The organism is Microcoleus sp. CZ3-B2, from assembly GCF_036705055.1.
Taxonomy (GTDB): Bacteria; Cyanobacteriota; Cyanobacteriia; order Cyanobacteriales; family Microcoleaceae; genus Microcoleus.
This window is the reverse complement of record NZ_JAUBTN010000010.1, coordinates 57,672-115,342: the sequence shown is the minus strand read 5'-3', so window position 1 is coordinate 115,342 and position 57,671 is coordinate 57,672. Positions and strand designations below refer to the sequence as shown.

Annotated in this window: 49 protein-coding genes and 2 tRNA genes (2 of these 51 cut by a window edge); 18 read left to right on the top strand and 33 right to left on the bottom strand. The window is 46.2% G+C overall.

Annotated features, from left to right (window positions below; genetic code table 11):
* Positions 1-1,867, bottom strand: partial view of a polyribonucleotide nucleotidyltransferase gene (locus tag QUA97_RS06760; RefSeq protein ID WP_194066946.1) — the 5' portion only. It extends 287 nt beyond the left edge of the window; the window shows 1,867 of its 2,154 coding nt (coding positions 1-1,867); it begins with the start codon at positions 1,865-1,867; its stop codon lies beyond the left edge, outside the window.
* Positions 1,868-1,943: 76 nt separating this feature from the next.
* Between QUA97_RS06760 and QUA97_RS06755 the strand changes: the two genes are divergently transcribed.
* From QUA97_RS06755 to QUA97_RS06745, 3 genes are all read left to right on the top strand, one after another.
* Positions 1,944-2,228, top strand: a complete 285-nt coding sequence (locus tag QUA97_RS06755) for a hypothetical protein (protein ID WP_194066945.1) — start codon at positions 1,944-1,946, stop codon at positions 2,226-2,228.
* A gap of 117 nt (positions 2,229-2,345) precedes the next feature.
* Positions 2,346-5,675, top strand: coding sequence for a DEAD/DEAH box helicase (locus QUA97_RS06750; RefSeq protein WP_333194043.1), 3,330 nt, complete (start codon positions 2,346-2,348; stop codon positions 5,673-5,675).
* A gap of 163 nt (positions 5,676-5,838) precedes the next feature.
* Positions 5,839-6,666 (top strand): SWIM zinc finger family protein, encoded by an 828-nt coding sequence (locus tag QUA97_RS06745; RefSeq protein ID WP_194066943.1) that lies wholly within the window; start codon positions 5,839-5,841, stop codon positions 6,664-6,666.
* A gap of 411 nt (positions 6,667-7,077) precedes the next feature.
* Here the strand turns inward: QUA97_RS06745 and QUA97_RS06740 are convergent, their stop codons facing one another.
* Together QUA97_RS06740 and queG are read right to left on the bottom strand one after the other, a co-directional pair.
* Positions 7,078-7,716, bottom strand: coding sequence for an HAD-IA family hydrolase (locus tag QUA97_RS06740; protein WP_194066942.1), 639 nt, complete (start codon positions 7,714-7,716; stop codon positions 7,078-7,080).
* A 229-nt stretch (positions 7,717-7,945) separates the two neighbouring features.
* A complete protein-coding gene (gene queG / locus QUA97_RS06735; protein WP_333194040.1) occupies positions 7,946-8,914 on the bottom strand; it encodes a tRNA epoxyqueuosine(34) reductase QueG in 969 nt (322 codons plus the stop codon).
* A gap of 210 nt (positions 8,915-9,124) precedes the next feature.
* On the opposite strand from queG, the gene QUA97_RS06730 reads away from it, so the two are divergent.
* On the top strand, positions 9,125-10,087 hold the full coding sequence (locus QUA97_RS06730; protein WP_194066941.1) for an orange carotenoid protein N-terminal domain-containing protein: 963 nt from the start codon (positions 9,125-9,127) through the stop codon (positions 10,085-10,087).
* 380 nt (positions 10,088-10,467) lie between these two features.
* Positions 10,468-10,902 carry a nuclear transport factor 2 family protein gene (locus tag QUA97_RS06725; protein ID WP_194066940.1) on the top strand — a complete coding sequence of 145 codons (435 nt, stop codon included), beginning with the start codon at positions 10,468-10,470 and terminating at the stop codon, positions 10,900-10,902.
* Between the two features lie 771 nt (positions 10,903-11,673).
* Here QUA97_RS06725 and QUA97_RS06720 read toward each other — a convergent pair.
* The 3 genes from QUA97_RS06720 to rsmH form a co-directional block, all read right to left on the bottom strand.
* Entirely contained in the window at positions 11,674-12,096 is a 423-nt protein-coding gene (locus QUA97_RS06720; protein ID WP_194066939.1) for an ATP-binding protein, read from the bottom strand.
* A gap of 645 nt (positions 12,097-12,741) precedes the next feature.
* Positions 12,742-14,412 carry a SpoIIE family protein phosphatase gene (locus tag QUA97_RS06715; protein WP_194066938.1) on the bottom strand — a complete coding sequence of 557 codons (1,671 nt, stop codon included), beginning with the start codon at positions 14,410-14,412 and terminating at the stop codon, positions 12,742-12,744.
* A gap of 219 nt (positions 14,413-14,631) precedes the next feature.
* Positions 14,632-15,534 (bottom strand): 16S rRNA (cytosine(1402)-N(4))-methyltransferase RsmH, encoded by a 903-nt coding sequence (gene rsmH, locus QUA97_RS06710; protein ID WP_333194035.1) that lies wholly within the window; start codon positions 15,532-15,534, stop codon positions 14,632-14,634.
* A gap of 313 nt (positions 15,535-15,847) precedes the next feature.
* Here rsmH and QUA97_RS06705 point away from each other — a divergent pair, with 313 nt between their 5' ends.
* From QUA97_RS06705 to QUA97_RS06695, 3 genes are all read left to right on the top strand, one after another.
* The gene (locus QUA97_RS06705; RefSeq protein WP_333194033.1) at positions 15,848-17,032 is read left to right on the top strand and encodes an NAD(P)H-quinone oxidoreductase subunit H; all 1,185 of its coding nucleotides are present in this window, start codon (positions 15,848-15,850) and stop codon (positions 17,030-17,032) included.
* A 40-nt stretch (positions 17,033-17,072) separates the two neighbouring features.
* Complete coding sequence (locus tag QUA97_RS06700) at positions 17,073-17,351, top strand: type II toxin-antitoxin system HicB family antitoxin (RefSeq protein WP_228049875.1); 279 nt, start codon at positions 17,073-17,075, stop codon at positions 17,349-17,351.
* Positions 17,352-17,511: 160 nt separating this feature from the next.
* On the top strand, positions 17,512-18,726 hold the full coding sequence (locus QUA97_RS06695) for a class I SAM-dependent methyltransferase (protein WP_333194032.1): 1,215 nt from the start codon (positions 17,512-17,514) through the stop codon (positions 18,724-18,726).
* Here QUA97_RS06695 and QUA97_RS06690 read toward each other — a convergent pair.
* From QUA97_RS06690 to QUA97_RS06655, 8 genes are all read right to left on the bottom strand, one after another.
* Positions 18,723-18,953, bottom strand: a complete 231-nt coding sequence (locus tag QUA97_RS06690) for a hypothetical protein (protein WP_333194030.1) — start codon at positions 18,951-18,953, stop codon at positions 18,723-18,725. The genes QUA97_RS06695 and QUA97_RS06690 overlap by 4 nt on opposite strands.
* A 9-nt stretch (positions 18,954-18,962) precedes the next feature.
* Positions 18,963-19,235 (bottom strand): hypothetical protein, encoded by a 273-nt coding sequence (locus QUA97_RS06685; RefSeq protein ID WP_333194028.1) that lies wholly within the window; start codon positions 19,233-19,235, stop codon positions 18,963-18,965.
* 372 nt (positions 19,236-19,607) lie between these two features.
* Entirely contained in the window at positions 19,608-20,750 is a 1,143-nt protein-coding gene (locus tag QUA97_RS06680) for a DNA cytosine methyltransferase (protein WP_194066934.1), read from the bottom strand.
* Between the two features lie 90 nt (positions 20,751-20,840).
* On the bottom strand, positions 20,841-21,611 hold the full coding sequence (locus QUA97_RS06675; protein WP_333194025.1) for a Uma2 family endonuclease: 771 nt from the start codon (positions 21,609-21,611) through the stop codon (positions 20,841-20,843).
* A gap of 199 nt (positions 21,612-21,810) precedes the next feature.
* Entirely contained in the window at positions 21,811-23,085 is a 1,275-nt protein-coding gene (hisS, locus tag QUA97_RS06670) for a histidine--tRNA ligase (RefSeq protein WP_333194022.1), read from the bottom strand.
* 585 nt (positions 23,086-23,670) lie between these two features.
* The gene (locus QUA97_RS06665; RefSeq protein ID WP_333194058.1) at positions 23,671-23,952 is read right to left on the bottom strand and encodes a hypothetical protein; all 282 of its coding nucleotides are present in this window, start codon (positions 23,950-23,952) and stop codon (positions 23,671-23,673) included.
* Positions 23,953-23,986: 34 nt separating this feature from the next.
* Positions 23,987-24,262 (bottom strand): helix-turn-helix domain-containing protein, encoded by a 276-nt coding sequence (locus QUA97_RS06660; RefSeq protein WP_194066931.1) that lies wholly within the window; start codon positions 24,260-24,262, stop codon positions 23,987-23,989.
* A complete protein-coding gene (locus tag QUA97_RS06655; protein ID WP_333194061.1) occupies positions 24,174-24,623 on the bottom strand; it encodes a hypothetical protein in 450 nt (149 codons plus the stop codon). The genes QUA97_RS06660 and QUA97_RS06655 overlap by 89 nt, the downstream gene beginning before the upstream one ends.
* 77 nt (positions 24,624-24,700) lie before the next feature.
* Between QUA97_RS06655 and QUA97_RS06650 the strand changes: the two genes are divergently transcribed.
* Complete coding sequence (locus QUA97_RS06650) at positions 24,701-25,699, top strand: carbohydrate kinase family protein (RefSeq protein ID WP_333194020.1); 999 nt, start codon at positions 24,701-24,703, stop codon at positions 25,697-25,699.
* Between the two features lie 74 nt (positions 25,700-25,773).
* Here the strand turns inward: QUA97_RS06650 and QUA97_RS06645 are convergent, their stop codons facing one another.
* The 6 genes from QUA97_RS06645 to QUA97_RS06620 all read right to left on the bottom strand — a co-directional run bounded on the left by QUA97_RS06645 (position 25,774) and on the right by QUA97_RS06620 (position 31,151).
* Positions 25,774-26,262 (bottom strand): gluconokinase, encoded by a 489-nt coding sequence (locus QUA97_RS06645; RefSeq protein ID WP_194066928.1) that lies wholly within the window; start codon positions 26,260-26,262, stop codon positions 25,774-25,776.
* 129 nt (positions 26,263-26,391) lie between these two features.
* Complete coding sequence (gene aqpZ / locus QUA97_RS06640) at positions 26,392-27,090, bottom strand: aquaporin Z (protein ID WP_194066927.1); 699 nt, start codon at positions 27,088-27,090, stop codon at positions 26,392-26,394.
* 534 nt (positions 27,091-27,624) lie between these two features.
* A complete protein-coding gene (locus QUA97_RS06635; RefSeq protein ID WP_194066926.1) occupies positions 27,625-28,947 on the bottom strand; it encodes a 3-isopropylmalate dehydratase large subunit in 1,323 nt (440 codons plus the stop codon).
* 109 nt (positions 28,948-29,056) lie between these two features.
* Positions 29,057-29,218 (bottom strand): hypothetical protein, encoded by a 162-nt coding sequence (locus tag QUA97_RS06630; RefSeq protein WP_333194017.1) that lies wholly within the window; start codon positions 29,216-29,218, stop codon positions 29,057-29,059.
* A 142-nt stretch (positions 29,219-29,360) separates the two neighbouring features.
* Entirely contained in the window at positions 29,361-30,101 is a 741-nt protein-coding gene (gene sfsA, locus QUA97_RS06625; protein WP_194066924.1) for a DNA/RNA nuclease SfsA, read from the bottom strand.
* A 387-nt stretch (positions 30,102-30,488) separates the two neighbouring features.
* Positions 30,489-31,151 (bottom strand): glutathione S-transferase family protein, encoded by a 663-nt coding sequence (locus tag QUA97_RS06620; protein WP_194066923.1) that lies wholly within the window; start codon positions 31,149-31,151, stop codon positions 30,489-30,491.
* A 337-nt stretch (positions 31,152-31,488) separates the two neighbouring features.
* On the opposite strand from QUA97_RS06620, the gene murJ reads away from it, so the two are divergent.
* Positions 31,489-33,102 carry a murein biosynthesis integral membrane protein MurJ gene (murJ, locus tag QUA97_RS06615; protein ID WP_194066922.1) on the top strand — a complete coding sequence of 538 codons (1,614 nt, stop codon included), beginning with the start codon at positions 31,489-31,491 and terminating at the stop codon, positions 33,100-33,102.
* Positions 33,103-33,105: 3 nt separating this feature from the next.
* On the opposite strand, the gene QUA97_RS06610 is transcribed toward murJ, so the two are convergent.
* The gene (locus QUA97_RS06610; RefSeq protein WP_333194013.1) at positions 33,106-33,285 is read right to left on the bottom strand and encodes a hypothetical protein; all 180 of its coding nucleotides are present in this window, start codon (positions 33,283-33,285) and stop codon (positions 33,106-33,108) included.
* A gap of 509 nt (positions 33,286-33,794) precedes the next feature.
* On the opposite strand from QUA97_RS06610, the gene QUA97_RS06605 reads away from it, so the two are divergent.
* Positions 33,795-39,911, top strand: coding sequence for an Ig-like domain-containing protein (locus QUA97_RS06605; RefSeq protein ID WP_333194011.1), 6,117 nt, complete (start codon positions 33,795-33,797; stop codon positions 39,909-39,911).
* Between the two features lie 75 nt (positions 39,912-39,986).
* Here QUA97_RS06605 and QUA97_RS06600 read toward each other — a convergent pair whose 3' ends face one another.
* The 3 genes from QUA97_RS06600 to moaC form a co-directional block, all read right to left on the bottom strand.
* On the bottom strand, positions 39,987-40,289 hold the full coding sequence (locus QUA97_RS06600; RefSeq protein ID WP_194066920.1) for a DUF3181 family protein: 303 nt from the start codon (positions 40,287-40,289) through the stop codon (positions 39,987-39,989).
* Between the two features lie 63 nt (positions 40,290-40,352).
* Positions 40,353-40,610, bottom strand: coding sequence for a 2TM domain-containing protein (locus tag QUA97_RS06595; RefSeq protein WP_194066919.1), 258 nt, complete (start codon positions 40,608-40,610; stop codon positions 40,353-40,355).
* Between the two features lie 88 nt (positions 40,611-40,698).
* Positions 40,699-41,220 (bottom strand): cyclic pyranopterin monophosphate synthase MoaC, encoded by a 522-nt coding sequence (moaC, locus tag QUA97_RS06590; RefSeq protein WP_194066918.1) that lies wholly within the window; start codon positions 41,218-41,220, stop codon positions 40,699-40,701.
* Positions 41,221-41,298: 78 nt separating this feature from the next.
* Here moaC and QUA97_RS06585 point away from each other — a divergent pair.
* Positions 41,299-41,372, top strand: a tRNA-Arg gene (locus QUA97_RS06585).
* 155 nt (positions 41,373-41,527) lie between these two features.
* Here QUA97_RS06585 and QUA97_RS06580 read toward each other — a convergent pair.
* From QUA97_RS06580 to QUA97_RS06570, 3 genes are all read right to left on the bottom strand, one after another.
* A complete protein-coding gene (locus QUA97_RS06580; RefSeq protein ID WP_194066917.1) occupies positions 41,528-42,790 on the bottom strand; it encodes an MFS transporter in 1,263 nt (420 codons plus the stop codon).
* A 158-nt stretch (positions 42,791-42,948) separates the two neighbouring features.
* Positions 42,949-44,136: a glycosyltransferase family 4 protein gene (locus tag QUA97_RS06575; RefSeq protein ID WP_194066916.1), complete on the bottom strand. Its 1,188-nt coding sequence runs from the start codon at positions 44,134-44,136 to the stop codon at positions 42,949-42,951.
* Positions 44,137-44,365: 229 nt separating this feature from the next.
* Positions 44,366-46,054, bottom strand: a complete 1,689-nt coding sequence (locus tag QUA97_RS06570; RefSeq protein WP_194066914.1) for a DUF2079 domain-containing protein — start codon at positions 46,052-46,054, stop codon at positions 44,366-44,368.
* Positions 46,055-46,142: 88 nt separating this feature from the next.
* On the opposite strand from QUA97_RS06570, the gene QUA97_RS06565 reads away from it, so the two are divergent.
* Together QUA97_RS06565 and QUA97_RS06560 are read left to right on the top strand one after the other, a co-directional pair.
* The gene (locus QUA97_RS06565; protein WP_194066913.1) at positions 46,143-47,384 is read left to right on the top strand and encodes a histidine kinase; all 1,242 of its coding nucleotides are present in this window, start codon (positions 46,143-46,145) and stop codon (positions 47,382-47,384) included.
* Positions 47,385-47,567: 183 nt separating this feature from the next.
* On the top strand, positions 47,568-47,906 hold the full coding sequence (locus QUA97_RS06560; protein WP_194066912.1) for a hypothetical protein: 339 nt from the start codon (positions 47,568-47,570) through the stop codon (positions 47,904-47,906).
* Positions 47,907-48,078: 172 nt separating this feature from the next.
* On the opposite strand, the gene mutT is transcribed toward QUA97_RS06560, so the two are convergent.
* Positions 48,079-48,489, bottom strand: a complete 411-nt coding sequence (gene mutT, locus QUA97_RS06555) for an 8-oxo-dGTP diphosphatase MutT (protein ID WP_194066911.1) — start codon at positions 48,487-48,489, stop codon at positions 48,079-48,081.
* Here mutT and QUA97_RS28265 point away from each other — a divergent pair.
* Positions 48,466-48,687, top strand: a complete 222-nt coding sequence (locus QUA97_RS28265) for a hypothetical protein (RefSeq protein WP_370589035.1) — start codon at positions 48,466-48,468, stop codon at positions 48,685-48,687. The genes mutT and QUA97_RS28265 overlap by 24 nt on opposite strands.
* Before the next feature lie 97 nt (positions 48,688-48,784).
* Here QUA97_RS28265 and QUA97_RS06550 read toward each other — a convergent pair whose 3' ends face one another.
* From QUA97_RS06550 to QUA97_RS06535, 4 genes are all read right to left on the bottom strand, one after another.
* Positions 48,785-49,126 carry a DUF760 domain-containing protein gene (locus QUA97_RS06550; RefSeq protein WP_194009546.1) on the bottom strand — a complete coding sequence of 114 codons (342 nt, stop codon included), beginning with the start codon at positions 49,124-49,126 and terminating at the stop codon, positions 48,785-48,787.
* Between the two features lie 230 nt (positions 49,127-49,356).
* Positions 49,357-50,316, bottom strand: a complete 960-nt coding sequence (locus QUA97_RS06545) for an RNA polymerase sigma factor, RpoD/SigA family (RefSeq protein WP_194066910.1) — start codon at positions 50,314-50,316, stop codon at positions 49,357-49,359.
* A 609-nt stretch (positions 50,317-50,925) separates the two neighbouring features.
* On the bottom strand, positions 50,926-51,702 hold the full coding sequence (locus QUA97_RS06540; protein WP_194067135.1) for a TrmH family RNA methyltransferase: 777 nt from the start codon (positions 51,700-51,702) through the stop codon (positions 50,926-50,928).
* Between the two features lie 74 nt (positions 51,703-51,776).
* Positions 51,777-51,858: transfer RNA gene (locus QUA97_RS06535), tRNA-Leu, on the bottom strand.
* A 308-nt stretch (positions 51,859-52,166) separates the two neighbouring features.
* Between QUA97_RS06535 and QUA97_RS06530 the strand changes: the two genes are divergently transcribed.
* Positions 52,167-53,021, top strand: coding sequence for a Uma2 family endonuclease (locus tag QUA97_RS06530; RefSeq protein WP_333194003.1), 855 nt, complete (start codon positions 52,167-52,169; stop codon positions 53,019-53,021).
* 511 nt (positions 53,022-53,532) lie between these two features.
* On the opposite strand, the gene ald is transcribed toward QUA97_RS06530, so the two are convergent.
* Positions 53,533-54,621: an alanine dehydrogenase gene (gene ald, locus QUA97_RS06525; protein WP_194067137.1), complete on the bottom strand. Its 1,089-nt coding sequence runs from the start codon at positions 54,619-54,621 to the stop codon at positions 53,533-53,535.
* Between the two features lie 283 nt (positions 54,622-54,904).
* On the opposite strand from ald, the gene QUA97_RS06520 reads away from it, so the two are divergent.
* Both QUA97_RS06520 and QUA97_RS06515 read left to right on the top strand, forming a co-directional pair.
* Positions 54,905-56,440, top strand: coding sequence for a DEAD/DEAH box helicase (locus QUA97_RS06520; RefSeq protein ID WP_194067138.1), 1,536 nt, complete (start codon positions 54,905-54,907; stop codon positions 56,438-56,440).
* Positions 56,441-56,522: 82 nt separating this feature from the next.
* Positions 56,523-57,671 carry the 5' portion of a DUF790 family protein gene (locus QUA97_RS06515; RefSeq protein ID WP_194067139.1) on the top strand. It continues 75 nt past the right edge of the window, so 1,149 of the gene's 1,224 nt are visible here — the first part of the coding sequence; it begins with the start codon at positions 56,523-56,525; the stop codon falls past the right edge of the window.

The window sequence follows — 57,671 nt, the reverse complement described above, 5'->3', positions numbered from 1 at the left end:
CAATATTGTAAGCCCGCTGAGCTTTCTCGCTGTCGTTACCGGCAATTGTCACGGTTCCGTCGTCTTCGATGTCAATCTTGACACCGGTTTCTTCGGTGATGGCTTTGATTGTTTTGCCACCTGGCCCAATTACCAAACCGATAAATTCAGGATCGATTTTCAGGGTTAACAAACGCGGCGCAAACGGCGACATTTCCTTGCGGGGAGCGTCGATGGTTGCTAGCATTCTTTCTAAAATGTGCAGTCTGGCGGGTTTTGCTTGGCGGATGGCGGTGGCTATGACATCTAAGGGCAAACCTTTGATTTTCATGTCCATTTGCAAAGCGGTAATTCCGGTGTCGGTACCGGCTACTTTGAAGTCCATGTCGCCTAAGAAGTCTTCAATTGCTTGAATGTCTGTCAAAATTCGGACTTCATCGCCTTCTTTGATTAATCCCATTGCCGCGCCGCTGACTGGTTGGGAAAGGGGAACGCCTGCATCCATTAATGCTAGTGTCGATCCGCACACTGAACCCATTGATGTTGAACCGTCGGAAGAAAGGATTTCGGAGACTACGCGAATTACGTAGGGGAAATCTTCTTTTGATGGCAAAACTGGGACTAGGGCGCGTTCTGCGAGGGCTCCGTGACCGATTTCTCGGCGTCCGGGCGATCGCATCGGTTTAGTTTCTCCGACGGAAAACGGCGGGAAATTGTAGTGATGCAAGTAGCGTTTGTCTTGCTGCGGGTGCAAGTCGTCTCCTAAGTCTTGGGCGTCGCCGGGGGTTCCCAGGGTAGCTGTGGACAAGACTTGGGTTAACCCGCGATTGAACAGCGCACAGCCGTGTACTCGCGACGGCAGCACCCCTACGCGACAAGAAACGGAACGCACCTCGTCTAGCTTGCGGCCGTCTACACGGACGCCATCTTCGATGATTTGCTTCCGCATCATTTTTTTGGTAACGTCTTTGAAAACGTTGCCAATTGTTTTGCTGTTGGCGCCTGCAGCTACTTTGATCGGATCGTCTTCGGCGAGTGCGGCGATCGCAGCTTCTACTTCATTGGCTTTCACTTCGTCTAAAGCGGCATTCCGTACTGTTTTGTCTTTTTCAAATCTTGACAAAATGATGCGGATTGGTTCTTGGGCGCGATCGCGAATAAAGTTTTCCAAGGCCATATCTGGCGATGGTCTTTCCTCTACCACCAAATCGATGCCCAATTCTGCCATAATTTCGCGCTGGGCTTGAATCAAGTCGCAGGCTGCTTCGTAGCCGAAGTCGATCGCCTCGATGATATCCTGTTCCGGCAATTGGTTGGCGCTGGCTTCCACCATGATTACTCCGTCTGGAGAACCGGCTACCACGAGATCCAACTCGCCTTCTTTGATTTCGCTGTAGGTTGGGTTGATGATGAAATCGTCCCCTACCAAACCAACTCGCACCGCAGCCATCGGCCCGTAAAACGGCATTTTCGCCAGCAGGATCGCTACTGAAGCGCCCGTTACCGCCAAAACGTCTGGCGGTACTTGTTCGTCCATCGACAGGGTTGTGGCTACGACTTGGATGTCATCTCGCAGCCAGCTTGGGAATAGCGGGCGCAGCGGGCGATCGATCAAACGCCCAGTCAAAGTCACTTTTTCTGGGGGACGCCCTTCCCGGCGCAAAAATCCACCGGGAATTTTACCGCCTGCGTACAGTCTCTCTTCGTAATCCACCAACAGGGGCAGGAAATCAATTCCTTCTCTCCCCTGCGATCGAGTCGCCGTCACTAAAACGGCCGTGTCACCCGACTGAATCAAAACCGCACCGCCTGCTTGAGGCGCTAGTAAACCAATCTTCAGTCTAATATCCCTTCCATCGAAGGATATTGACTTGTCTATCTCTACCATGTAGGACTGCTTCCTTATCTACCACATTCTTTCTCTGTCGGGATCGTAACACTACCACAGGATGTTTGAGAGTCCAATGCCAAAAGAGAGAGATTATTTGGTGCGGTCGATCGAGTCGTGGCGCTGGATTTGTAAGCATTTATACTCTCAATTTTGGAGATTCTGGGGTCGGTTCGCCCGGTCGATCGCCCCCCAAACGCCTGCTCTAGATGGTACGATGAGTTTTCGATTGGGACTTGGGAGCGATCGGGTCAACCATCCGGGATTGGGCATGGGCCAAACAGGGCATTGGCCCGCGCAGGGCATGGGGCAAACAGGGCATTGGGCATGGGGCAAACAGGGCATTGGGCATTGGGCTTGAGAACCACTATATTTCTGATATTTCGTATTTTTGTATTGCCACAGTTCTCTTATTCACAATTCAGACAAAACTGAGGCAGAAAGTCTCGGAATTAAATAAAAATATTAGGATTGAAAAATGGCTATTTTACACGGCAGTTGGCTACTAAACAACGAAAAAAGCGGCTTATTTATTTGGGGGGAAACTTGGCGGAAGATTGGGGCGATCGATATTGTTGAATCTGAGATAATTCCGCATAATCCTTTGGCAATGACTGAGGCGGAGTTGAATACTTTCCTAAATTCTTTGCAGCAGTCGGGGAAACTCCACTGGCAATTACCCGAAACCGCAGAAATTAAGCAGAAAACTACGAAAACTCGGAGTTCGTCCAAAACGACGGCGGCAGCCCTTCCTAGGGAAAATTTATCGATTCAGAGGCAAGTTCGGGCGATCGCGCTTCCGACCAAAATCTCGGAATCCAACGCAACTATTATGCCGCAGCACTCAGTGGCAGCACTTGAGGAACCAGCCCAAATCGCTGAAATTTATCTTTATCCCTGGCAAGTTAAGGGTTATTTGCTAAACCCCCAAGCCGCTTTTGTTTTTTTGCAATCGCTGCCGCTAAATAGCACAGAAGCAGATTATTTTGTCGGCTCGGATTTGGGTTTTTGGTCGCATCTTGCTAGGTGGAGTTTGGATTTGTTGGCGAGGTGCAAATTCTTGCCGGCATTGGAGAGGCAATCTGATGGTTCGGCTATTGCTAAATGGCAACCTTTGTTAGACAGTTCGACCGATATTCTCCGTCTCGCTACTTTTTCTAAGCAAATGCCGACGGCTTGTCGAATGTATCAATCGAAGGAAGAAGGTTCGGCAGCGAGCAATGTGCGGGATGTAACGGATGTAATAAAAGAAGGTTCGCCAGAAAGTAAGGTACGGGATGTTGCGGTGGATTTGCCTGTGGGGCCGCAGGAGTTGGTTTTGGGGTTTTTGAGTAGTGTGGTAGATGGTGAAGTGCGATCGTCTTCGAGGGCTGCGCTAACGGCTGCTGGCTCAAATTTAGATATCAAAACACTTTCTCCAACCCGCGAATGGCTGCAAGCTTTGCAACAAGAATCTGGAGTGGTGCAAGCAGAATCAGCCGCTTTAGAAAAGTTGGCAAACAAGCTTGTTGCTTGGACTTCGCCGCTGCAAAACCAACTGTCTGAACAAAGTCAGTTTCGCACTTGTTTTCAACTTATTCCGCCGTCTCCGGGTAAAGTTAATTGGAGTTTAAATTATTGTTTGCAAGCAGTAGATGAAACGGATTTTTTGGTGGATGCGACAACTGTTTGGAACAATTCTGTTGAACGTTTGGCCTATGCGGGGCGGACAATTGAATTGCCACAAGAAACTTTGCTGGGAGGGTTGGGTTTAGCATCGAAACTTTATCCGTTAATTGAACCGAGTTTGCAAGCACAGCGGCCTCAATCTTGTCAATTAAATCCGCTGCAAGCTTACGAGTTTATTAAGTCTGTGGCTTGGCGATTTGCTGATAGCGGGTTGGGCGTTGTTTTGCCGCCTAGTTTGACAAAGGCTGATGGTTGGGCGAGTCGTTTGGGTTTGAGTATTCAGGCGGAAACTCCGAAAGCAAATCCGGCGAAGGGCGGGCTGGGTTTGCAAAGTCTGCTAAGTTTTAAGTGGGAATTGACGATCGGCGGACAGCGCATTTCTAAGGCAGAATTCGATCGGCTGGTAGAGCTGAATTCGCCTTTGGTGGAAATTAACGGTGAGTGGGTGGAGTTGCGCGCCACCGATGTGAAGGCTGCTAAAACTTTTTTTGCTAGTCGCAAGGAGCAAATGACTCTTTCTTTGGAGGATGCTTTGCGTTTGGCTTCGGGCGATTCTCAGACTATTGAAAAGTTGCCTGTGGTGAATTTTGAAGCTACGGGTCAACTTCAGGAATTGTTGAATACTTTAAGCGATAATCAGGCCGTAAGTGCGATCGCGACTCCGGCTAGTTTCCGAGGACAATTGCGGCCTTATCAAGCGCTAGGGGCGGGCTGGTTGGCATTCTTAGAGCGCTGGGGTTTAGGTGCTTGTCTCGCGGACGATATGGGATTGGGAAAATCCATTGAGCTAATTGCTTTCCTCCTGCACTTGCAAGAACAAAATTCTCTAGAAGCGCCGACATTATTGGTTTGTCCGACATCGGTATTGGGCAATTGGGAGCGGGAAGTCAAGAAATTTGGGCCGACGCTGAAAGTATTGCTACACCACGGAGACAAACGCGCTAAAGGCAAAGCATTTGCGGCTGCAATTAAGGGAAAGCATTTAATAATTACCAGTTACGCGCTGGTGTTTCGCGATGCGAAGGAAATTCAAAGCACTAAATGGCAAGGATTGGTTTTGGATGAAGCCCAAAATATTAAGAATTCCGAGGCTAAGCAGTCGCAGGCGGTGCGGCAAATCGAGGCAGATTTTAGAATTGCGCTGACGGGAACTCCGGTGGAAAATAGACTGCAAGAATTGTGGTCAATTTTGGAGTTTCTGAATCCTGGCTATTTGGGGCCGCGCAATTTCTTTCAGCGCCGATTTGCTATTCCGATCGAGAAATATGGAGATAGAGAATCATTGCATAGTTTGCGATCGCTCGTTCGGCCTTTTATCCTCCGCCGCCTGAAAACTGACAAGGAAATCATCCAAGATTTGCCGGAAAAACAGGAGATGACTGTATTTTGCAGTCTGGCTGCTGGGCAGGCAGCATTATATCAGAAAATAGTCGAAGAGTCAATCGCTAATTTAGAGTCAGCCGAAGGTATTCAGCGCCGGGGTATGATTCTGGCTTTGCTGGTAAAACTCAAACAACTTTGCAACCATCCGGCTCTTTTGACAGCTAAACAAAACCCGAAAGAATTGGGAATTAAGAGTCAGGAATCGGGGAAATTGCAGCGGTTGGTGGAAATGTTAGAAGAGGTGGTGGCTGAGGGCGATCGGGCTTTGATTTTCACTCAATTTGCTGAATGGGGAAAACTCCTAAAACCGCATCTAGAAAAGCATTTAGGGCGAGAAGTTTTGTTTTTGTACGGCGGAATTAAGCAACAGCAGCGGGAAGAAATGATCGATCGCTTCCAACACGATCCGCAAGGCCCGCCGATTATGATATTATCTTTAAAAGCTGGCGGCACCGGTTTGAACTTAACCAGGGCTACCCACGTTTTCCACTATGACAGGTGGTGGAATCCCGCAGTAGAAAATCAGGCAACTGACCGCGTATTTCGCATCGGCCAAACCAGGAACGTGCAAGTACACAAATTTGTCTGCACGGGTACGCTAGAGGAGAAAATTCACGATATGATCGAGAGTAAAAAAGCTCTCGCCGAACAAGTAGTCAGCGCCGGCGAAAACTGGCTCACCGAACTCGACACAGACCAACTTCGCAATTTACTAATTCTCGATCGCGATGCTATTATAGAAACCGAAGAAGAATAATATTTATTGTTTTGTAGTAACTTCAGTCCTTCTTGAATGCGGACTTGCTAACGACCAATGACTAATGACTAATGACTGCTGACTAATGACCAATGACCAATGACTAATGACTAATGACTAATGACTGCTGACTAATGCCCCATGCCCCAGGCCCAAAAGATAAATGATTGACAGAGAATGGTGGACACAACAGTGGCTCGATTTAATCAATACCTACCGCTTCAAAAAGCGTTTAGAGCGCGGCTGGCAATACGCGCGCGAAGGTAAAGTTCTCAGCATTAAATTCCCTAATCAAGAAGTAATTGCTATCGTTCAAGGAACAGACCCCAAACCCTATCAAGTTTCTTTAGGGCTCGATACATTGAGCGATGAAGATTGGGATTATGTGATTGAAAATATGTCCCAAAGAGCGGTTTTTTCGGCTAAATTATTAGCTGGAGAAATGCCGCACAATATTGAAGATGTATTTGCAGCGGCTGGAAAAACGCTATTTCCGTTAAGTTTATCTGATATTCGATCGCGCTGCACCTGTCCAGACCCCAAAAATCCTTGCAAGCACATCAGTGCAGTATACTACTTATTGGGCGATCGCTTCGGAGAAGACCCCTTTGTACTTTTTCAACTGCGGGGAAGAACCAAAGAGCAAATCTTGACAGCTTTGCGTCAGACACGGGGTACCCAAGGAGAGGAAAATTCTCAACTCAACTCCGGCAAAAATTCCCCGACTGCGAATTCTAAATTGCCGAAGGTCGATCGCTTTTGGGAATACAACCAGCAGCTAGAATCATCTTTAGTCGTAATTGTGCCGCCGCCCAGCAGCGAAACAGTCTTAGATATTTTAGGCCCGATTCCCCTAGCAACCAACCCAACAGCAACCAGTAGCAAATCTTCCCCCGCCTCTGACGCACTCAAGCAGCATTTTAGTAAAATTTACCAAGCAGTTAGCCAGCAAGCCGTTTTAGCCGCACTGAAACTAGGCGAAGGAGACTAAAACATGATTCTTTCTTTCTGGGGATGACGCAAATTCTAAGAAACCCGGTTTCTCATAAAATATCTGCTGGGTGGCAAAAAAAATCGAGAGAAACCGGGTTTCTGGGAATGACGCAAAGTCTAAGGAACCCGATTTCTCATACCAAATTCAAAAAATAATCCAATTAATTGCGTTTAACAGAAGGCGGATAGGTGAAACGCAACCAAGTTGCCAAAGTAGCTACCGCGCAAGTGGAAGCCAAGCTAAAAGTCAAGAAAGTTTCAAATGCTGACATAATACTGTTCCTCTTTATTTGAGCGATCGAGTAAATCTTTCTCCTTCACATTTATATCAGCCTCCATTCATTTTTTCAATCGGTTCTGACATAAAGTTTTTACTACTTTAAATTTGGAAGTATTTATTTACAACACTTTACACTCCTCCCAGATTACTCATAATCTCGATCAATTGCTGGGGACGTTCAATCAAAAAATCGGGATGGTGTAAGACCAAAACCTCCTGAGAATTAAAACCCCAACCTACAGCAATTATTTTAATTCCAGTTTTTCTAGCAGCGTCTATATCTCTAATCTCATCTCCCACATAAAAGACTTCTTCAGGATTTATATGCTCTTTTCGGAGCCATTTATTAATAACTTTATGTTTCCCGAAAGTTGAACCTGAGTAAATAAACGTGAAAGTATCTTGTAAATTGTTATTTTCCAGCGCCGCTAAGACATTTTCTCTGGAATTAGATGTGATAATGCCCAGTTGAAACCCCCGTTTTTTCAACTCCAGCAAAACTTCTTTAATTCCCGGAAATAATTGAACGTCTGAAATTTCACTGCGTAATTCAGATCTCAATTTTCTAATCAGCAGCGGGAATTTGAAGAGGGAAATGCCAGAATAACGAAGAATTTCCCAAGAATTTAAGTTGCTCAGTTGAGCGAGTTCCTCTTTTGTCGCAGACTTAAAGCCGAATTCTGCTGACAAACGGTTGGTGATGCTCAGAAGAATATCAATTGTATCTGCTAAAGTACCGTCAAAATCAAAAATAATTACTTTGGTCATTGGACAACAGCAAATAAGGAATAGAGAATCATACTATTTTATATTTTATATTGGGATAATTTATCGCATTCTAGAATATAACAGACAAGATTGCATAAATCGTTCATTGATATATAAATCGCAGATGTAAGCCGGATCAACAGAGATGAACGCAGAGGCATTTCAAGATAATTGGGAAATGAGTACAATCTTGCCTAATATATTAGCTCTAATGACCACTGACTGAGGACTAATGACTATTAATTTGATTGGCTTTGGCATTTCTACGCAGCATTTCCGGTTTAATTCGCCGCAGCGCCGAAGCTGTAAATCTGCGGTTCCATTCCTCGTCGGAAATGTCGGCTAATTCTGCAAGTGTCGGCGCTATATTTTCAGGATAAGGCTCAAATTCTGTAACATCTGTTGGTTGAGCAAATCGCTGATTCCAAGGACAAATATCTTGACAAATATCGCAACCGGCAACCCAACCTTGTAAATTAGATGCTATTTCGTCGGGGAGTTTTTCGGCTCGATTCTCGATCGTATGATAGGCTATGCACCGATCGGCATTCACGACAAAAGGCTCAGTAATAGCCGCCGTCGGACACGCATCAATGCAGCGAGTGCAACTACCGCAATGTTCCGTATGGGGAGCATCCGGCGCTAACTCCAAATTAGTCAAGATTTCGCCCAAAAACACCCAAGAACCGTATTCTCGCGAAATTAAATTACCATTTTTGGCAATCCAGCCAATTCCTGCACGCTGCGCCCACATTTTATCCTGAACCGGCCCGGTATCAGCATAATAGCGCGCTTCAATTCCCTCGCTTTGCGATCGCACCCAATTTGCCAAAACCTTGAGTTTTTTGTGCAAAATTCTGTGGTAATCCCGCCCCCAACCGTAGCGAGAGATTTTAGCATATTTGACCGCTGCACCGTCCCCCCCCTCCAACAGGGAATTTTCGGGGCGCTGGTGGGGCGTGTAGTAGTTAATGGCAACACATATTAATGACTTCACCTCTGGCATGAGCGATCGAATATCGGAGCGTTTCGGGTTTGTCATCCATGCCATATCCGCCTGATAACCCTTGTCCAGCCAAGCTTGCAATCTTTGTTTTTCTATATCGACATCCGCGTCTGCAGAGGCGATTCCCACTTTGTGAAATCCCAGCTCAAGGGCTTTTTGCTGAATGCGATCGCGATTAATTGATATTTTCACAGAATTAGCAACCGCAGCATAAAATGTGCAATAAGTCTAGTAATTTTCAGAGGATCTTTGGGAAAAGAATCGATAATACTTTCACAATCTTTATATTTATAAATTTGAACTCAAAAAGCTCAAAAACGTTACATAATGTAATCAAAGGAGAAATGGGTTCGTCTATTCAAGTCGGCAAGTAAAACCAACAGCGAATCCCACAGCATACACATGGCAGTTAGTATTCAATCAGCTCAATCAATTTTCTCAAACACCGAGATTGCGAGTGCTGTTCCCGCTACCACCGAAGCGTTCTACAAACTCAGTGTTGAAGACCAACTCGCACTCCTCTGGTATGCCTACACCGAAATGGGCATCTCCATCACCGCAGCAGCTCCGGGAGTAGCCAGCATGGCGCTAGTCGAAGGCATTCTCAACGAAATCAAGCAAATGTCGCCTGCTGATCAAAGCAAAACCATGTTTGACCTCGCCAGCAACGCCGACACCACAATCGGCCGGATTTACACATCCTTGCGCGTCAACACCAAACTCGGTTTCTGGTATGAGTTGGGACAAATGATGAAACAGGGCGTTGTCGCCCCCATCCCTGCAGGCTATCAAATGTCTCCCGAAGCCACCGCAGTTCTCGAAACCATCAAAACACTCGATCCGGGCCAACAAATTACCGTACTTCGCAACACGGTAGTTCACATGGGCTACGATCCAGATTTCAGCCAAGAGTACGGCAAACGAGCTGCCCCCCGCAGCACTCCCACCGCAGTAGCAGAGCGGGTGAAAACCGAGATTAAGGGTATCAGCGAGCAGACCGTGCTCAGCTACATCGACTACATGAATGCCTTCGACTTCACCCCAGCCGTCGGTTTATTTGCCGAAGAAGGCGCTCTGCAACCGCCTTTCCAAAAGCCGATCGTCGGTCGCGAAGCTATCCTCAACTATATGCGGGAAGAGTGCATCGGACTGAAAATGATGCCCCAAGAAGGCGTGTCCGAGCCTGCAGAAGATGGCTACCGCCAAGTGAAAGTTACCGGTAAAGTCGAAACTCCTTGGTTCGGCTCGAATGTGGGTATGAACATTGCGTGGCGGTTTTTGCTCGATCCCCAAGGTCAAATTTTCTTTGTGGCGATCGACTTGTTGGCCTCTCCTAAAGAATTGCTCAACCTGATCCGCAAATAGAATATTCTGTTTGGCGTTTGTCAAACAGACTTGCACAGAAACCCAGATACTTTAAAAGTGTCTGGGTTTAGTTGATTTTAGATTTTAGATTTTAAGGACTACTCGTTTACTCGTTACCAGTAGCGCCTGGTAACGCTGATCGATCGGCTCTGGCTCCTTTTTTTCCAACAAGCGAGGCAGAGCGTCTAGACCTCTGTTCCCAGACCCAGCCAGGGAACAAGTTAAGTGTGTGGGTTTATACAATTTGAGATTTGAGATTGCTGTATGTTACTCTTTTTATTCAGAGAATTTATCCCTAGCCCTACCTATATCTTTTGAGGGATTTGCTGCGACAAACATAATGATTAAAGTAGATTCATTCCTTTCAAATCATTTATTTTATGACTGCCACAACTAGACCTATTTTAACTCGCTCTATCGAGATTGCTGGTATCACAAAGCCAGTGATACTGCAATATTTTGAAACTTTAAATGCAGGCAATTTTGAAGATACTGCTAATTTGTTTGCTGAGGATGGAGTTCTGCACGCGCCCTTTGAAGAGCCAATTATCGGTAAAAGCTCGATCGCCACTTATCTAAAAACAGAAGCGCGAGGAATGCAGCTCGAACCGCAGCAAGGTAGCAGCCAAATTTTAGAAGATGACCGAGTTGAAGTTCATGTCAGCGGCTGGGTGAAAACTTCCGTATTTGGTGTTAATGTCGGATGGCTGTTCGTGCTCAATTCTGACCGAGAAATCTTTTCTGTCACCGTCAAGCTGTTAGCTTCAGCCCAAGAATTGCTAAATCTGCGACCCCATAAAAAATTCAACGTTTAATAAGTTTAGTAGAAAGGCGTAAATATTTGTAGTTGGGATGAGGCAGGAGTCAGGAGACAGAATGCAGGAGGGATTGGGGTTTTAGCCTCATTTATCTTTCTTAACACAGTTGTGTTTTTCCCCACCGACTTACTTCATACTTAAATTGAATATTGGGGTTTCACCTGTCGATCGCGCGTCATATCAATTCCGGTTGTACCGTCAGGTGATTGTTGACTGTTAAGAGGGCCCGCACGCACCATCCACCGCCCCTACTGACTGTTGACTGGCGGGTCGAAAAACTGAATGGTTGAGTCTTAACTGTTGACTCGATTTTATTATTCCGATGCAACCGGAAACGATATCATAGCTCGATCGATATTTGTGCGTCACTGAGGCAGAAACCAGGTTTTTCGCCAAATCTCCGGTGAAGCGCTGCCAACTCTCGAAAAAACCCGTTTGTGAGGTGTTTTTGCGTCACTGAGGCAGAAACCAGGTTTTTCGCCAAATCTCCGCTGAAGCGCCGCCAACTCTCGAAAAACCCGGTTTTTTTGGCAGACAAAATTGTCAAAATAGCTAGAACGCCGTCCTAATTATTTTGGTCATTTTGTGTATTCGCGATCGTTAATCAGTAATCACTAATGACCGAGGACTGAGATCGCGTCAATTACCATAACAAAAACAGTTTGTAGTGCGGAATGCGAGTCCGCTCACTTGTTGTGGACTCGCATTCGGCACTACGAACTTTGCTTATTGCAGTTAATCGACCATCGGACACAATCTAACGGCAAATTAAGATTTTTCTGGCAAACTCGCTTCCAACTTCAGACAATTGCGGCCGTCTAGTTGCAAACTGTAATCCACCCGATCCATCAGTCTGCTCATAATCAGCCAGCCATAGCCGCTTTCCTGCTTCGCTTCCGGCCTCGGGGGACTGTAAGTGTCCATTTCGTAACCTTTACCATAATCCCAAATTTCTAAACCAATATCCCGATTTTTTAAATTCAAGCGAATTAACACCGGCAAATTGGGTTGATCTTTGTGAGCGTGGCGGATCACGTTAGAATAGGCTTCTGCTAACACCAAGCGCAAACGATTCGACTGACGCGGCCAATCGATGTGCTCTCCTAGCTCAACTTCCAAACTGCTCAGCAACCAATTTTCAACAATTGTTAAAAACCGCAAGTCGCTTGGTACATGAAGCTCAGTATTCATAAAAAAATCCTGTAAGTTTGGAAACCCGTGTCTTCTGACCAGGGATGAAATACAACACGCCGAATTAATTTGGCGTTAATACTTGTCGCTACATGAAGGATACTCAATACTGGGCGATCGAGGCAATAGACTTTCGCCGAAAGCATTCACCAAGAAGCATCAATTAAGAGTTAGCCACTGACGCGCTAGTTCTGTAACTTTTGCCTGTCGCCCGCGTTCTCTGTGTTAATCTGTAGCCTTTGACATACTCCCCGTCGTAAACGAGCGGGGATTCTTGACACTTCAACGAGTCCTGCTACCAAGGTAGTCTTACAGTCCCGACCTGTCCGTTTAGAGTCTCCTAATGCCCTATGGCGACTAATATGTATCGTTTTTTTTGGGAATATTAACAATACTTTTGTTTTGCTTCCAGGTTGGATTTTAACCATTGCCCTTCAGTCTTTCCCTATTACTGGAGCAGTCCCGGTTTCAACTCTGATGAGTATATATCGCTGCACTCTTAGGTGGGGATTTCAACCACTTAAATTATCGCACAAAGCCGGCCACGCTCAGAAGGGGCTTGTATCCCAATTTCTCTGTCAACCGAGGGCTGGAGTTTTTAAGACCCAAAGCCCCCGACTATGATTGTCGGGATAGCTGACAGATTCAGAGAACCTCCAGAGAAAGTATGGTTTGGTCATCTTCCTGAATAGGATTGTCAGCTCGGATGTAGGCCAACAAATTGTCCAAGTTGATGGAACCAGGCTCCTCAATCAAGAGTTGCCAAAGCCCTTCTTGTTGTAGCATAGAACGGGTTGCTTCGCCCCCTGCGATCGCCGGAGTGGTCACGCTAGCTTCAGTAATCCCGTCACTCGTCAGCAGAAATACATCTCCTGACTTTAATTCGATCGCACCGGCTTTACCTTTCCAAACTGGCAGTATCCCCAAGGGAATGCCGCGAGCTTTCAAGAAATTCGGCTCTGCTGGCGTTAAACCGCTAGCAGTCTGAGCTTTCACGTCAGAATTCGACCAAACAATCGGGTAAATGTGACCGGCATTAGCAAAAGCCAAGTGTCCCGTTGACGGAGTGTAACGAGCTACAACCATCGTAATAAAATGGTTGTTGCCGATCAGGTCGTCAGCCATACTGCTATTCATATTCTGCATCACTCGATCGGGCTCGGGAGAAATTTCTTGAGAAAGTTCGCGCCGCATCACCGAAATCGCGCTAGCCATAAATAGAGCAGCCGGAACACCTTTACCGGAAACATCACCCACCGCTATCCAAATATCCCCTTGCGAGTGAACGTAGACCTCAAAAAAGTCACCGCCAACTTCCCGCGCCGGATAGCAACAAGCTTGCACCCTGACGGTTTCAAAATCAGGCCAACTTTGGCGCAACAAGTTTGTTTGGATTTGGCGGGCCACTTCCAACTCATTCTGCATCTGGTTAGCTAAATCCAGAGTGCGCTGATAGAGCTTAGCTTGAGAAAGGGCCAGAGCAGCTTGAGCTGCTACACCTTCTATTAACTCTATATCTTCTGCCGACCAAGGGTTAGTGCCACCTTGCTGACACAGGGCCAGTACCGCCAGCAAGTCTTGCTGATAAGTCAGGGGCACAGCAATCTCAACCGAGTTACCCTCACCGCCACTATTGTTGACTTGAGTTTGGCGGGTGGCTACGGCTTGAACCAGCAAATTTTCATCAAAAGAAAAGCTGCTGGATTCCGTCGCTTGGGCTTGGTAGGGGAAGGTACTAGGTAATAGTCTCTCGCCCTCTACCGGCCGCAGCATACAATAGTTGGCCTCAAAAGTTTGGCCTACGGTTTGAACAATAGTTTGTACCATACTAGAGTAATCTAGCGACCCGCGAATCACGCTCATCACCTCATTGAACAGAGATTCCTTGCGTAAAGCGCGGCGCAGTGCAACACTGCGCTGCTTGTAGTATTTGTAAGTTTCGGACGCTTGATTGATAACTAATTTCAGTTCTTCTGGATTCCACGGTTTGGTGATGTATTTGAAAACTTGACCTGCGTTGATTGCTTCTACCAAGTCTTCAACATCTGTGTATCCAGTCAGCAGAATCCGAATCGTATCAGGAAAGCGATCGACTGTTTTCCCCAAAAACTCGGTGCCATTCATTTCTGGCATCCGCTGATCAGATATAATCACCGCCATCTCCCCTTGTTCGTCTAGAACGGACAGGGCGCTGAGGGCGCTATCTGCTTTGTAAACCTGAAATTCGCGTCGAAACGTCCGGTACAGCAAATCCAAGTTGTCGGGTTCGTCATCGACTACCATTAGTTTCAGTTTGCTTCCATCTCCCCGACTCATGCTATTCCCTACTCCTAGGCGAATTAATCAGGTCTAAAACTAGCTTGTCAAATACCCTTGTCGGATTCAGCGGAGCCGAATCTGCGTGAGGGCTTCGGGTTTCATAGGTCAGTGCCATGTTAGTGATACCACAAGGAAGTTCGGAACTTGCATCCGGGTTCGGTCTTACCAGACCTCGCCTTGGTTTGGATCTCGTGCTTGACTTTCCTTGCTGCCGAATCAAGTTAATTTTTCTGCCAGTCTGAGCTTAGCAGAACGAGAGCGGGGATTTCTAGCTACTTCTTCCGATTGTGGCACGATCGGCTTTTTTGTCAGTACCTGCAAACAGTCTGTTCCTCGGAGTTGGTGCTTGACCGGTCTGTCTTCGAGGCTGTGAAAAGTAATAATTCCAATTCTCCCACCGGGTTTTAGCCACTTTGGCGCTTCCTTAAGAAAAGTGTCTAAAGAAGCGAGTTCGGAGTTGACGGCTATCCTCAAAGCTTGGAAAGTGCGGGTGGCGGGATGGATTCTACCGTTGCGCTGCTTGGGTGGGAAGCTGCTGGCGATCGCCCCTGCAAGTTCTGTAGTAGTTTCAAAAGGACGTTGTGCGACAATCCGCCTCGCAATGCGCCGCGACAATCGCTCCTCGCCGTATCTGTAAATAATATCTGCTAGTTTAACTTCTTCCCAGTGATTGATAATCTCTTGGGCCGTCAAAGATTGCTGCTGGTTCATACGCATATCTAACTTAGCAGGGTGGCGAAAACTAAAGCCGCGTTCCGGTGTATCGAACTGAGCCGAGCTAACGCCCAAGTCTGCTATGATACCATCAAATGTGGCCTCTTGAGACTGATATTGGGCAAAATTGCCGTGCCAAAACTCGACGGGATCCTTAGCAAATCGGGCTCTGCAAAAACGGATGGCTTCTTCGTCGCGATCGATCGCCACCACACTCACATCAGCCGCCGCCGCTAAAATCAAACTCGTGTGTCCGCCGCCCCCAAGCGTCGCATCCAAATAGCGCCCGCCCGGACGCACAGCTAAACCAGCAATTAATTCACTAGCCAAAACAGAAACGTGATAAGCCTCAATACTCACATCTGATGCAGGAGTCTCCTTCTCAGACGGCTCGATATCCTTCATAATCTATACAAGCGAAACAAAAATCAACAGTAGTCAGTAGTCAGTAGTCAGTTGTCAGTAGTCAGTAGTCAGTAGTCAGTAGTCAGTAGTCAGTAGTCCGTTGTCCGTTGTCAGTTGTCAATTGTCCGTTGTCCGTTGTCAGTAGTCAGTTGTCAGTTAGAGAGTTTTTTGCTAATGACCAATAACCAATAACCAATAACCAATGACTAATGACCACTAACCACTGACCAATGACTAATGACCAATGACTAATGACCAATGACTAATGACCACTAACCACTGACCAATTACCAATTACCAATTACCAATTATTATGTCAAGAATTGAGACAAGAACCGAACCAATGGTGCTAAACATGGGCCCGCACCACCCATCCATGCACGGGGTACTGCGGTTAATTGTCACCCTGGACGGCGAAGATGTAGTGGACTGCGAGCCTGTTTTAGGCTATCTACACCGCGGCATGGAAAAAATTGCCGAAAACCGCACCAACGTGATGTACGTCCCCTACGTCAGCCGCTGGGACTACGCTGCGGGGATGTTTAACGAAGCGGTGACAGTCAATGCACCGGAAAAGTTAGCCAATATTGCTGTCCCCAAGCGGGCGAGTTACATTCGGGTAATCATGCTGGAGTTGAACCGGATTGCGAACCACTTGATGTGGGTAGGGCCGTTTTTGGCCGACGTGGGCGCGCAAACTCCATTTTTCTACACTATGCGCGATCGCGAACCAATTCTCGACTTGTGGGAAGCAGCCACCGGCTACCGCATGGTAAACAACAACTATTTTCGTATCGGCGGAGTCGCAGCAGATTTACCCTACGGTTGGGTAGACAAATGCGAAGATTTCTGCGATTACTTCCTGCCAAAAATTGACGAATACGAACGTTTAATTACCAACAATCCAATCTTCCGCCGCCGGATTGAAGGACTGGGTACTATCTCTCGCGCCGAAGCGATTAATTGGGGACTATCCGGCCCGATGTTGCGCGGTTCCGGCGTGAATTGGGATTTGCGGAAAGTTGACCATTACGAATGCTACGACGACTTCGACTGGGAAGTCTGTACCGAAGCTGCTGGCGATTGTTTAGCCCGGTATTTAGTACGGATTCGGGAGATGCGCGAGTCGGTTAAGATTATCTATCAAGCCTTGAAAGGACTCCCCGGCGGCCCTTACGAAAACTTGGAAGCCAAGCGCTTAGAAAGCGGGCCAAAATCTGAGTGGAACAGTTTCGACTATCAGTTTATTGGCAAAAAAGTAGCCCCAACTTTCAAAATTCCCAAGGGCGAACATTACGTGCGGGTGGAAAGCGGTAAGGGTGAGTTGGGAATCTATATTATCGGCGATGATAGTACATTTCCTTGGCGCTGGAAGATTCGGGCTGCGGATTTCAATAACTTGCAGATTTTGCCTCACATTGTGCGCGGCGTGAAGATTGCGGATTTGGTGGCAATTTTGGGGAGTATCGACATTATTATGGGCTCGGTTGACAGGTAGACCCGCTGTTAGCAGTAAGGGCTTTAGTTATTAAACGAGTATGACTAAAGCCCTGACTGTTAATAATGATATAGTAAAATTTAAAGAACAAAGAGGTTGCAGAATGAATGTCAGCAAGCAAGAGTTCTACGTCATTATTGAACGAGATGAAGATGGCTATTATGTCGGGGAAGTCCCACAGCTAAAAGCCTGTTATAGCCAAGGAGAGACTATTGATGAGTTGATTGCCAATATTAAAGAAGTTATTGCACTTTGTTTAGAAGAAGAGGGTAATGAAAAATTACCTGAATTTGTAGGTATTCAAAGGGTAATGATTTAATAATATACAAAAGTTCTGCGTAAGTCATGTATAGCAACCCCAAATTTCCGAACATCAATCAAAACCTCAGTCTTTTCTCTTCCTCTGTGTCCTCTGCGCCCTCTGCGGTTAAAAAAAATCTTTATTTCATAAATAAAATAACATTAACTTTAATTTAATTATGACATCCCAGCAATCAGATATTAACGATAGTAACCCGGAACTCTGCGCTTTAATCTGCGAAAGAATTGCCGCCAGTCCCCAGCAGCGTATTACTTTTGCTGAATATATGAATTTGGCATTATATCATCCGCAGCAGGGTTACTACAATAGCGATCGCCCGCCGATCGGCAAACAAGGCGATTTTATCACCTCGCCTCACTGGAGTGCTGATTTTGCCGAAGTTTTGGGCGAGCAATTTGTGGAAATGTGGCAAATTCTCGGCAAACCTCATCCTTTTACTATTGTAGAAATGGGCGCAGGGCTGGGAACATTTGCCGTAGATTTGCTGCAATACCTGCAACGGCAATATCCCGATTTATTTAAAGTTTTAGAATACATTATTGTTGAAATTTCCCCTATCCTCCAAGCGGAACAGCAGCAAAATTTAGCCAAATTTAAAAATATCAAATGGTGCAATTGGGATGAAATAGCTAATAACTCTATCGTCGGCTGCTTTTATTCTAACGAATTAGTCGATGCTTTTCCAGTGCATCAATTTGTCGTAAAAGAAGGGCAAATTAGGGAAATTTATGTTGCCGCCGACGAAGAACCAAACAAAGAATCTGGAAGCAAGTTTATTGAAGTATGCGACGAAATTTCTAACCCTAAGATTGCCGAATATTTTGATTTATTGGAAATAGATTTGTCCGCGACTGTTTATGCGGACGGATATCGCAGTGAGGTTAATTTAGCAGCTTTAGACTGGATAAAAACAGTTGCCGAAAAATTGCAGCGGGGATATCTGTTAACAATTGATTACGGACATCCGGCGCACCGCTATTACAATCCGAGGCGCAGCGAGGGGACGCTACAGTGTTATTACCGCCACCGATATCACAACAATCCTTATATTAATGTGGGGCGGCAGGATTTAACGGCTCATGTTAATTTTACGGCGTTGGAAAAGCAGGGTGAATTGTACGGTTTGAAGGTAATGGGTTTGACTCAGCAGGCTTTGTTTTTGATGGCGTTGGGTTTGGGCGATCGCCTTGCTTCTTTGTCCACAAATGATGCGGAAGTGTTGGATGTGGCAACGTTTTTGCGGCGCAGGGAGGCTTTGCATAGAGCGATCGATCCGATGGGTTTGGGCGGTTTTGGGGTTTTGGTGCAGTCTAAGGGGTTGAGGGAGGAGGAGAAGGGGAGAATATTGAAGGGTTTGATGGTGCCTGATTAGTTATTTGGTTGATTTACGCCACTCAATTCCGCGCACTTACTCAGCGGCGGAAATTCCCATTTCCCCGAATACAAAGTAGATGGCAGCTTTAAACAGTATGCAGCAGGAATTACTTCTATCAACCACCAATTAAACATATCTCGCCCGGCCGCAGCAAAACCAGAAATAGCATCTCCCGTAATGGCATCATACAAAATATCCAAGATGGCATTATAAGCTATTTTCATGTTGAGTGTTTACAGCAAGCCGTAGAAAATATTATAAGCTTCGTCAGTAGCTTGATATTTCCCAATTTTGTTGATATTAGGAAACAAGGTATCAGCCCAAGTTTCTGGGATTTCACCGCCATCTTTTAGCCAACAAGATACAATTCCTTGAATGATATCAGTCTTGTTTTCTTCAGGAAAGTAATGTTTAATAGTCGGTTTAGCTGCCAATGCTATTCCATAGGCCATGTAGACATATCGCTGATGGGATATTGCATCATTAGGCATTCCAAATGCTGTCATTACTTCTACAAAAGCTTCTTCTACATCGCTGTTTCCGCCTCTTTCGTATAAATCACGATACTTTCTTTCCCAAACGCTGTGAAGAGTTTCCTGTAATTGCTCAGGAATATCTGAGTTACTGGGTAATTTAAAATCGCTGTAGTAGCCTTTGACAAACTGTATTATTTACTTTGGCTCCTGATATATTGTGTAGGACTTGCATGGACCCAGAAACCGGGGCTCCTGATATATTGTGTAGGACTTGCATGGGCCCAGAAACCGAGTTTTTTACGAAACTACTGCTTTTGAGGCTTTGACACTGGTGAAAAACCCGGTTTCTTTGGTATTTATGCGTCCAGGACTGTTAATGAATAAAATATTATACTTACTATACTATAAACTACTGGTTAATTGTAAAATGTTTTCAGTAAGTTCTAATTCAGCCCATTTTAAGCGTTCTTGAATAGACATCCCCTGCAACTTTTGACTCATTTCATATAAATCAACTTGCGGATAATCCCCCTTAAATAGTGGAATTAAAGACTCGACTACAGCAGCAATTCCCTGCGGCGGTACTGCATTCCCAATCTGTCGCCGCACTTCAGTAGTAGAACCTTCAAAAACAAAATTATCGGGAAATGTTTGCAATCTTGCTCTTTCGCGATTTGTCAAAGAACGGGGTTCTAAATAATGATAACCCCAAGTTCCACCACCGCCACCAGCAATAATTGTCGATGATGGTTTATCGGGATGAATTCGCCGATAAACGTGACTGATCATGCCTTTGACATAGTAGGGACTGTCCTTGGGAATATCAGAAAAATTGCCTCCCGGTTTAATTCGATTTAAAATTTCAACGGTTCGGGTATGAATTTTATGATGTTTGTTATTGTCGAGAACTGTTTCTACATTCTTGAGCGCTTCGCCCGCAGTTCGATAAGGATTTTTGCGATTTATACCGTATTTTGGCTGAGGATGCACAAAGTTAAATCCTGTATCCATCCGAATGCCAACTAATAATACTCTTTGCCGAAATTGCGGCACTCCGTAATCGGCAAAGTTGTAAAGTTTAGGTTTAACTAAGTAACCTGGTGCTATACTTTCAAAGTCGGAAATTATTTGTTTGATTGCTTGATAGTTATTGGCGCTTAATAAACCTTTGACATTTTCTGCTACAAAAGCTTTGGGCTTCTTTTTATTGACAAAATCTAGAAAATATGTGTATAAATTGCCTCTGGTTCCTTCAAGGCCGGGGCGCTTCCAAATTAGGGAGAAATCTTGACAGGGGAACCCTCCTATACATATTTCAGCTTCGGGAACTTGTGCAATGTCTATATTTTCTATGCTGTCATTAACTATGACATCGGCGATATTTCTGCTGAATGTTTGGCAGGCGTATTTGTTGGAGTCGATCGCCCAAACTACCTCAAATCCGGCTTGGTGGAATGGCAAATCCATGCCGCCGCAACCAGAAAATAAGGATATGAGTTGCGGTTTTGTTGTCCAGGCGATCGGCTGGAGACGTTCGATTAACATAGGAGTGTAAAGTTAGCCAAGGGCGGACGGGATGCCCGCACTACAAGAGTGCGATCGTACCACATCGAATTCGACTCATCAATTGATATTTCACTCTTCATCATCTAACTCGATCCCGGCTTGACGCAGTTTTTCGGCCAATCTTTCAGCGCGGAGTTTTTGGCGATCGCCCCGCTGACGTTCTTGTTCTACTCTTTCTTCCGACCACAGCAACAACTCGCCTTCTGCATCCCACCATCTCAACCAACAGCCTGTTCTCCCTTCGTGGGTTCCTTCCCAAACTCCTAAAAACAAATTTAATCCCGGTATCCAATAACGTCCGTTATCATCGGGTTTTTGCAAGTTGTAGTGATCTGATTCTAAAGCGTAAACTTCTAAATGAGCTGTTTTTGCTCGGAATATGACGTATCTGGGGACTTTAATTACTTGCTCGTAAAAATACCACTTTCCCACCCGCGAGGTAAACTCAACAGAGTATTCTTCCCCGTAGGTTTCTGAAAGAAACTCCATCACGATTTGGGGGATGGTTCCTTCTGTGTGTGGCGTGTAACTGCGGCGGACTTGCGAGACATTTTTGGGATTTACTGGTTTTACGTACATCCAATCGGGTGCTTTGCAAATAATACGCTGTTCGTCGCTGCTTGAACCTGGGAAACTTATGCCGGCACACAAGGCAAAGTTAGAAACTATTAAGGCATCCCGCATTAATTCAGGAAATGCTGTTAGCGGTTGGCGCAAAGCCGAGGCTAATAATGGTTGGCTTTCGTCTTCCACGGGGTCATCGGGTAGTTGGAAATCTTCTGGGAGTAGCGGCCAGGTGATTGTGAGTTTTGTTTCAGGGTTTTTAGTTGCTAAAGACATAGTTTATCTGAGGTTAGTGGTTTTAATGATTAAATTATATCTCTTGGTTTTTGGGATGTTAATTGACTGTCTCTTTTGTTTGTAGCCGAGTCTCGATCCCCCCTGCCACCCTTAATAAGGGGGGGGACAAGAGTGCGGTCAAAGTCTCCCTTATTAAGGGGGATTTAGGGGGATCTAGACTCGGCTACAAGCGATCGTTCTAAGGGTTGTTAATTTTCTGCTGTAGTTCGGTGGTCATTGCTAGCAGTTCCGATTGGGCGATCGCACTTTGTTCGCCACTCGCCAACCACTTCAATTGTACCGTCTCACTTTCAGCTTCCGCATCACCCAAAACCAAACACCCAACAGCACCGCTTCTGTCGGCTCTTTTAAACTGTTTTCCGAACGCACTGCCGCTCAAATCTATCTCGACGCTAAACCCAGCACTCCGCAATTTTTGCGCTAACAAGATTGATTGCTGTTCTGCTTTTTCGCCCCTGGATACCAAATAGAAATCTAACTTCGGCGCGGGTAAAGGTTGCAACTTTTGCAACAGGATAATCAACCTTTCGATTCCCATCGCCCAACCAACTGCTGCGGTATCTGGGCCGCCCAATTCCTTGACTAAACCGTCGTAGCGGCCGCCTCCACAAACTGTTGCTTGGGCTCCCAAATCGTCGGAAATGATTTCAAAGGCGGTGTAGGTATAGTAATCTAAACCGCGCACCAATCTGGGATTTAACTGATATTTAATTCTTAAATTTGTGAGCATTTGCTGCACTTGCTCGAAGTGAACTCGCGATTCGTCACCCAAATATTCTAAAATACTCGGCGCGCCCTTAACAATTTCTTGAGTGCGCTGATTTTTGCTGTCCAAAATCCGCAGCGGATTGCGAGTCAAGCGGTCTTGAGAATCGGCGTCTAATTCGGATTTGTGCGGTGTAAAATAATCGATCAAAGCTTGCCGATAATTTTGTCGGTCTTCCTTGTTTCCGACAGAGTTAATATCGAGTCGCAAATTTTTTAAACCGATCGCTTGCAGGATATCACAGGCGATCGCAATTACCTCGACATCCGCCCGGGGATTGGCACTTCCCAAGACTTCCACGCCAATTTGATGAAATTGGCGCATCCGTCCCTGCTGAGGACGTTCGTAGCGAAACATCGGCCCAGCGTACCAAAGACGCTGCAATCCACCTTGAGCTTCTAAACTGTTTTGAATAAAAGCTCGCACCACTCCCGCTGTTCCTTCTGGGCGCAGAGTAATCGATCGATCGCCCTTATCTTTAAAAGTGTACATTTCTTTGCCCACGACATCGGTCGCTTCCCCAATGCCGCGTTCAAATAAAGATGTTTGTTCAAATATCGGCGTCCGAATTTCCCGATAAGCCGCTTTTTTCAAAATTGTTCTAGCGACTGCTTCTATGTTTTGCCAATATCGAATTTCAGCGGGCAAAATATCCCGCGTTCCCGTTAAAGTTTTAATTGCACTCATTTTTTTAGTTAGTTGTTAGTTGTTAGTTGTTAGTTGTTAGTTGTCAGTTGTTAGTTGTCAGTTGTTAGTTGTTAGTTGTTAGTTGTTAGTTGGCAGTTGGCATTTGGCAGTTGGCAGTTATCATTATTCATTGGTCATGGGTCGTTGATCATTGCTCGTAGGAAATTTACAAAACTGACGCATCCAAATCTAAGAAATCGGGTTTCTCACATTCTATTGTCTAGGATTGATCCATTTAGATTGGAATGATATTGTAGTATTTTCCCCGCTCTATCTGTACAAGCTATTGGAGCTTTATACAGCACTACTAATACAATACTTAAACTGAGATGCTCCCGTTAATAACTTCTATATTCGTTAGTTCTCTGTCCTTAACTTTTAGCTAGTGACTAATGACTAATGACTAATGACTAATGACTAATGACTAATGACTAATGACTAATGACTAATGACTAATGACTAATGACTACTGACTAATGACTAATGACTACTGACTAATGACTAATGACTAATGACTAATGACTACTGACTACTGACTAATGACTACTGACTAATGACTAATGACTAATGACTACTGACTAATGACTACTGACTTAATAATTCCCAAGCTCCGTAACGATCGCCATAATAAGCCAAAATGCGATCGACCCGCTGGCGATCGACCAAATCGAAGCCTTCAGGATACTGTATCCACAAACCTCCAATTTGGCTGTCGCTGTAATCAAACCGCTGCGACTGCTGCGGAATTAAACCGATTTCCACGCCTTCAACTTGACGCAAATGGGCTGCTACTTCGCGATATACCGTCAGCGGCAATCCCGGCGATTGAATTTGATAGCGGAGTTGTTTTTCTTGTGCCGTTTGCATCATTACTTTGCCTGTCCCCAACCAAAATCCCTATTTAAGATACTTCTTTATCGATCGGCCCCGGTAGAGGGCAGCAGTTAATATTCTCCATACATACCTTCCCCCACTGCAAGGCCCAGCGCACCAGCGAAACTCGATTGTCAGCGGGCGTCTTGTTCAAGATATTGCTAATGTGGTTGTCAACAGTACGCTTGCTAATTTCTAACTTTTCAGCGATTTTCTCATTGGTCAATCCCGCCGCTACTAACTCTACCACTTGCAATTCTCTGTCCGAAAGGGTGACAGGGGTGCTGGAGACGCTCCCGTTCATAAATTTTTCCTATGTGTGCATATTTACCTATATACAATTCTAGAGGATGAGCGATCGAGTATGAAGAGAAAATTAAATCTGCTGCGGCTGCTTTTTCGCAGTGCAAGCACCAACTCGCTTGCAGAATCGCGGCTTCGTGGAAAAGAAGGCGCGACACTGCAAGACGCACCAGCAGCAGGCGCGTGGGATGGCGGATGCTAGCTTTACCTGAATGCACCTGACATCCGGGCCCAAAAACCCGGAGATGTTGGTACGTAAAACTACTGATACGCCCGCACTGCACTTGTGCGTTGAGCGTGTAACTGCCCGTATCAGCAAGTCTGATATTATAGGGAGCAGCGATTAAAAAAATAGCTGACAATTTTTATCGGATGGGCTAAAAATAATTATTGAGTTGTCTGCTGCTGTGACATCAAAAATCCAAAATCAAAAATAAATATGACTTATCCTCGCGTTTTGTGTCTGGGTGAAATTTTATTTGATTGTTTAGCAGACAAACCAGGAGCATCTCTCGAAGAGGTAGAATCTTGGACGGCATATCCCGGCGGCGCTCCTGCTAATGTTGCCTGTGCTTTGGTTAAATTGGGCACTGAGGCGGCATTTATCGGTGCTGTGGGTGGGGGGGATGAGTTGGGGAATTCCCTGGTGCAGGTATTGCAAGAAGTAGGGGTTGATACCGCTGGAGTGCAGCGCCATCCGAGTGCGCCGACGCGGCAAGTTTATGTGTTGCGGAATGAAGCGGGCGATCGCTCTTTTGCAGGTTTTGGTAAATTGGATACTGCGGATTTTGCCGACACTCGCCTCCAGGCTGCCCAAATTCCCGAAGTGCTGTTTGAAAATGCGGAGTTTTTAGTGCTAGGCACTTTAGAATTAGCTTATCCTGAAAGTCGAAAGGCTATAGAAAGAGCGATCGAACTAGCAGAACGTTACGACGTTAAAATTATACTTGACATCAATTGGCGTCCGGTGTTTTGGGCAAATCCAGACGAAGCAAAAGCGCGCATTATAGAACTCTTAAAAAAAGTAGATTTTCTCAAGTTATCTGACGAAGAAGCCGAATGGTTGTTTGCAACTACCGACGCTGGAGCTATTACCTACCGCCTCGATTCTGTAGAAGGTGTTTTGGTGACAGCGGGCGATAAAGGTTGCTCCTATTGTTTGTCGGAAAATGAAGGTAAAATCCCCGCCTTTGCAGTAGATATTGAGGATACAACAGGTGCCGGCGACGGATTTGTCGCTGGTTTTGTGCAACAGTTGTGCAAGCAGGGAATTAAGAATTTAGCAGATTCAGAAATAGCAAAACAAATTGTCACCTATGCGAGCGCGGTGGGTGCGATGACAGCGATGAAGCCTGGAGCAATTGCAGCTCAACCAACCGCCGCTGAAGTAGAAGCTTTCTTGTATTTGTACAAAAAACATCCCGCCAAACATCTATAGGTTCGTAGTGAGGACTTGAGCCCGCATAAAGAAGGACTACAGTCCTTAGTACAAACCTATTTTTTGGTCGTAAATTAACCGCCAACTAGATGATTTTCAATCTGGCGCACCATTACCTCTAGTGGCTGCGAAGCATCTATAATAATTGCAGTTTCTGGTTCTTCGAGAGTAGCGCACTGACTTGACAGCAAGTCTGCTTTCATGTAGTGATTTTCGCGAGTTTTTAACCTGGCTGTTAATAGCTCAAAAGAAGCTTTGAGATAAACTATTTTAATTTGCTGCTGGTCTCGGCAGAGCATTTCGCGGTAAGATGCTTTTAAGGCAGAACAAGCTAACACGACATTTTTATTTTCTAATAACCAGGTGTCTATTTCACTTTGCAGTTGCAAAAGCCACGGAATGCGATCGGCATCTTCTAAAGGAATGCCCCGACTCATTTTTTTGATGTTGGCTGGCGGGTGAAAATCGTCGGCATCGCTGAAATCCCAATTGAGAGATTGCGCCAGCAACTTGCCAACAGTAGTTTTTCCCGAACCGGAGACTCCCATCACGATCGCAATCATCGCTCTTATTTACTAAATATTTGTAATTGGATCGAGTTGGGCGATCGACAAACCGAGTTTCTTAAATTTTATGATAAATCCTACAACCCATAAAAAGTTCAAGAAACCCAGTCTGTTTCTAATTCTAGATCAAATTTCTTCCCTCGTGTTTTTAATTAAATTATAAGCCAAAACCCCGATAATTCCACCAATCACCGGGAACACAATAAACGCCCACAACTGTTGAATTGCCCATCCGCCTTGAAAAAGTGCCACACCGATACTTCTAGCCGGGTTGACTGAAGTATTGGTTACGGGAATTCCGACTAAGTGAATCAACACCAGCATCAAGCCGATCGGAATTCCGCCCAAACCCACGGGATAATTGGGATCGGTAGTACCCATGATGGTAAATAACAGAAAAGCCGTCAGTACAATTTCCGTCAAAGCTGCCGCCAAAAGTCCGTAACCTGTGGGAGAATGTTCTCCAAAACCGTTGGAAGCAAATCCCGAAGCAGCCACATCAAAACCCGGTTTTCCGGATGCTATCACATACAAAACAAGACCGCCTAAAATTCCGCCTACAATCTGACCTCCTATATAATAAGGAAGCAAAACAGCATCGATCAGTTTGGCAACTACTAAACCGATGCTTACCGCTGGATTGATGTGGCATCCAGAGATAGGCCCGATCGTATAAGCCATGACTAAGAGGGACAAGCCAAAGGCGATCGCCACTCCCAAAAAGCCGATTTTGTCTCCTGCTAAAACTGCACTGCCGCATCCACCTAATACCAGTACAAAAGTACCGAAGGCTTCAGCAACTCCTATTTTTATTTTTTTGTTCATGCTCACACTCTCTATTTTTGATAGATTAATTATGCACCCTGTTATAATCTGACATTCTCAAAATTGAAGCTACATTTTTCCCGCCAGCACTACAATACCAAGGAAAACCTTACAAGAATGTGTAACTTGAATTTCGAGAACCTGTATTGGCTCAACTGAAATTGTGGAATTTGAATTCAACAAATCAGCTCAGAGCTTACTATTTTATAAAAAAAATGTCAAGCCTTAGCGATTTTTTTGTATAAATTGTGCGAATCAATCACAAATACTTAACTAATTTTTATATAACTGTGGGATTAAATTGTCAAGAGTCAGCCTATTTTTTGTATAGATTGGGCAAGCTATTAGGAATTTATTTTAGAATAATTAATTTGGTTTTTTGGCTAACTTGGCGATCGCAATTTTACTGATTGTTGTTGTGCAAGCCGATCGCACTTACAGCTAAAACATCCGCCCTAACCGGCTTACATTCACCTCGTAGAGTATGCCACAACAACCTTCCAGGGTTGTGGCACACCCTACACCAGCTACTTTCTAACGCAGGAATTCGCGCGGATCAGTGACGTGCCCAGTCAGCGCCGAAGCCGCCGCCGTATAAGGCGAAGCGAGATAAACTTGCGCTTCTTTGTTACCCATCCGGCCGGGGAAATTGCGATTAGTTGTAGACACGCAAATCTCGGGTTCGTTCATCCGCCCAAAAGTGTCTTTCGGCCCGCCCAAACAAGCGGCGCAAGAAGGCGCTGCAGGTTCGATGCAGCCGGCTGCTAAGAAGATTTCCGACAGGGTTTGACCGTCGTATTTTGTGACAAACAAATCTTCGTAAACTTTCTGAGTGGCCGGTACTAAATACGTCGGAACTTTGACTTGATTTCCTTTGAGAATGCGGGCTGCATTCAAAAAGTCGGAGGTTTTGCCGCCGGTGCAGGAACCGATGTAAACTCGATCGATCTTGACATCGCGACAGTTGCGGGCCAATTCGCGGTTGTCGGGGGAGTGCGGTTTGGCGACGACTGGTTCTAATTTGCTGACATCGTAGGTGCGATCGCTATAAAAACTAGCATCAGGATCAGTGTAAAATGCCTCAAAGGGCACATTAGTCCGGGGATTAACGTAATCAAACGTGGTTTTGTCCGCAGCCACCGTGCCGTTTTTGCCGCCAGCTTCGATTACCATATTGCACAGCGTCATCCGTTCTTCCATCGTCAAACGTTCGACTGTATCGCCGGCAAATTCCATTGTCCGGTAGTTAGCCCCGGCGACGCTGATATCGCCAATAATTTGCAAAATCAAATCTTTTGCTAACAAATAATCGGGCAATTCACCGTTGAGCACAAACCGCATGGTTGCGGGAACTTTAATCAACAATTTGCCGGTTCCCATAATAAATGCCGCGTCGGTATTGCCGATACCGGTCGCAAATTGTCCGAAAGCGCCGGCATTGCAGGTGTGGGAATCTGTGCCGAAAAGCACTTCGCCGGGCCGCGTGTGCCCTTCTTGGGCTAGGGCGATGTGGCAAACTCCTTTGTAGTCGGGATTTGCTTTAAAGTCCGATCGATCCGTGATGTCGTAAAAGTATTTTATCCCTTGTTCTGCGGCAAAATCGCGGAGAATATCGACGTTGCGGTTAGCGCGTTCGTCGTTGGTGAAAATGTAGTGGTCGGGAATTAAGACGATTTTGTCTGGATTCCAGACTTTAGCATTTTCGCCGAATTCGCGTTTGAAAACGCCGATGGTGCCCGGCCCGCAGACATCGTGGGTCATCAACACGTCTGTTTCTACCCAAATGTTTTCTCCGGGCTCGACTTTAGTGCGGCCTGATGCTTTGGCTAAGATTTTTTCGGTCAGGGTCATTCCCATAGTTCGATCGCTCTTTTTGGTAAGATGCTACATAACTGTATTGTACGAAACATCGCCTGATACTGACAGGTAATTTATTAAGCAAACATTAAAAGAAGAATCAATTTCCCTATTTTCCACCAACTAGAGCCGCAGTTAGATTTTTTTTCAATTCATAATAACTTCGTGCAAAAGCAGCAATACACTGTCCCTGCAAACTTCCACAAATCAGTAATTTATCAATACAAAAATCCCAGTTTTCCCCCACAATATCAATTCCGGTTGCACTCATACATGATGTTAATTGTTAACTGTTGACTGTTAACTGTTGACTGTTAAGATCATTCCGATGCAACCGGATACGATATAACTCGGAGACGGTGGCTGATTAGAATTCTCGTTTTGTGCTGTAAACCAGCAGTCTATCCAGCACTTCAGTTTCCGTTAGCGGTTAGTAAATCCATTTTTGCTAAGCCCAAATAGCGCACACCTTCCGGCGTCACATCAAACCGGCAAGGCAAAACTTCCACACCTTCAGCCACAGCCTGTCTGAACAATTGTCCGTAAAGGCGATCGGCACTATCTCCGGGAGCAAAATCAGTACAATCTCCCCGATTAATAAAATACAGCATTACAGCCCTCGAACCCTGCCGCACCACATCGATCAACTCTCTCAAATGTTTCTGTCCCCGCTCCGTCACTGTATCAGGAAATAAAGCTAATGTATCTTTGACCCAAGTTGTATTTTTCACTTCCAGAAAAATCGGTTTTTCCTCACCAGTCAGCCAAAAATCAACACGACTTTTTTTATCGATACCGTAAACAACCTCCGGCTGAATTAAACTGTAATTGCCCAACTCAGGAAACAATCGCAACTCCAAAGCTAATTTAATCGCTCGATTTGGCAGCCCAGTATTAACTCCCACCCAAACAGGCACAGTATCGCAAAGTTTAATTAATTCCCAAGTATAAGCTAACTTGCGTTTGGGATTGTCGCTGGCAGATACTAGGACAGGATTACCCGGAATCAAAACACCAGTCATCGGGCCAGTATTCGGACAGTGCGCGGTGATAATTTCTCCAGAATCTAATTCAATATCGGCAAAAAAACGCTTGTACCGCTTGATGAGAATTCCGGGTAAAAGAGGAGGGTATTTGTAAATTAAGTTAGTCATTAGTCATTAGTCATTAGTCATTAGTCATTAGTCATTGGTCATTGGTCATTAGTCATTAGTCATTAGTCATTGGTCATTAGTCATTGGTCATTAGTCATTGGTCATTGGTCATTGGTCATTGGTCATTAGTCATTGGTCATTGGTCATTGGTCATTGGTCATTGGTCATTGGTCATTAGTCATTGGTCATTAGTCATTGGTCATTAGTCATTGGTCATTAGTCATTGGTCATTGGTCATTGGTCATTAGTCATTAGTCATCGGTCATTAAACCTGCTACAATAAATGAAAATTATCTTGAATTGCATCTGCGTTAATCTGTATTTATCCGCCTCGCATCTGCGGTTGCATAATCAATCAAATTTTTCGGCAATAAATCTCTGCAAAAATTAACTTTGCTGAGGTTTCATCAACTGTTTCATCTGCGCTTTAAAAGCTTCCACAAGTTCGGGACTGGCTTGCGTTTGTTGCCAAGAAGGGCGGGAATTTAAGCGTTCCGACCAAGCCTGCAATTTGGGGTAATTGTCCAAAGACACGCCTAGTTCGGGCAGCCAAGGCACGGAAACACCCGCCACAACATCTGCGAGGGTAATCGTGCTGCTGTTGCCAAAAAAAGGTTTATCGCCCAACAAATCCTCAAAAAATCTCAGTACCGCAGCCACTTGCTGGCGACCTTTTTCCAGTTTTTCCTCGTCTCCTGCGCCGCCGAAAGTCTGGCGTACCAAAGGACTCATTGCCGGTGACAATTCGTTGATTGTGACCATTTGTACCATGCGGGCGATCGCCAAATCCTTAGCATCCTGCGGCAACAGTGCGGGCGCGGGATACTTAGCTTCCAGATAATCAAGAATTGCCAGACTTTCTATTAAATGAAAATCACCATCAGCTAAAACTGGGACGTGGTGAAAAGGACTAATAGCCAAAAAATCCGGTTGAAACTGATCGCCGTTTAATTTCAGCGACACTAATTCAAACTCAATCTCTTTTTCCAGCAAAGCAATCCAAACGCGGCGAGCATTAGTGGACAGCGGATTATAATAAAGTTTCAGCAAAATCTAATCTCCTAACAGTCAAATCACTAAAATTTTGGTAGTTACTAGAGCGAATTAACGACAAAAAATGATAGTAGCCGTAGGGTGTGTCGCCATTGACCATCCCCAAATTTGACAGACAATCTCACCGCGACGCACCAAACCAAATAGTTAAGGCAACAAATCCAACATTTTTGTAGCAATACTTTTTATAAATGGTATTACTAGAGCGAATCAACGCCCAAAAATCATAGCACGAAACCCAGGCACATAGAAATTTCCTGAATTTATGTTATGATTTTCCAGATTTGCTATTAAACTTAGTGAAGCCTTTTAGCACTAGCGTTTGTAACCATTTGTGTCTGAAACCCAGAAGCCCTCTCGTTCCCTAGCAGGGATTGCCGGCATTGTCGCAGTCGCCACTCTGATTAGCAAAGTCTTTGGATTGGTACGCCAAATTGCGATCGCCGCAGCCTTTGGAGTCGGTGTCGCCGTCGATGCCTACAACTACGCCTACGTCATCCCTGGTTTCCTATTTATTTTGCTGGGAGGGATTAACGGGCCGTTTCACAGCGCGATCGTCAGCGTTTTAGCCCGCCGCGACAAAAAAGAAGCTGCACCCTTAGTCGAGACTATCACCACCTTAGTCGGCGGCATACTTTTGTTAGTAACAGTCGCTTTAATTATTTTTGCAGATCAGGCGATCGATTTAGTAGCACCAGGATTAAATAGAACAGCAGAAGGCTTAGAAATCAAAGCAATTGCTGTCCAACAATTTCGGATTATGGCGCCGATGGCATTACTTTCAGGCTTGATAGGTATTGGTTTCGGCACTCTCAACGCCGCCGATATGTACTGGTTGCCTTCGATTAGTCCTTTATTTTCTAGTGCTGCACTTGTCGGCGGTTTGGCGATTCTCGCCCTGCAACTCGGAGACAAAATTATTCAGCCTGAGTACGCACTAATGGGTGGTTTAGTGTTAGCTTGGGGAACTTTAGCGGGAGCAGTTTTGCAGTGGTTGGTGCAACTAGCGGCGCAGTGGCGCGCAGGCTTGGGAACATTGCGCTTGCGGTTCAATTTTAAACGCCCCGGAGTACAAGAAGTAGTTAAGGTGATGGTTCCTGCTACCTTATCATCGGGAATGCTGCAAATTAATGTCTATACTGACCTATTTTTTGCATCCTACATCCCTCAAGCTGCATCTGCAATGGGTTATAGCGGCTTGTTGGTTATGACTCCTTTAGGCATCATTTCTAATGTAATTTTAGTACCTTTTTTGCCGATTTTTTCTCGCCTTGCCGAACCCAAAGACTGGCCGGAATTAAAAGATAGAATTCGTCAAGCTTTAGTTTTGACTGGGCTGACGATGCTGCCGCTGAGTGCTTTAATGGTGACGCTGGCTACACCCATCGTCCGCGTTGTTTACGAACGCTATGCTTTTAATCAGTCAGCATCGCAGTTTGTCGCGCCCTTGTTGATGGCTTACAGTATTGGGATGTTTGTGTATTTGGGACGCGACGTTTTGGTACGGGTATTTTACGCTTTGGGAGATGGAGAAACGCCTTTTCGGATCAGTATTATCAATATCTTTTTGAATGGTTTGTTGGATTATTTGTTGGTAGGAGCTTTTGGCGCGCCCGGATTAGTTTTGGCGACGGTGGGAGTGAATCTTGTTTCGATGCTGATGCTTTTGTACTTATTAGATAAAAAGCTGGGCGGCTTGCCTTGGCGGAAGTGGAGTTTGCCCTTTTTGGGGTTAGCTTCTGGTAGTTCTTTAACTGCTTTCGTGTCTTTGGCCACTCTGCAAGGCTGTCAAAGAGTTTTGGGTACTGAAGGGTTGGTAGTTCAATTGGTGGAGTTGAGTGTGGCAAGTTTCGCGGGGTTGGGAGTTTTTGTAATTTTTGTGAGTCAGATGAAGTTGCCGGAAGTTGATATGTTTGTCGATCGCATTCGGGGACGTTTTCGCAAATAAATATCATAAATTTGCTGCATATTTCTGGAAATTGAGACAAAGTGCGATCGCCCTTAAACCCAAATCAACAATTATCCGCGTCCATCCGCGTATATCCGCCGACATCTGCGGTAAAAATTCCCGAGTAATTAAGTGAGCGATCTCTAGCTTTCCGACTGTACGATATAATGGTACGGTTTTCACGCTTCTATGACTAGCCCAGTGGGGGCGCAAGTCGATCGAATATTAGAAGCCATGAGCGAAGAAAACGAGTGTTCTGTGTTAATTGTTATTTATTTAATGATCCAGCGGAACGATATATAACACTTCTCAATCGGATGAAATACAGCAGACGGCTGTAGGGACTTAGGCCAAGCCCTGTCCCTACTGGACATCTGTACTTCACTCAAATGAGAAATGCTATAACAATTTTACATCCCGATTTATTTGAGTAACGTGATGGCTTATCATTTTAGATATAGCCAACAAATAGCAGTGCCATCTCTCTTAAAATCACTCTTTTTCAGTGGATTTACAGTGAAAATAATCCTTTCCAAATCAACCTTTTTAAGTGGATTTACGGAGCAAAACACTGTTAAGTCTCCCCTTTTAAGTGAATTTGCGGAACCGAAACACTCTTAAAGTCCTCCTTGGAAGGGTGATTTTGGGACACAGAAACTTGGATGTAAACGATAGATAAAAAGATTTCAGGAATGATGAATTTATTAACCGCGAACAAGCAAGTTATTTTCGTTGACTCCTCTGTACAGAATTATCAAAATCTGATAGACGGCGCAGATGCTAACGCCAAAATAGTCATTTTAGATGACAAAAGCAGCAGTATTGAGCAAATTACTAACGCCTTGGCAGCTCAAAAAGATATTGCAGCCGTACATATCCTTTCTCACGGCAGCGAAGGTAGTTTAAAACTCGGTACAGACGTACTCAATCAGAATAACCTAGAAAATTTCAGCGATCGGCTAAAACAGTGGGGAAATGCCCTAACAGAAAACGGAGATATCCTACTCTATGGATGCGAAGTAGCAAAAGGAGAAGCGGGCAAAAATTTCGTCAAGCGATTGAGTGAAATCACTGAGGCCAACATCGCCGCCTCAGCTAACCCTACCGGCAGCGCTGAATTAGGCGGAGACTGGGAATTAGAAGTAAAACTAGGGAATATAGAAACCCAACCCTTGAATGTTCCCAACTACAGCTACACCCTAGCACCAACAGGAGTGGCAGATAACAAAGGTATCCTCGTCAGTGGAGCACCAACTTCCACGCAGATCAATGTTTTAGCCAACGACACCGGCACCGGAAGGCTGAACGTCCAAAGCATCGTTACTGCCCCCACCAACGGCACAGCGAGTATTAATGACGCGATTTATGTGGGCGGCAGTTTCACCACCATCAGCGGTACTACACGCAATAGTATCGCTCGGTTGAATAGCGATGGGACGGTGGATAGCACCTTCAACCCGAATGCGAATAGTGATGTCTATGAGCTCGCCATAGACAGCAATGGCAACCTCATAGTGGGCGGCGATTTCACTGACATCGGCGGACAACCCCGCAACCGTATCGCCAAATTAGACCCCACAACTGGTCTTGCCGATGCTGCCTTCAACCCGAATGCGAATAGTTTTGTCAATGCGATCGCCATAGACAGCAGTGGCAACCCCGTAGTGGGCGGCACTTTCACCAACATCGGCGGACAACCCCGCAACCGTATCGCCAAATTAGACCCCACAACTGGTCTTGCCGATGCCACCTTCAACCCAAATGCGAATCTTGGTGTCTATGCGATCGCCATAGACAGCAGTGGCAACCCCATAGTGGGCGGCACTTTCACCAACATCGGCGGACAACCCCGCAACCGTATCGCCAAATTAGACCCCACAACTGGTCTTGCCAATGCTACCTTCAACCCAAATGCGAATGATTTGGTTGGTGCGATAGCCATAAACAGCAGTGGCAAACCCATAGTGGGTGACAATTTCACCAACATCGGCGGACAACCCCGCAACCGTATCGCCAAATTAGACCCCACAACTGGTCTTGCCCATGCTACCTTCAACCCAAATGCGAATAGTTTTGTTCAGGTGATCGCCATAGACAGCAGTGGCAACCCCATAGTGGGTGGTAATTTCACCAATATCGGCGGACAACCCCGCAACCGTATCGCCAAATTAGACCCCACAACTGGTCTTGCCGATGCCACCTTCAACCCGAATGCGGATAGTTATGTCAGAGAACTCGCCATAGACAGCAATGGCAACCCTATAGTAGGCGGCGATTTCAACAGCATCGGTGGACAACCTCGCAACCGTATCGCCAAATTAGACCCCACAACCGGTGTCGCTCATGCTACCTTTGACCCGAATGCGAATGGTGCTGTCTATGCGATCGCGATCGACCCCAAAAGAGACATACTCTACACCCCCAACGCCAACTTCAACGGCCTAGACACCTTTCAATACACCGCCACTGACGGCATCGTCTCCACCCCCACCACCGTCACCGTCCTCGTCAACGACTCCCCCGCCCTCGATAATTCCGGCACACCCACCCTCAACCCCCAAAACCAAAACGACAGCGCCAGCACAGGCACACTAATCTCCACCATCATCGCCAACCTCGGCGGCACAAAAATCACCGATCCCAACGCCGCAGCCTCCCAAGGCATCGCCATCAGCGCCTTAGACACCGCTAACGGCACTTGGCAATACACTACCAACAGTGGCACAACCTGGACAAACGCCCCAGCCGTTTCTGCCACCAACGCCTTACTATTAGCTAGTGATGCTAATACAAAACTCCGGTTTGTTCCCAATACAGGTTACAGCGGTACTGTCGCCAACGCCATTACCTTTGCCGCCTGGGATCGAATAGTTGGAACCAATGGCACTACCGCTAACTACACCACAGACCAAACCAATAACACCACATCCAGCGTTTTCAGCAGCGTTACCGAAACAGCCAACATCACCGTTAACCCCGTCTCCACTATTACCAGCGTCAGCGCAGCTACAGGAGACGGCACTTACGGCATCGGCACAAACATCGATATCACCGTTCAATTCTCTGAAATAGTCAACGTCACGGGTACGCCGCAACTAAGTTTAGCAGGTGCAACACCCGTCGCCAGTTATCTTTCAGGAACAGGTAGCAACACCTTGACATTCCGGTACGCAGTAGCAGCAGGCGATAACAGCGCTGACTTAGACTATCTTTCCACAACTGCCTTATCTTTAAGCGGCGGTACTATTAAGAATGCTGCCACTGCTGATGCGATCTTAACCTTACCCACTCCCGGCGCGGCGAATTCTTTAGGTGCGAATAAGGCAATAGTAATAGATGGAATTGTCCCAACTGTTACCAGCGTCACCTCTACCACCGCCGACGGCAGTTACGGCACTTCTGGCAACATCAACCTCACCGTCAACTTCAGCGAAGCAGTTACCTTAGCAGGCGGTAACATGAGTGTCGCCTTAGACACAGGCGGCACTGTTACTATTGCACCTTTCACAGGCACATCTGCTGTGGGTACTTACACTCCAACAGCAGGACAAAACAGCACGGATCTCAACTCAACTGGGATCACCTTAGCAGTCGGTGCAACATTAAGAGATGCTGCGGTCAATAATGCAACTTTAACGATTCCTACGGGACAATCTTTAGCAGATAGCAAAGCCATAATTGTAGACACCGTTGTACCAACAGTCGCCCTAACATCAACATCCCCAACAACCACAAACGCACCATTTTTAGTCACAGCAACATTCAGTGAAAGCGTCACCGGATTTATAGCCAGCGACATAAATCTAACTAACAGTACGATTAGCAACTTCACAGGTACTGGTACAACTTATAATTTCACCGTTACACCAACTGCTACTGGTAATGTCACCGTAGATATTCCCGCAGCCCAAGCCACAGATACAGCAGGTAACAACAATACCGCAGCCACGCAATTAACTCGCACTGCCGATATTACCGCACCCACAGTCGCCCTAACATCAACTTCACCAACCACCACAAACGCACCATTTTTAGTAACAGCAACATTCAGCGAAACCGTCACAGGATTTACCGACACTGACGTGACTGTTGCTAACGGCACTGTTAGTGGATTTACAGGTACTGGTACAACTTATAATTTCACCGTTACACCAACTGCTACTGGTAATGTCACCGTAGATATTCCCGCAGCCCAAGCCACAGATACCGCTGGTAACAACAATACCGCAGCCACTCAACTCACTCGCACTGCCGATATCACCGCACCAACAGTAGCCCTAACATCAACATCCCCAACCACCACAAACGCACCATTTTTAGTAACAGCAACATTCAGCGAAACCGTCACAGGATTTACCGACACTGACGTGACTGTTGCTAACGGCACTGTTAGTGGATTTACAGGTACTGGTACAACTTATAATTTCACCGTTACACCAACTGCTACTGGTAATGTCACCGTTGATATTCCCGCAGCCCAAGCCACAGATACAGCAGGTAATAACAATACCGCAGCCACGCAACTGACTCGCACTGCCGATATCACCGCACCTGACATCACCCCACCCACAGTTGCCTTAACATCAACTTCAACACCAACAGTAACTGGTTTATTTAGCGTTACTGCTACCTTTAATGAAGATGTCACCGGGTTTGATAATACTGATATCACCGTAGCCAATGCGAATGTCAGTAACTTTGTGAAAGTTGATGCCAAAACTTACACCTTTGATGTCACTCCCGCTGCTACTGGTAATGTCACCGTAGATATTCCCGCAGCCCAAGCCACAGATACAGCAGGTAATAACAATACCGCAGCCACGCAACTGACTCGCACTGCTAATATCACCACACCTGACATCACCCCACCCACAGTTGCCTTAACATCAACTTCAACACCAACAGTAACTGGTTTATTTAGCGTTACTGCTACCTTTAATGAAGATGTCACCGGGTTTGATAATACTGATATCACCGTAGCCAATGCGAATGTCAGTAACTTTGTGAAAGTTGATGCCAAAACTTACACCTTTGATGTCACTCCCGCTGCTACTGGTAATGTCACCGTAGATATTCCCGCAGCCCAAGCTACGGATACAGCAGGTAATAACAATATCGCAGCCGCGCAACTGACTCGCACTGCTAATATCACCACACCTATTGTTGATGTCACTCCACCTACGGCTAACTTGGCAGCAATTGCTGACATTACTACAGCCGACGGTACAAGTCAGACATTGACAGTTACTTTCAGTGATAGTAATGGAATTGATGTTACCAGTTTAGATAATTCCGATCTTGTTGTAAATTGGTCAGGTGGTGCTATTCCTGCTAGATTTATTAGTGTTGATACTAATAGCAATGGTACGCCCCGCATAGCGACATATTCGTTTACTCCCCCAGGCGGAAGTTGGGATAATACTGATAATGCTACTTACACTGTTAATCTGCAAGCAAGTCAGGTGAAAGATGCACTTGGAAATCAGGCTGTTGCTGCTAGTTTAGGAACTTTTAACGTTAATGTACCTGTAACAACACCAACTCCTGCACCTGTAACAACACCAACTCCTGCACCTGTAACAACACCAACTCCTGTACCTGTAACAACACCAACTCCTGCACCTGTAACAACACCAACTCCTGCACCTGTAACAACACCAACTCCCGCACCTGTAACAACACCAACTCCTGCACCTGTAACAACACCAACTCCTGCACCTGTAACAACACCAACTCCTGCACCAACACCAACTCCTGCACCATTCGTAAGGCCAATACCAACACCAATACCAACTCCTGTACCATTCGTAACGCCAACACCCGCACCAACACCAACACCTCCGGAAACGCCCACACCCACGCCAACAATAGCGGTAACGCCCACACCAATAACTAATAACATCCCCAACAATGACTGCATCTGCGATGACATTGACTATCCCAATTTAAACCAACCGAATTCAGTTGAAAACACCATACTCGGTGTACCGGGCATTCAAATAGGCACTGCCGAAAATGATGAATTTCTCGGCAGCAACACGGGCAATATATTCGATGCTAAATCCGGGGATGACAACTTATATGGTGGCGATAGCAGCGACATCCTCAACGGCAACAAAGGCAATGATTTTATCAGCGGTGGCACAGGTGATGACATCTTATTTGGAGATGAAAATAATGACATTGTTCTTGGCAACTTGGGCAACGATTTAATCTTTGGAGGCAAAGGTAATGATGACCTAAATAGCCGCGAAGGTGACGACATCGTTTATGGGAACAGAAATGATGATTTCATCGACGGCGGTAAGGGTGATGACAGCTTATTTGGAGGCAAAGGTGATGACATAATCCTGGGCAGTGAGGGAGATGATTACTTGTTAGGAAACGAGGGTTCGGATACCATCTGTGGGGGTGAAGGTAATGATTTCATTAGTGGTAATGAAGGCGCAGATATCTTGGGAGGCTGTGAAGGAAATGATACTCTTTACGGCGGGGAAGATAACGATACTCTCCTGGGGGGAAAAGGCTCTGATATTCTTTACGGAGATTTGGGAAATGATAGTTTGATTGGCGGTAGCGGCAATGATATCTTTGTCTTAAATGCAGGTCAAGGATTTGATGTTATCGCTGATTTTACCGCAGGTCAAGATTCGATCGCACTAAGCGGAGGTTTGAGCTTTAGCCAGTTAGCAATAACTCAAAATACTCAAGGTACAATTATCAAAAATGCCTTGACAGGAGAAGAGTTAGGTGTGATGATTGGAGTGAGTGCCAATTCACTGACAGCGGCTAACTTCATGCTGGTTTAGGGAAGAATGAAAAGTGCGATCGCCCATTAAATCCACAAAGGGCGATCGCACTTAAATCCAAATCAACAATTGATATCACATCTTCCGCTGAAATTCCTCCAAAACATCCATCAACTTAACTTGACACTGCATCGGAATCAAATCGGCCAGCGGTACTTCTCGCTTGCCGCCGCCCAACTTGATGGAAATTCCTTGCAAAACTCCTTCAACTTTGTCAGTATCTAAATTGCCCTTTTCCAGCATTGAATAAAGTTGTTGGGCAACCACCGTATGCAGGTGGGCATCGCGGAGATACAAATGCCACTTGGCAATGTCAATGTAGACATTTTCGCCGATTTCGGCTGCTAAGGATTCGATCGCCTGAGTAGTATTAGCCATATAAAAAGCAGAACGTTATTGGTGATCCGTCAAAAAAAGTTAACCGATCGCCGACAACTGCCTTCAGCCAGAATCTTTGGTGACGGGCGCATAATCGGCGATCGCAAAAATGAAAATCGCGTGGGCCAAAACTACTAGAGCCCATCCACCCGTTACCGAAATTGCCCAAGGCCAATCAGCCTTTTGCAAATTGTGAACAAACCACAAAACAGAATTGGTAGCAGAAAAAAGACCGACATGGATAGCAAAATTCATCCGGTCATCTAAACGGCGGTACTCTGGATCGTTGCGATCGGGTTTGCGGGGCCAACGAGGAGGCATAGTTTTTCACATGATATTAGTAGTTCTGTGCCTATTTTAATCTTAAGCGCAGCTTTTTTAATTCTGCATCCCTCTCAAGAGTGGAAACTTACGCATCTAAATTTTCATAATCCCCTGATTTGCCACCGCTTTTGCTTACCAGACGAATCGATTCAATGGCGATCGACTTGGACAAGGCCTTCGCCATATCGTACAAAGTCAGCGCCGCCACCGAAACCGCCGTCAGCGCCTCCATTTCCACCCCAGTTTCCGCCTTAATCTTCACCGTCGCCCGAATTTGATACCCCGGCAACCCAGCATCCGGTATCACCTGCACCTCAACGCTACTCAAGGGCAGAGGGTGACACAGAGGAATCAAATGTGCCGTCTGCTTAGCCGCCATAATCCCAGCCAGCCTCGCAGTGCCCAACACATCCCCTTTCGGCGCATTCCCCGCTTCAATGGCAGCAAACGTCTCCGCCGACATCCGCACCCGCCCCGCGGCTACAGCTTGCCGCACAGTTGCCACTTTCGCCGAAACGTCCACCATTTGGGCTTCCCCGCTGTTGTCGAGGTGAGTTAGCTGCGGGCGATCGGGCAATTTAGAAATATTTTGAGAAAGGTCTTGCATTATTTTGGTAATGGTGTTACTGTTAGATTCTGTGAGAAAAGAAGTTAATCAATTTTAGATTAAATCTAAACTCGACAGGGGCTTGTAGCTTAGTTGGATAGAGTGCATGGCTACGAACCATGAGGTCGGGGGTTCGAATCCCTCCAAGCCCATTTTAAATCGATAAATCCTCGTAGGGAAACTCCTAGGGACACGGCAATGCCGTGTCCCTACAATTAATTGCGGTAGGGAAACGGCATTGCCGTGTCCTCCTCACTATCCATTATTTTGCGGTAGGGAAACGGCATTGCCGTGTCCTGAGTTGCTATCATTCCGGTGCAACCGGAATTGATACCAAAGCATAAACATCTTTGCCTCTACCGATCGCAAATTGCAGCGAATGAGACAAACTCTTGCTAGACAAAGTAACAAAAATCAGGAAAGCTAACACACTGACAGCAGCCGCCAAACCAAACATATTTCTGTAGCCGACTTGTTCAGCAGCAAAGCCTAAAATCGGGCCAGCCAGCGCAATTCCCAAATCAAACCCGCCAATACAAAGCGAAAACAATCGGCCCCTTTCTTGAGGTTCGCACCTGTCCGACATCAGCGTCACCATCATCGGCATCACAGTACCGCCCGCCACACCTTCAAACAAAGCTGCCAGCAAAAAAGCATTGCTGTTGTTAGCAAAATACAACAATAACATCGACACGGAATAACAGATCAAGCCCGCAGAAATAAACAAACCGCGCCCGTATTTATCCGAAGCCCGCCCCGTCAACAACCGCACACCGAAACTAGCCACAGCCCCCGTAGAATAAAATAATCCCGGATTCAAATTAACCTTAGTTTCCTGGAGAAACAAAGGCATAAAAGTGCTCAAAGTTCCGAACACCAAACCAACCAACAATAACACCAAAGCCGGAATCCGCACCCTGGGATTCCACAACATTTGCCAGTATTTTTGGCGGTTTTTTTCCTCAAATAGCGAATCGGATTTTGTTAACTCAGCAAAATTAGGTTCGGCAATTTTGGTAGTCAGAAATACACCAATTGTAGCTAAAGCCGCCGACATCGCAAACAAAAAAGGATAGCCGAGCCCAGCTTGCACAAAGCCGCCAATCGCCGGGCCAAAGGCCAAACCGATAGGAGTTACCAAACTCATGTAACCGATTAATTCCCCCCGCTTTCCTGGGGGCGACAAATCTGTCACCAAAGCGCTGTAAGCTGTGGTAAAAGCGGCGATGCTAATGCCATGAAAAGCCCTGATACATAACAGTAAGGGGATAGATTTAGCGAACAGGTAGGTTATGGGGGCAACGGCAGCCACTGACACCCCTAGCAGCAAAACTTGTTTTCGCCCCCTGCTGTCGGCTATTTTTCCCAACTGCGGCCTCGACAGCAAAAGCCCGATCGCAAATGCACCCATCACAAAGCCAATTTGCTGTTTTGTACCGCCCACAGATTGAACGTATAGTGGCAAAGTTGGCAGCAGCGAAGCCAAACTCGACCAGAATAGCAAGCCTGCGGCAAATAAAGTCAGCAAGCCGCGTTTGCGTTGGGGCTCGATGTCCCTAAAAATATTCAAGATGCGAATTCCCTTTAAATTTTCTGAGTGCGCTCAAGCTGAGGTCAAGTGTATCTATCATTGTGTTGCAATTTCTTAATATTTGCAACTGAAAAAGTTGATATTCTACTCACAGTCAACAGTTAACAGTTAACAGTTAACAGTCAACAGTCAACAGTCTACCAATTAACCTCTGCCCTTTCCTCTATCACCCGCTGATAAACCCACTCGGTTTCCATCGCCAACTTCGGCCAACTAAACCGGCGTTCCAAATCCTCATAAGCATTGTCAACCAACCACCGCCCGTAACCAGGATTTTTCAGCACTTCCAAAATTCCCCAAGCCAAAGAATCCCGATTATTTGCTTTAGTAACAACGCCAGTTTTAGTATGCTGCACAACTTCCGGTAAGCCGCCCGTATCGGAAACTACCACCGGCACCCTGGCTGCAAAACTTTCTAACGCTACAATCCCAAAAGGTTCGTAAAGACTGGGGAAAACCGCGCAGTCAGCTACCGTCTGGAATTTGTCGAGATGTTCCTCAAACATGAAGCCGGTAAAATAACACTTATGCCAAATTCCTAAATCCCAAGCCTGATGTTTTAGATAGTCTGTATTGCCGCCGCCAATAATTACAATTTTAGCTTTTCCCCCCATTTCCCAAATTACTTTAGGTGCAGCATTCAAAAATACAGAAATACCTTTCTCATAGCTAATTCTTCCTACATAATAAACAATTTTTTCATCGTCTGCTGCAAATTGACGGCGGAAGTTTATCGCGTCAGATTCGTGCAGCCTGGGTTTTTTTTCGGCTCTAATTCCGTTATAAATTACCTCTATTTTGTTCCACGGAGTCGAGAGTACCCGTTCGGCTTCCCGCCGCATATAGTCGCTGCAAACAATTACCCGCCAAGCGTTGTAAGCGAGGTTGTTTTCCTTGGTGTTAATGTAGCGCTGTCCGTCATTGTGGATGCCGTTGAAGCGCCCGTATTCGGTGGCGTGGATGGTGGCAATTAGGGGGATTTTAAAGGTATGCTTGAGGGCGATCGCCGCATCTCCCACTAACCAGTCGTGAGCGTGGATCAGATCGAAGGAGCCTTCTTCTAGTATCAGTTTGCCACCAAGGTGGCCCATGCTTTGGTTGAGGTTGGCCACCCAGTGAAAAAAGTCCGTGGCCTGTCCCACTACCACCCGATGTACCTGTATTCCTTCTACCACTTCATACATCGGCGCGTGTCCGAACTCTACAGTAATTAGGTGAATCGAGTGGCCTAGCTTCACCAATTCTGGATACAGTTCCGATACGTGGCGAGCGATGCCGCCTACTATTCTGGGAGGAAATTCCCAGGCTAATACCAAAATTTTCATATTTCTGTGCTCCCAAGAATTTATATATCTTAATGTTGATTATTGACTATTTTATTGTATAATTGAAAACCTGATTTTTGGGCTGGGGGCAAATTTATGCCCGAAGGCTGACAGTATGGAAAATTATGCAGAAACCGGGTGTTTGCAGGAATTGCTCGATCGCCCGCTTGCTGCCTCCAAAACCCGGTTTCTGCAATAGTTGGGCTGCGCCAGTTTCGCGCGATCGGGCTTACCCTTGCTTCAAAATCGGTTCTAATTCGCGGCGAAAACTCATCCAAGCAGCCGCCGATGCAGAGTTGGAAGCAGCACCCTTACGCATCAAAATCGCGCCGTCTTCAAAGCCAACTATTCCGTATTCTCCTGATTTGGACATTCGATCGATCTGCGGGACGATCGCCTGCAACTGTCCCCGTTCCCGCCGAAACGCAGCCTGATACTGCTGTAACTGCCACATATCGGCAATTACGTATTCCATCTTCACCGCTTTCCCCGCATCATTACGCAGTTCAAACATCGGAAACCTGAGAATTTCGCGGCGGCTTGACAAAATCGGCACAATACTATTCGTTGCGGCCACGCTAGCATCCGCAGGAATTTGAGCCAAAAGTGGCCGGACTTGAGAAACGTGCTGCCACTGTCGGATCAAAGGAACCTGCACCCAAGGGGCGATCGCATCGGGTAAAATCCAAGAAAAAGTCCGATTTGGGTTAGACGTGAAGGTAAAAAATAGCGACAAGCAAATGCAAAACCCCCAAAAGCGGCGAAACTTTGAAGACGAAGGAAAAGGCAAAACTGCTGAAGGAAAACGCAAAATTGTTTGTTCTCCCCTCTTAATTTTATCCTCTTCCTTTTGGCGATCGGCCCACCACAAAATCGCCCCGTAAAACAGCCCTGGAACCACAGTCATCGCATAGCGAATATTAATCGCCAGCACAGACTCTCCTTTCGCTAAAAATAGCTTCAGCAGCGGAAATCCAGCGATCGTCCAAGACGCAGGCGCGAAGGCCGGAACCAAAGCTAACGGCAACCACTGACCGAGCAGGTATTTAATTTTACCAAAGAACGGCGTAAATAACGCAGCCGCCAACCTGCCGGGATTGCTAACCATTCCCCAAAGAATTTCTAGCGTCGAAGCTTCATCTCCATCGGCATATTGACCGAAGCGTTCGATCATAAACCGCTGGGAGATGTCCGCAGAAAACAAAGGCATAATTAGATTCGTCAGGACGATCGTATAACCAAAACTGAGAATGCAGACAGCCAAACCAGTCCGAGGGTAGCGCCGGCTCAAAATCATGTAAGCCCCCACGCCAAACAAAACAATTCCCGAATCTTCTCGCACAGCCAAAATTAAAGTGGCCAGAACCCCAAACAATGGCCACCAGCGCTTCTCCATCGCCAGCAGCAAGCTAAAAACATAAAGCGGAATTTGACAAACATCATGAAAATTGCCCAAAGTCGGGCCGATCACCGCGTTAGCGCAATAATAGCTCAACACAATTGCCGCCGACAGCCGCGGTTCTAGATAGTGTCTGGCGAGAACCCAGAGCACTAAACCAGCCGCCGTAACTAAAGTCACCTGCAACACCGTCAAAGTGACAGGCGAGGGAAACAAGGAGTAAATAGGCAGCCACAGCATCAGTGCCGGGGTGAAATGCTGCCCCAACCGGTAATAGGATACCGACGGGAGCTCATTTTGGTGAACCACATTAGTGGACAAAGCCGAAGACAGGGAACTCTCAAACAAGTTACCCCGAGTGCCGTTCCAAAAAAGTTGATTGAAAATGCCTTGGTCGTAAGTAGCGTAAAAGTTGTAGTAGCGGTGCAGCGTCAGCAACAGGCACAGCACAAAAAAAGCCGCCGCCACTTTCACGACTACCTGCAGCGACTCATTTTTCTTCCATCTCAAAAATGTCATTGGCCCGCCGTAATGAAATCATCGGACATTAGCATAAATCTAAAGCAAGTATTAAATTAAAGTAGAAGTGAAATAACTCGGCTCGGCAATGGTCAATTATTTTCACCCGATCGAAAAAGTCAACAGCGTCAATCCCGCACCAGGCACCGGCGACACCGACAGTTCTCCCGAACTGCCGGCCAATCCCGCACCGCTTTTACAGCTTTTGCTGTTCGTAGACAAGCGTTCCTCTTCTAGGGAACAGACCAGACACATCCGCAAGTTCCTACAGGATTTGAAGGCAGAGTGCGACTTCGATCTTCAAATCGTCGATGTAGGAGAACAGCCGGATTTAGCCGAACACTTTAAACTTGTAGCTAGTCCCTCCCTGCTCAAAATTCATCCAGAGCCCCGACAAACTCTCGCCGGCACCAATCTGATCGCCCAACTCAAACAGTGCTGGCCCCGCTGGAAGCGTGCTGTAGAAGAATACGCCGCCCAGCAGCAGTCTGCCCCAGCTCTGACGGCAGCAGCTCTGGCAGACCCAAAACCAATTTATTCGGTTGCTGGCGCTACTGAGCTGGTGCAACTTGCGGATGAAGTTTTTCGGCTAAAACAGGAAAAAGAACACCTCCAAGAGCAGTTGCAGTTGAAAGACCGGATTATTGCGATGCTGGCTCACGACTTGCGGAATCCTTTGACGGCGGCATCTTTGGCTTTGGAGACTTTGGAGTCAACTCAGAAGGTGAAAGAGGGGGAAAAGTCGCGTTTGACACCGGCTCTGGGGGCTTATTTGATGAAACAAGCCCGCAGCCAAATCCGAATTGTCGATCGAATGATTACAGATATCCTCGAAGCGGCCAGGGGCACAAACGCTCAACTTCACATCCAAGCAAAAAAAATTGAACTGGGAGCGATTTGTCAAGATGTAATCCTGGAATTTCAAGATAAATTTCAGGCGAAAAATCTGAAATTAGAAATAGACATTCCCGCAGATTTGCCCTTAGTTTATGCCGATCCCGATCGCATGAAACAAGTGATTGCTAACCTGCTAGACAACGCCAGCAAGTACACCCCAGAGGAAGGAACTGTTAGTATTTCTATGCTCCACCGCACTGCTTACAAGGTTCAAGTGAGCATTTGTAACAGCGGCCCTGGTATTCCTCAAGAAGATTGTGCAAGCATTTTTGAAGACAGCTTTCGCTTGCAGCGAGATAAATCAAAATACGGTTACGGCATTGGGCTGTCTCTTTGTCAAGGTATTATCCGCGCCCATTACGGTCAAATTTGGGTAGACTCTGTACCCGATCGAGGCACTTGTTTTCACTTTACTCTGCCTCTTCAAAAATAACTGTCAGTAATAACTGTCAGTTGCGGTTCCCTGAACCCTTCGACTACGCTCAGGATAAACTCCGTCGAAGTGTCAATTCTCAGGGACACGGCAGTGCCGTGTCCCTACGGGGATATTGAATGTACCTCATAAACCTGTAATCTGTTGTATTATGTGCGATCCGAAAGATGGTAGGGAGGTTTTGTGGAAATATCGATCGGAAAAGGCGTCGGTAGCATCCAATTTGGACAAGATGAACAACAGATAATTAATCAATTGGGTAAACCAGATAAAGTATATGAATTAGAAGGATCGAAGCGCCTACAGTATTTTGATTTGCAAATAGCAGTCGCGATTGAATGCGAACACGAAAACAAATTTGGTTGGGTAGAAGTTAAAAATCCAGATGCCTTGCTCTTCGGTCAAAAATTAATTGGTGAATGTGTAGAAAAAGTATTATCTGTTATTTCGGCTGCGATTGCCGACACACCAGAATATGAGGATTATGGAAGTCTCGAAACTTATTTCTATGAAAACCAGTAGTTGGAGTTGCAATTTGAATTGAATCGACTTCGATCGATTAATATTGGCGTTTTATTTATTGATAATAATACTCCCAATTGGCCGTAGTTTTTTGGTTCTATCGCTCTCACTATGAATAACTTTTGCTGTGATATTTGGCGCAAATATTTAAGTAAAAACGCGACTTATATAGCTAAGAGCGCTCCTTAAGCAAAGCAGCAATAATCTGTGCGTTTGCCTTGGGAAAAGTAAATTGGTCAATTTCGTCGAGTGACACCCAGCGAATTTCATCGCACTCGATCGTTTGCGGTTCCCCGCTGACGTGGCGGCAGTGGTGTACGTAGAGCCTAACTGTAAATTTAGTGTAGTCGTGGTCAATTGTAATCAGGCGATCGCCCACTTCGACGACAATTCCCAACTCTTCCATAATTTCCCGTTGTATGCAAGCTTCGATCGTTTCCCCAGGCTCTATTTTACCGCCCGGAAACTCCCAAAAACCCCCGTGTAGTCCGTGTTGTCGGCGCTTGTCAATCAAAATTTGTTGTCGGTCATTCCAGATCGCAGCAACGCCGATAACTTTGTGGGGCACAGGAGAAAGAGACATAGTTATTGGTTATTGGTTATTGGTTCTTGGTTATTGGTTATTGGTTATTGGTTATTGGTTCTTGGTTCTTGGTTATTAATATTACGCCAAATCAGGAGACGACATTTCTGTATCCCTACAATATTATTGGGGTACGGATACAGAAATGCCGTCTCCTCCGTTGCTATCATTTCGCTCGTGCAACCGGAATTGATATGACAACTCACAACTGCCAACTACCAACTGCCAACTAACAATAGCCCCCCATCTTCCGAGGGGGGCTTGACATTTGCAGAGCTTAAATGTTAGTAACCGACTAATCTTCCGAGCCGTGTCTCTCACTGGCTTGTATCGACTTTTCAAAAGTCATGCGCTGTTCGGCATTTTTGAGAAAATAACCGCTAATCATTGCCGAGGCGAGCAATCTACCCAAATGTTCGCGACTGGTAGTCACTGTCACCCCGAAGTGTTCCGAAGGCAAATTTCCCAAGAGTCCGACAATATTTCGCTCCATTACTTGAAACACTTCATGAGAAGTCGGTTTAGACAACTGAGAAACAGTGTCGGGAGCCATTGACTGCACGTATTGCCATAATAAATTGGCATTTTCTCCGTCTTCTTCAAAAAATTCTGGGGATTTATTAGATGAATTACTCACGAGTACCTCCGTTTCAGAGACAGCTTATTATTTGAGATGCGGGCAGTTAAATTAAATAACCCTTACCTTATCCGATCGCTGTTGATCTTTATTACTAAGTAATTACTAATGTAGCAGGACAGTCGGCACAACCAAGTGGGTACAACCGAATTAAAGGCGACGGTTTTTACGATTTTTAGATGGGGAATTGGCGATCTGGTGCGTCCGGATCGCCTCGATCCCCAATCTAGCTAGCTGGCTAGATAATCGTTGATATCTTGCTTGCGCTTGCGGAGTTTGGTCAAGGCTTCCCGTTCGATTTGCCGCACCCGTTCCCGACTGATGTTGAGACGATCGCCTATTTTTGCCAAAGTTAAGGTTTGACCGTCTTCTAAACCGAACCGCAAGGCGAGGACTTCTCGCTGTTGCTGAGTCAGTTCCGCCATCAGGTGATCTAGGTCAGTCCGCAGGGAAGATTGCAGGGCAAAATCTTCTGGGGTAGTACCGGTATCTTCCAACAAATCGCCCAACTCTGTATCTTGATTGTCTCCCACGCGCAAGTCTAGGGAAAGCGGGAGGCGCGCGCGATCGAGATATTCGCGAATTTGCTTGGGAGTCAAATCTAACTCAGCAGCCAATTCAGCAGGAGTAGCCGCGCGGCCGAGCTGTTGAGCTAGCTGGCGCTGAGCTTTTTTAATTTTGTTGAGTTTTTCGGTAATGTGGATCGGCAGGCGGATGGTGCGACCTTTTTCGGCGATCGCCCGCGTAATTGCCTGACGAATCCACCAATAAGCATAAGTTGAAAATCTGTAGCCCTTTGTCGGGTCAAATTTTTCGACTCCCCGCTGCATCCCGATCGTCCCTTCCTGAATGAGGTCGAGTAAATCTACGTTGCGCTTGATATATTTTTTGGCGACAGACACTACCAGGCGGAGATTTGCTTCCACCATTTGGCGCTTGGCCCTTTCGCCGTGGTCGATCGTCCGCTGCAACTGTGCCTCAGACAGCCCGACTGCCTGTGCCCATTCAGCCGCCGTCGGGTCGCGGCCTAACTCTTCGGCTAAAATCTTTTTCTCCTGATGCAGTGCGGCCGATCGCTGTACCTGTTTCCCGTAGAGTATTTCTTGCTCATGGGTCAACAGGGGAACGCGGCCGATTTCCCGCAAGTAAGCACGAACAGAATCTGTATCTGAGGACTTAAGAGTTTTCATGAGCTTTTCCCGCTGAGGATCTTTGCCTATAAAGGTTTGCGGTAGTCGCAAACCTTTAGTTTTAGTTGAGAAGGAAAGCGGGCGGGGATTTGCGCTTTCCTTCCATTTAAAGAGGCTTCGTTTTATGGTAGCTAGCTGCTACTCCCACTCAGCACCATCTCAGGTTAGGTTTTGGTTGGGGGGTGCAAAATACTACTTGTGTTAAGAATCTTAACATTTGTGAGAGCGGTTAGCTACATTTCTTTACATTTATTTCATGCAAGGCTGCACTGTATAGGTTTGAGAGTACCCGCAAACTAATTTTAGAGTTGCATCGTGTTAAACAAAATCAGCCAAATCTCAGAGGGGGAGATGGGGAGATGGGAGATGGGGAGAGAGGGAGAGGGGGAGAGGGGAGATGGGGAGAGGGGGAGAATTAGGAAAATCTTCCTTGATGCTCCCAAAAATAGTCAACTGACTACTGACTACTGACTACTGACTACTGAGATAGAGGGCGGGCACCGGGGCACCGCCCCTACCACTGACTACTGAGAGAGAGGGCACGCACGCACCATCCACCGCCCCTACCAACAGTCAACAGTCAACAGTCAACAGTCAACTGACTAATGACTAATGACTTCTTTGTCGTTGAGCTTCGTACAGGATGAGGGCAGAGGCGATGGACACATTTAATGATTCTACGCTGCGGCTGAGGGGGATTTGGATTTGTCGATCGGCCAAACTTCTCAATTCGGCTGACAATCCAGCACCTTCGTTACCCAAAACGATCAGAGTCGGCACTCGCAAATCTACTTCCCAATAAGTTAAACTCGCACCGGCAACGGTTGCTAATATTTGCATTCCCCGATTTTTGTACCCGGAGACTTCGGCGGTTAAATCTGGAGTGACTGCTACGGGTAGCTTAAACCAAGCTCCTGCTGAGGCGCGCAGCACTTTGGGATGGTCAAAATCGGCGCTGTCTGCGCTCAGCAGCAAACCGTCGGCATTAGCAGCCGCGGCCGTGCGGACGATCGCCCCCAAGTTGCCTGGATCTTGGATAGTTTCGAGGGCTATTCCTAAAGTTGATATTTCTGCCGGCGCTGTGGCGGTGCGGGGTGCGGTGGCGATAATGCCGTCTGGTTTAACTGTGGTGGCGATCGACTCTAATACTTTTTCACTGACTAATTCTGTGCGATCGGCCAAACTACCAATTTGCTCCCACAATTTCCCGTGGCGATCCAACCATTCGGGAGTGCAGCAAACTGTTTCTAGCGGGTGTTTAGCGGCGCAAGCTTCTTCGAGCAAATGCGTCCCTTCTAGTAAAAATAATTGTTGTTCCCTGCGTCCCTTCGAGCTGTGCAGCTTGCGGATTTCTTTGACTAGGGGGTTTTGAATACTTGTCAGCATTGTGTTAATTCAGCAGAGCGAATGGGGTTATTTCCTGTATCGGGTTAACCCCAAACTTTTTTCTGCCTTGAGAATGCGGAACCCGGGACTTGAACCCGGAAGGCTTGCACCACATGAACCTGAATCATGCGCGTCTACCAATTCCGCCAGTTCCGCATCGGTCACGAATTAATACTATGCACTATGTTCCCAAATTTGTCAAGTGTTTTTGGCAATTAAATTTTTATTGGGAATGCGAGTGTTAACTAAACTTCAATACATGGCATAAATGTTCGATCGCCCTGTCAACCGCAAATTTAAGGCAGATTGACACAGATTGACGGAGATAATTTCGATTTTTTAGCGATCGAATGAAGCGAATTCAAGTTGAATGCTGACATTGGTGGAAAAACTTAATATTGCCTGAGTCCCTTGGCTGATGATGTTAAAATTGTATAGGCAGATAGTTCTCATCTCGGCTACCTATGTCTGAGCCATTAATCCTCGATCCGAGTCAGTTGCCAGATATTAGCAACTTAGTTCTAGAAGACGATACTCCTTTGGATAGCTTCATTAACGAAAAACAGCAGCGACTGCTGACAACGGTTTTGTATAGCGGTGGCGATACAGGGATTACTGTTCCGTTTATTGCGGCGGCAAATGTTGGTTTGTTCAGCAGCATACGTCAACCGGGAGTCGCCCCGGATGTTTTTCTCAGTATCAATATTACTGGTGCTGAGGATTGGTGGGAAAGAAAAGTGCGATCGTATTTATTTTGGGAATTTGGCAAACCTCCCGAAATTGCGATCGAAATTGTTTCCCCAACTCCGGGAAATGAATTAAGCAGCAAGTTAATAGACTACGCTCGAATGCGAATCCCCTATTATGTTGTGTACGATCCGCTACGGGAGTTGAGAGGTAGCACGCTGCGAGTTTTTGAGTTGCAGAATCAATCCTACGCGCCCAAAACTGATGCTTGGTTTCCCGAAGTCGGTTTGGGACTAACTCTGTGGGAAGGTGAATTTGAAAAAGTCGGTGGTACTTGGTTGCGCTGGTGCTATCCTAGTGGCGATCCCATTCCTACAGGCGACGAACTGGCGGCACAAAAAGATGCTCAGTTATCTCAAAAAGATGCTCAGTTATTGGAGGAACAAGCGCGGACTAAACGAGCATTTATTCAGATGATCGAACTCGGTTTGAGACTGAAATTTGGAGAGGAAGGATTGCTGCTGCTTGATGAAATTTCGGCAATTTCTGATGTTGCTGTTTTGCAGGCGATCGCATCTGGCATAGCAGCAGCCAACAACCTCGATGAAATTCACCAAATTTATCAATCATAATTTTACAAAGTTAGTAATATCATGTTTGTCTAATTGGCAATTATATCATAATAATTTTTGCTAGGGGCGGGTTCACCAACAATTTTTAATTCCCACAGACAATCTCCAAAAACCCGCCCGCGCCAAGCGACATAAATTAGAGCGCGCGCTAATCTCAGAAACCCGGTTTCTTCCTATGTTTTTCCTGTTCAACTCAAATTTATCGGAGAAACCGGGTTTCGACGCACTAATTGAGAAATGAAAATTTAATAATTTAAACATCTGCCACACTTTTCTCTCTTCAGAAGCGGTGAGGTAAAGAGAGGTAGAGCCTGGTAATATTGTTTCCGCTTGCATTGGAATGATTTAACCTTATTAGAACACAGAGTACACAGAGTCCGAGAATATATATCTGAATCATTCGGATGCTACAGGATTTGATATAACGAGCAATTTAACGCTTGGTTCGTAGTGCGGACTTTAGTCTGCACTACGAACCAATTTTATCGTTGTAAATCGACCGAACACGATATTAATCGGCTAAATCTGGGAAAACTTCGCGCACCGCCGGATGCACCAATCTGTGATTCTGTACGTTCAATCCCTTCGCCAAACTCGGATTCATTTCCAATGCTTTAATCCCGTTATTTGCTAACTGCAAAACATAGGGCAAAGTGCTGTTATTCAAAGCTATGGTCGCTGTCCAAGGCACTGCACCGGGCATATTTGGTACGCCGTAATGCACAACTTCTTCTTCGATATAAGTAGGATTTGTGTGAGAAGTTACTCGCAAAGTTTCCACGCAGCCACCTTGGTCAACGGCTACGTCAACAATTACAGAACCGGGGTGCATTTTGGCAACAAATGCGCGAGAAACGAGCACGGGGGCTTTTTTGCCTAACACTAAAACTGCGCCGATTAACAAATCTGCATCGGAGATAACTGCTTCTATTTGTAAAGGACTGCTGTAGAGGTATTCTACTCTGGAACCGAACAGAGTTTCTAAGTAGGCTAGGCGATCGACATTTACATCCAAAATCTGCACTCTAGCGCCCATTCCTAGAGCAATACGGGCTGCTTCCGTGCCGACGATTCCGCCGCCCAAAATCACAACTTTGCCCGGTTGTACCCCCGGTACGCCGCCCAAAAGTACGCCTCTGCCACCTTGCTGCCGTTCCAGATACCGAGCTCCGAACTGCACGGCCAAACGCCCTGCAATAATGCTCATCGGTGTTAGCAGTGGCAATTTCCGGTCGGGGAGTTCGACGGTTTCGTAGGCGATGGCTTGGACTCCGCTGTTGATTAATTGCTGGGTTAATGCGCGATCGGCTGCTAAGTGCAAATATGTAAATAGCAACTGCTCTTTTTGAAGCAGCGGATACTCAACCGGAAGCGGTTCCTTAACTTTAACAATTAGTTGCCGGTTCCAGACATCTGAAGCCTTTGATACAATCTTAGCCCCTGCTTGAAGGTAGTCCTCGTCGGTAAAACCGGCCCCAACACCAGCATTCGTTTCGACGAAAACTGCGTGACCTTTGTCGGAACAAGCCCGGACACTTGTGGGACTGAGCCCTACTCGAAACTCTAAATCTTTGATTTCTTTGGGAACGCCTATTTCCATCTACAACCTCTGAATCTCAGGCTTATATCGATCGAATCTAACTTAAAAATAATTCCTACCGGAACAATACCATTGGAAATTTTAGATTTGGCAATCCGGCTGGGGCTAGGCGAACAAATTTTTGATTTTCATCCCGTGGGATTTGAATTGCTTAAATTTTAGATCGATCGCAGATTTAGGGTAGATTAACACGGATTAACGCAGATAATTTCAAGAAGAGTCAATATATTCGATCGATCGCCTATAATTTAACAGGCTTGCACTCAGCGCTTCTCAAAAACAAATGCCACGCATACCTACATTAACATTCGATCGCGGAACGCTATTGTTGCACCCGCCGCCCAAGGGCAGAGACTGGGTGGACTTTGCTACGTGGGACGATCGCGTGGAAAAATTCCGAATTCGGGCAATTCACTACCGCCCGCTGGTAGAATCTCTCCAAGCTGAGTGTACTAATTTCACCGACGAAGCCAAGGGATACGAACCACTCGAACTCGTACCCAGCGTCGCAATGCAGCCTTACCCGCATCAAAAAGAAGCCTTAGCAGCTTGGCAGCAAGCAGGAAGCCAAGGAGTAGTAGTCCTCCCCACCGCTTCCGGCAAAACTTATTTGGCACAATTAGCCATGCAGGTCACGGGTCGCAGTACATTAATTGTAGTACCAACTCTCGATTTAATGCACCAGTGGTACGCTAATTTGAAAGCTGCTTTTCCCGACATCGAAATTGGATTGTTGGGCGGAGGTTCGCGGGACAAAACACCAATTTTAGTGGCAACTTACGACAGCGCCAGCATTCATGCAGAAACCTTGGGTAATAAATACGGGTTGTTGGTTTTTGACGAATGCCACCATTTACCAACGGACTTTTATCGAGTAATATCCGAATATGCGATCGCCCCTTTTCGACTCGGACTGACAGCAACACCAGATCGCACTGACGGCCGCCACAGCGATTTACATTTCCTCGTCGGCCCGACAGTATATAGCAAAAGACCAGAAGATTTGGCAGGCGACGCCTTAGCCGACCATAAAATAGTTCAAATCATGGTAAAACTGTCAAAAGAAGAAGGATCTCGCTACGCCGAATTAATCAACCTTCGCAACGACTTCTTAAAACAGTCTAACATCAAAATATCCAGCCTCGAAGGATGGAAACAGTTTATCATGGCCAGCGCGCGATCGCCCTTGGGAAGACGCGCCATGCTAGCCCACCGCCAAGCCAAAGAAATCGCCCTTTGTACCGAAGGAAAACTGCGAATTTTAGCTCAAATATTAGCAGAACACTCTCCCCAGCGCACCCTAATTTTCACCGGAGACAACGCCACAGTTTACCGAATTTCCCAAGAATTTCTCATCCCCACAATCACCCACCAAACCCCAGTCAAAGAACGTCACGAAATCCTCGATCGCTTTCGCAGCGGCGAATACAAAACCCTCGTCGCTTCCCACGTCCTCAACGAAGGAGTAGACGTACCCGATGCCAGAATTGCTATTATATTGTCAGGTACAGGAAGCGAACGCGAATACATCCAGAGATTGGGTCGAGTTCTCCGCAAAAGCAGCGATGCAAACAAATTAGCAATTCTCTACGAAGTAGTCACCGAAGACACCAGCGAAGAAAGAACATCCCAGCGTCGCCGAGGAGGAATGCAGCCTCACAAACCCCAACCAAAAACACAAATAGAACCGCCGCCCACAGCATATCCCAAATTAGAAACTGTCAAACCAACACCAATTTACGGAATCAACCGAGAAACCACAAAAAAAGCCGCAGAATCACCCGCAAAATGGGGAGAAGATGATGAAATTCCCTGGTAGTCAGCCTAAATACTTCTTCCTTCCTTCTTCCCTTCGCGTCCTTTGCGCCTTCGCGGTTCGTTAAAAATAAAACTATTCACAAATGCTACCAACCGACTTACTAAGCCACCGCCAAAACGGAGAATCAATCATTCCCCTACGTCTCAAGATAGATGCGAAAAACTTAGAAGCAGCGACAGAAATGATCAACTGTTTCCAAGAGTCGATCGGCAAAACCCAAGGCGAACTCGACGGACGATTACTAGAATTAGAAGGCGACAGCCCCGACTATCGCCTCAAACGGGGATTAGCGCATCTGCTGAAGGGCGGTTTCTCCACCTTGGAAGTCGTCAGCCCCCTAGAACCATCAGACTTGAGACAGCGAGTATTTGCGTTGTCAGCGCGATCGACTCCCAGCCCGCAATCCACCCAATTAACCCTCGAAACAGTAGCCACAGAGCTCAGCCAAGACTTAAACAGAGAAGTCGTTACCGAGGAAATCAAAACAGGTTTATACGCCGATTTAAACGAAAACAAAATCCTCACCCAATTTGACGCACCAACACCCGAAAACTTGCTTCACAGATACAACCTTTCTCAAGTTCAAGGCATATTTTACCGCGCCAGTCAAGTCAAATTAACCGCCCACCGCAACGATCCAGGAGAATACAAACTCCTATTTCGCTATCTGAAACTATTTCAGTTAATGACCTACATTGAAGGCGATGCAGACCACGGTTTTACCCTCACAATCGACGGGCCCACAAGCTTGTTTAAACCCAGCACCCGCTACGGCTTAGCCCTCGCCAAAATGCTGCCCGCACTCCTACACGTCACCAAGTGGAGTATGCACTCAACCCTGCAAACCAAAGATGCTTTTAGCGGTGTTGTGAAAACAGGTAAATTCACCCTAAATTCCGACTGCGGTTTAGTCAGCCACTATCCCCCAGGCAAACCCTATGATAGTATGTTAGAAGCAGCATTTGCCGACAGGTGGGACAGCTTAAAAACCGAGTGGAAACTCGAACGAGAAGTTGACTTAATTCCGATTCCCGGAAGCGTGATGATTCCCGACTTTCGCTTAGTGCATCCCGACGGGCGAGTGTTTATATTAGAAATAGTTGGCTATTGGCGGCCGGAGTATTTACAAAAGAAATTTGCTCAAGTACAAAAGTCTGAATGCGATAATTTGATTTTAGCGATTTCCGAACGTCTAAATTTGGAAAAAGCTGGGGTGAATGTAAAAGATGTG

Bases quoted from the DNA above. Each gene is read 5' to 3' on its own strand.
- QUA97_RS06680 (WP_194066934.1), bottom strand. From the start codon at position 20,750: ATGTTAATCGAACGTCTCCAGCCGATCGCCTGGACAACAAAACCGCAA.
- QUA97_RS06730 (WP_194066941.1), top strand. From the start codon at position 9,125: ATGGCAGTTAGTATTCAATCAGCTCAATCAATTTTCTCAAACACCGAG.
- rsmH (WP_333194035.1), bottom strand. From the start codon at position 15,534: ATGAAGGATATCGAGCCGTCTGAGAAGGAGACTCCTGCATCAGATGTG.
- QUA97_RS06745 (WP_194066943.1), top strand. From the start codon at position 5,839: ATGATTGACAGAGAATGGTGGACACAACAGTGGCTCGATTTAATCAAT.
- QUA97_RS06690 (WP_333194030.1), bottom strand. From the start codon at position 18,953: ATGAAAATAGCTTATAATGCCATCTTGGATATTTTGTATGATGCCATT.
- QUA97_RS06575 (WP_194066916.1), bottom strand. From the start codon at position 44,136: ATGAAAATTTTGGTATTAGCCTGGGAATTTCCTCCCAGAATAGTAGGC.
- QUA97_RS06700 (WP_228049875.1), top strand. From the start codon at position 17,073: ATGACTAAAGCCCTGACTGTTAATAATGATATAGTAAAATTTAAAGAA.
- QUA97_RS06725 (WP_194066940.1), top strand. From the start codon at position 10,468: ATGACTGCCACAACTAGACCTATTTTAACTCGCTCTATCGAGATTGCT.
- QUA97_RS06570 (WP_194066914.1), bottom strand. From the start codon at position 46,054: ATGACATTTTTGAGATGGAAGAAAAATGAGTCGCTGCAGGTAGTCGTG.
- moaC (WP_194066918.1), bottom strand. From the start codon at position 41,220: ATGCAAGACCTTTCTCAAAATATTTCTAAATTGCCCGATCGCCCGCAG.
- QUA97_RS06660 (WP_194066931.1), bottom strand. From the start codon at position 24,262: ATGAACGGGAGCGTCTCCAGCACCCCTGTCACCCTTTCGGACAGAGAA.
- QUA97_RS06695 (WP_333194032.1), top strand. From the start codon at position 17,512: ATGACATCCCAGCAATCAGATATTAACGATAGTAACCCGGAACTCTGC.
- QUA97_RS06665 (WP_333194058.1), bottom strand. From the start codon at position 23,952: ATGCAAACGGCACAAGAAAAACAACTCCGCTATCAAATTCAATCGCCG.
- QUA97_RS06545 (WP_194066910.1), bottom strand. From the start codon at position 50,316: ATGAAAACTCTTAAGTCCTCAGATACAGATTCTGTTCGTGCTTACTTG.
- QUA97_RS06715 (WP_194066938.1), bottom strand. From the start codon at position 14,412: ATGAGTCGGGGAGATGGAAGCAAACTGAAACTAATGGTAGTCGATGAC.
- ald (WP_194067137.1), bottom strand. From the start codon at position 54,621: ATGGAAATAGGCGTTCCCAAAGAAATCAAAGATTTAGAGTTTCGAGTA.
- aqpZ (WP_194066927.1), bottom strand. From the start codon at position 27,090: ATGAACAAAAAAATAAAAATAGGAGTTGCTGAAGCCTTCGGTACTTTT.
- QUA97_RS06595 (WP_194066919.1), bottom strand. From the start codon at position 40,610: ATGCCTCCTCGTTGGCCCCGCAAACCCGATCGCAACGATCCAGAGTAC.
- QUA97_RS06605 (WP_333194011.1), top strand. From the start codon at position 33,795: ATGATGAATTTATTAACCGCGAACAAGCAAGTTATTTTCGTTGACTCC.
- hisS (WP_333194022.1), bottom strand. From the start codon at position 23,085: ATGAGTGCAATTAAAACTTTAACGGGAACGCGGGATATTTTGCCCGCT.
- QUA97_RS06600 (WP_194066920.1), bottom strand. From the start codon at position 40,289: ATGGCTAATACTACTCAGGCGATCGAATCCTTAGCAGCCGAAATCGGC.
- QUA97_RS06720 (WP_194066939.1), bottom strand. From the start codon at position 12,096: ATGAATACTGAGCTTCATGTACCAAGCGACTTGCGGTTTTTAACAATT.
- QUA97_RS06630 (WP_333194017.1), bottom strand. From the start codon at position 29,218: ATGAGTGCAACCGGAATTGATATTGTGGGGGAAAACTGGGATTTTTGT.
- QUA97_RS06645 (WP_194066928.1), bottom strand. From the start codon at position 26,262: ATGATTGCGATCGTGATGGGAGTCTCCGGTTCGGGAAAAACTACTGTT.
- QUA97_RS06675 (WP_333194025.1), bottom strand. From the start codon at position 21,611: ATGTCTTTAGCAACTAAAAACCCTGAAACAAAACTCACAATCACCTGG.
- QUA97_RS06705 (WP_333194033.1), top strand. From the start codon at position 15,848: ATGTCAAGAATTGAGACAAGAACCGAACCAATGGTGCTAAACATGGGC.
- QUA97_RS06530 (WP_333194003.1), top strand. From the start codon at position 52,167: ATGTCTGAGCCATTAATCCTCGATCCGAGTCAGTTGCCAGATATTAGC.
- QUA97_RS06750 (WP_333194043.1), top strand. From the start codon at position 2,346: ATGGCTATTTTACACGGCAGTTGGCTACTAAACAACGAAAAAAGCGGC.
- QUA97_RS06540 (WP_194067135.1), bottom strand. From the start codon at position 51,702: ATGCTGACAAGTATTCAAAACCCCCTAGTCAAAGAAATCCGCAAGCTG.
- QUA97_RS06635 (WP_194066926.1), bottom strand. From the start codon at position 28,947: ATGGGAATGACCCTGACCGAAAAAATCTTAGCCAAAGCATCAGGCCGC.
- mutT (WP_194066911.1), bottom strand. From the start codon at position 48,489: ATGTCTCTTTCTCCTGTGCCCCACAAAGTTATCGGCGTTGCTGCGATC.
- QUA97_RS06565 (WP_194066913.1), top strand. From the start codon at position 46,143: ATGGTCAATTATTTTCACCCGATCGAAAAAGTCAACAGCGTCAATCCC.
- QUA97_RS06650 (WP_333194020.1), top strand. From the start codon at position 24,701: ATGACTTATCCTCGCGTTTTGTGTCTGGGTGAAATTTTATTTGATTGT.
- QUA97_RS06740 (WP_194066942.1), bottom strand. From the start codon at position 7,716: ATGACCAAAGTAATTATTTTTGATTTTGACGGTACTTTAGCAGATACA.
- QUA97_RS06685 (WP_333194028.1), bottom strand. From the start codon at position 19,235: ATGACAGCATTTGGAATGCCTAATGATGCAATATCCCATCAGCGATAT.
- QUA97_RS06520 (WP_194067138.1), top strand. From the start codon at position 54,905: ATGCCACGCATACCTACATTAACATTCGATCGCGGAACGCTATTGTTG.
- QUA97_RS06755 (WP_194066945.1), top strand. From the start codon at position 1,944: ATGCCAAAAGAGAGAGATTATTTGGTGCGGTCGATCGAGTCGTGGCGC.
- sfsA (WP_194066924.1), bottom strand. From the start codon at position 30,101: ATGACTAACTTAATTTACAAATACCCTCCTCTTTTACCCGGAATTCTC.